Source organism: Flavobacterium sp. HJSW_4, assembly GCF_042436695.1.
In the GTDB taxonomy this organism is placed as follows: domain Bacteria; phylum Bacteroidota; class Bacteroidia; order Flavobacteriales; family Flavobacteriaceae; genus Flavobacterium.
The window spans coordinates 1-57,671 of sequence record NZ_JBHNPP010000025.1 but is presented as its reverse complement, the minus strand read 5'-3'; the positions used below and the strand labels follow the sequence as shown (position 1 = coordinate 57,671).

The window sequence follows — 57,671 nt, the reverse complement described above, 5'->3', positions numbered from 1 at the left end:
GACATGTTACGCTATCAAATTGAAGCTTCTAAAAAAGATTTTGTTTTAATGGAAGAAGAAATCGCCTTTATTAAAAAATATATCGAATATTATACGTTTAGAAACGAAAGACTAGCTGTAAAACAGAACATTGAAGGTTTAGACGATCAACTTGAGATTCCGCCTTTGTTCTTTCTTCCTTTGGTTGAAAATGCTGTGAAATTTTCTGCCGAAACTCCAGAACCGTTTATTAATTTGGATTTAAAAGTACGATGCCGAGGCGTTATTTTTACATTGAAAAACAATTATCTTGATTCGGGTTCGCGACTTTCGAGCACAGGAATCGGAATTGAAAATCTAAAAAGACGTTTGGAAGTTTACGGCTTAAAACACGATTTGAGCTGTAAAAAAGAGAAAAATATGTTTACCGTAAAATTGACCATATGGCACTTACCTACCGCTGTTTGATAATTGATGACGAATCGCCGGCACATAAAGCCTTGATTTCGCACATCTCCAAATTTGACGAACTGGAACATTCTGGAAGCGCTTTTAATGGTATGGAAGCCATAAAACTGCTTAACGAAAACCAATACGATATTATTTTTCTCGACATTAATATGCCTGTAATTTCGGGAGTAGAATTAATGGAATTGCAACCCAATCGTCCGCTTACGATTGTAACAACGGCTTATTCTGATTTTGCGCTTTCTGCTTACCAAAACGATGCGATTGATTACCTTTTAAAACCCATTTCGCCCGATAAATTTGCCAAAGCTATAGAAAAAGCCAAAACTTATTTTTCTGGAAACAGTCTTAAAAAAGAAGTTCGAACCAACGCAAAAGTGTTTTCGTATCGCCTTAACGGACAAAATATAGAAATGCCTCTTTGCGATATTCTCTATATTGAAAGTTTAGGAAACTACATGAAATTGTACAGCACCAAACTCAATTTACCGCATATTATTTATGGCTCGCTTTCTAGTATTGCTTCAGAAATTGACAGTGTAAATTTTGTACAAGTACATCGCTCGTATATTGTAAATACAGAAAAAATTACAAGTGTAACTTCGAAAACTTTAACGATGTGTAATAACGAAATAATTCCTGTGGGAAGGAAATATCAGATTCTACTAAACAATTTGCCTATTCGGTAATTGTTAGATAATTTTTGAAAAGCTCAACTTTTTTAAGTTGGGCTTTTTTGTTTTTTTATCGAGTTGTAAAATGCGTAAAAGTACTTGGTGACGAGTTTTTATTTATTGGTATAATTGTTTTGGAATAAATTTATTGGGTTACGGATTTCCGTAAAAAACACTATTAAAAAGTGGTAATATTTGTTGTCAATTTCGATAAAATCAATTCAATATAAAATGGAAAAATTTAGAAAAAAAACTATTAAAAAAGAAAATATTCCTTCTACTGATAAAGGAATTAAAGTACAAGATTTAATAAAACTTGTAGAAAGAAATGAATTCACAAATAAATTATTAAATCTTTTAGATTTTGAATCGATAAAAGATGAGTTTATTGAAATTAAAGGGGCTACAACATTATTTAATATTCAAAATTCCATTAACACGAGATATAAAAAAGAAGATCTGAAAAGCGAATTAAATAATATATCTCTATTTAATAATAAAGATTTTTCAATTAATTTTTACAATATAAATGATAACGAGTATTTCAGTGATTTGAAACTTAATAAAATTTCAACGACACCTATTTATTCTGCCCAAAGAGATTTTTTCTCGGGATTATTTCAGATGGATAAATATGCGACAAGACTTATAAATAAAGGATACAAAGAGATTGTAGAAACTAACCTTCAGTTATTAAAAGGTATTACTCAAACAATTAAGAAATATAGAATTTTACATGATAAAGTAGAAAACATCTTTTATTTAAGAGCAATTATTTCATTAAATAATTATTTCAACTACGATAACAATATTGCAATTGTTGTTGGCTTACTAACACTTCACAATGAAATGAAGAAAAGTAAAATAACTTATGGTTTACAATTATGTGAATATAATGAATCATTTATAAGAATGTTTTTTGAAAGTTCTGAAGTTAATAAATTAGAGAAAGTTGGTAATGTTAAAAATATTATTGAAGTATCTAATGATGAAATAAAAAGAGAAGCTTTAAAGTTTTCAGGAATATGCTCAATAATTTTTAAACATAAAGATATTGAGAAAGAATTATTTATAAAACCACAAGAAATAAAATCAAAAATCTTATCCATTAAGCATAATCAAATTCCTAAAACAGCAATTGAAGAGCTAGGCAACATTGAAAATTCAGAAAAAGTACATAAAAATTTATTTGAAGACATTTCAAAAATTGCAACTATAAAAGACCCTGAACAAATAAAATTTTTGGTCAAACGAAAAGTTGAAAAAGCGAAAAGTGAAGAAATAAAAAGATACAGAGCAGAGATATTACGAGAACTCAATCATAATGTTTCAAATTTAATTGAGCTTTTAAATGTATTTAAAAAAATAGAACTATTGGCAAATGAAGATATTGAAACCACTGAATACCTTCGTTTTTTAATGTATCAAGCTCTAGTTGAAAGGCGTTAAAATTAAAATTTATAATAAGGAAAAAGAGACTTTTTCACAAACGTCTCTTTTCCCATTTTTATAATATTTTATAAGCCTTTATTTAGTTTTAAGCAACTCCTCCAAATAAGAAATTTTCTCTTCTTCTGATTCCAATAAACGCTCATCAAGCTTTATTTTCATCATAAGATTCACTCTCAGTATTTCTTATTTCTAAACAACTCAGCAAGTACTCCAGTTGACCATAAAGCCAAAAAAATCAAAACGGGTTGAAAAAACAATCGTATTAAACGCGCTTGATCGGTGTCGAGTCCAAAGGCAGAAGTTCCGTTTAAATATTGCGCTATATTTCCTGGGAAAACTAAAACGTAAAATATCGCCAGCGTTATTCCTACTTTCACTTTATATTTCGTTAAAAATACCATTGCCAGACCTAAAGCAATTTCGACAATTCCAGAAAGTATAACTACCAAATCTTTGTCCAGAGGAACCCAATTGGGAACCTGCGCCTGAAAATCGGTTCTCTGAAAAGTAAAATGTCCTATTGCAGCGGTTATCATAAACAATCCCAAAAATATTCGAATAAAATTTTGAAGCTTTGAAGTTTTTATATTTTCCATAATGTAAAGATTAATTTCTAAATGAACTTTCTACCAAAATTACAATACCTAAAGTGAGATTTTTTGTATATTTTTAATAGCTCTTTTGTTTAATATCCATCTCCTTATAATTTAATATAGAAACACAAAAAGATTTCTTTGGTTGTTTGTTATCGATTAATATTCCTATCAAAATCATTTTTTTTCCTACATCTAACCCTCTTTCAAAATACACAAATTTGCGATTTTGTTAATTATTTTCTTAAAAAAAATAACGAATAAACTAACTTTTCCTACTTAATTATTTAAATTCGCCGCACAACCAACCAAAAGCTATTTATAAACCAATGAAATTTTTTAATTTTCTCAAAAGATCTACTACAAAATGCCCGAGATGCCTTGGAAAAAGATTTGTAGATTGGGATGATATACGCCGTTTAAACCGACAATTAAAATGGGTTCCTGCACCATGCGCCTACTGCGATGCAACGGGAAGGGTTCCGAAAGAAATGCTTTCGAAAGTTGCCATCGACTGCATGTATCTCACAATTGATTTACCAGAATCTGTAATAGAAAAAATAAAAGAAGGCGATCCTGAAACGGTCGAAAAAGGAAAACAACGCGAAGTTTTTGTAGATCATCTTATAGAATATTCCGAACATCATTTCCTTACTCAAAATCTGGATGCCGAAAGTATTGCCAATTTGTATTTAAAATTTGAAGCAGAGAAAGCTCCTTTTGCTGTAACGAAAGAAGAATTAATAAAATACATTCGAGGTGTAATTGAACTTAAAAAATCGGTACTACACTAACCTTTGCCATTCAACAGCACAAAATATTGAAACGTTTACAAAAACAGGTAAAAATACCTGTAGCCAACATTTTATTTATTGGTAATATTGTTGTGAATAACTTTTAGTTTCTATAAAGTTTTCTACTGAGAGAACTTCTTAATTTTTTGTCACTTTTTTTTTGGAACAGAAGTGAGATTTCAAGTCGCTGGTACCGATTGGAAATTTCACTTTTTTTTGTTTAACCGCAAAGAATACACAAAGTTCGCTAAGTTTTTTCTCTCGCAGATTTAGCAGATCTAACAGATTTTGTTTTTATCTCTTTAATTTGCAAAATCTGCGTGAAACTATTTTACCGCAAAGCTTTGTGAACTTTGCGATTGTAATACAATCCTATTGAAAAAAAACTTGCGCTCTTTGCGTTAAAAAATCATCACTATTAAATCAAAAACTTTTCAAAATCAAATTTCAGGCAGTATTTTTGCTTTCTGTAAATGCCATGAAATTTAAGTCCAAATGACTAGAGAACATTATATTCCGTTTAATAAAGAATTTTTACTGGAACAGCAAATTTCAGCTTTCGCTGAGGATCCAGAAAAGGTTAATAATTTTAAGAAGTTATTCGAAATTATCGAACATTATTATCATTACGAATCTTTCAATCTTAATAGAAATCTAAAACAGCATTACGCACTCTACGATCCAGATTTAAGCGAAAAAGAACGTGAACAATTTATCAATAAAAGCAATTTCCCTGTTTTTAAAGAAACATTACTGAAGGTTCTAGAACGTGGCAATTACTACAGAATCAATCAAAAAGCTTTAAACGAAGCGTTTAACGAATCTGATTTGATTGGCTTGAATCTTTCTATTGATTTTAATGCTTTTAAAGATTTCGAACTCTACGCGCGCGGGCATCATAAAGCAAAAGAAAAGGTCAAAAAATACTTTTTTTGGACCAAAGAAGTCGAAATTGAATATTATGATCGCGTTCTGATTTACTTGAATTACAGCGATGCAGATTATCTAAAACAAAAGAAAGTTAAATTAGGAAAAATGCCAATTGATCCAGGTTCTATTGCGTTGAAAATCTTTAAACGTGTACCTAAAAACGATCTAGAAACAGTTTTTCCAAATGCCATTCCAAAAATGTCTTTGAAGGATAAATTACTGCTTTGGGTTCCTGGTGTTTTTGGTGGACTTTCTTTATTAAGTGCCAAAGTGATTCCGGCCTTGATTAATATGTACGATGCTTATGAAACAGGCGAAACGATCGATTTATTAAACAGCAAAACTTCGTTAAATCAAGGTTTAATTGCGCTGGGAATTTTGGGAGCGTATTGTTTTCGCCAATACAACAACTTCGTCAACAAAAAGATTAGATATTCTAAAACGCTTTCAGACAGTTTGTATTTTAAAAATGTCGGAAACAACAGCGGGGCATTTTATTCTTTATTGAATTCTTCTGAAGAAGAAGCTTTAAAAGAAACTATTCTCGCGTATACTTTTTTACACGAAAGTGAAGAATCTTTAACCTCTGAAGAGTTAGACAATCAAATTGAATCTTGGTTTCAAACCAAACTAAATGCCGATTTGGATTTTGACGTAAACGATGCTTTACTAAAACTAAAAAGCATTGGTTTAGGAACAGAAACAAACGGAAAATGGAATGTGGTTCCGCTCAACGAAGCTCTTGTTGCCATTGATGAATTATGGGACAATGTTTTTCAGTACAATCAGAAAGTTGATTCTTTAAAAAATTAAAAATGTATAACTACAAATGTTCTTGCTGCGGAGAAGTTTTTGACGAAATGCCGTTGTGTTTTGGAAATGAATTTCCTGCCTATTATTTTTCCATTCCACCCGAAGAAAGAGAACAAAGAATTGAATACGGAGGAAGCTGGTGTTATATCGATGAAGAACATTTTTTTCATCGTGGCAGATTAACCATTCCTATTATTGATTATCACGAAGATTTGGTTTTTAATGTATGGACTACAATAAGCGAAGATAATTTCTGCCTACGAATGGATTTATGGGAAGATCCAAACCGAGTAAATCAAGAACCTTATTTCGGATGGATGCAAACAGATGTGCCTACTTATGGCAAAACTATTTCGCTCAAAGCAGTTGCCATCGAACAAGAATTAGGTTTAATTCCTGAAATTAAAATGATCGAAGAAAATCATCCTTTGACCATCGATCAAGAAAACGGAATTACATTAGAAAAAGCCATTTCGATTGTGGATCAAATAATGAAAATACAGCACGGTAAAACCTAAAAGAAATTTCATTAGATTTACGCATCTAACCTTAAAACCACAAACAATGAGAACATTAGATCAATGGTTTGCAGAATATGCCGTAAGTCATCAAAACCCAAAAAACAAAGCGATACATTATATTTGTGTTCCCGCTATTTTCTTTTCGATCGTTGGTTTACTTATGAGTATTCCGAGTACTATAATCGCTAATACACTACAATTAAATGCTCCTATTGTTGAAAATTGGGCTTTTTTAGTATTACTTTTTGTTCTTGTTTTTTATATCAGATTATCAATTGCAATGGCGGTTAAAATTGCCATTTTTTCTATTCTTTGCTTAATTGCCAATTATTATATCTCGCAATTTCTTCCATTATGGATTTTCTCGCTTGGCGTTTTCGCTTTGGCATGGGTTGGACAATTTTACGGACATAATATTGAAGGGAAAAAACCTTCTTTCCTGAAAGATCTTCAGTTTCTATTGATTGGTCCTGCTTGGGTTGTCGAGAATTTATTTTCGAAGAGATAAAATTTACCTATTTCTTAAATATTAAAAAATTACCAATCAATTAAAAAATCAATGAAGCACTTTTACATTTTTTTCTTTTTTCTACTAAGCACCATTATTTTACATGCTCAAACCAGTAAAAACAAAGAAGCCAAACTAATTATTTTAAATGATAGTTTAACGCTTAAACAATATGAAAGCATTGTAACCAAAGAAATTCAAAACGGAAAAATCCCTATCTTATATTTTAGCGCAACTTGGTGCGGGCCTTGTGTTCAATTCAAAAAAAAGCTTAAGGAAGACAAAGCTTTTAGTGCCAAATTAAAAGACTATACTTTCATTCAAGCCGATTTATCTGATCTTAACACTTGCGATAACAACACGCTTTTAGGAAACATATTGGGCTGTAGAAATTGGCATGGTTCGGTACCAAGATTTTCAAAAGTAGATAAAAACGGATTTGAGATAAATACCATTATGGGATCTGGCTGGTTTATGCAACAACCTTTACGAACCGATGAATTTATCAGCAGAATCATGATTCCGAACAAAGACAGTTATATTTTTCCAAATCTAAAATAACAATGTTAAAAGGGCAAAATCTTATTTTGTCCTTTTTTTACGACTAAAATTTGCTCCAAATATTTTTTATATTAGCCTAATGAATTAATTCAAAACATGAGAAAATTATCTACCCTGTTAGCATTCGGAATCTTATTTTCTGCCTGCAAGAAAAATGACGAAAAAACGATTTCCAGTATCAATAAAGTAAAAACTGATAGTGCAAAAGTGCAACCTGTAGCAAATGAAACATCAGATTCTGGATTATTGGAACAATTTTCTAAAAGGAAAAATGAAGTCGTTCTCCAATTAAAATCAATACAAGATAAAGAAGCTGCAAATGCACTGTACGAAAAGTATTTTGAAGAAAGCGGTTCTTTATTGCAAGAAATAGCCGGAAAAGAATCTGGAGTATTGGATAAATTTTATCATGAAGATGTAGCAAGCAAAAAAGCGGTAAAACTTTTAGGAGAAAAGCTTTCTCAGCATCAATTAGAATTTTCTGAAATTGGAGAAGGATACGTTGAAATAGATCCTCTTCCTGATTTCTATTACAAGATTTTTAAAAACTATGTAACAGATGACTACAAAGATTATTTGTATTTAAAAAGTGAAGAAAATAAGTCGCTTTATTCTGCAGATGCTGGACTTGTAATTTCTTTTAAAGATTTGGGAGATCGAGTAATTTCATGGGAAAATTTTATGACCAAATATCCTAATTCAAAACTGATTGCATCTGTAAAAGAAGAATACAAAAATTATCAAATGGATTATCTGGTTGGTCAAGACAATACGCCAACAGCCGAAAGATCTTCTGATGAAAAATATATTTATCCAGAAAACATTCAAGAGTTTAATCGTTTCTTGAAAAAATATCCAAACAGCCCAACGGTTCCTTTAGTCAATTTGTTTCTAGAGAACTTTAAGAGTGAGAGCATTTTTGATATTTTAAGAGCTGAACAGGATAAATTGTAATCTGAGATATCAAAACTAAGACCTCTCAGTTTTTATTTTTTCGCGATGTTGCATTCCCCATTTTGTCATTGCTTCTACAACTTCTTGCAATGTTTGACTATAAGGAAGTAACTCATATTCAATACTAACAGGATATCCAACAGCCACTTTTTTCACAATAAAACCATTAATTTCTAATTCTTTTAATTCACTAGAAAGAACTCTTGCTGAAATACCAGTCACCTGTCGTTGAATCTCAGTAAATCTTTTATTTCCTCTAGCCATTGAAATTATAATCATTAATTTCCATTTACCTCCAATTGCATAAAGGGCATCAGAAACAGCCATTAAAACTGTATTACATTCGTCGCTAAATGCCTTATTGTCAATCTCTTTTTTAGAAGAATCTTTCATAATACGTTTTTGTAAGTCACTAACCTTTAGGTAACAACTAATAAATTGTAAGCGAATATAAAATAATTTTGCTTTAATAATTTAAAAAATATACAAATCATGACATTAGAAATTTTAAAAATTAAAGAAGAATTAAGAGCCTTAATCGATGATTATGCAACTTTAGGAGACGAAAAAAAAATTGCGCAAGTAATGGATTTATTTACTCCAGATGTAAAATACGATGTTTATATGAACAACTCATTAGTATCATCTGTTTCTGGAAGAGAAAATATGGAGAGCGATTTTAATAAACATGCAGCAGAAGTGAAAACTTATTTTACATTAAATGGACAACATAAAGTAATCATTAATGAAAGCACTGCTACAGGAGTTTCTTTTTCTCAATTAAAAATGGTCAGAGAAAATGAAGGAAAAAATATTCTATCTGACTACAGTGTAAAATATGAAGACAAATATGTTTTTCAAGATGGAAAATGGCTGATAAAAGAGCGAATAGGCCATTTCTTAATCATTGAAACAAAAACTTTAAATTAAATGAATTTTAATGAAAACAATAAAGATAATTACTGTTTTACTTACATCCTTAACTAGTGCTATAGTAATAGCAAGTGGGTTAATGAAAGTTATTCATTTACCTTGGTCTGTAGATGGTTTAGTCAAATTTAATTTACCACACTCCGCAACAGTATTGGGATTAATAGAGGTAACTTCTGCGATCTTGTTTATCTTTCCAAAAACAATGCGTATTGGATTTATTCTCCTCTCCTGTTATTTTTCAGGAGCAATGGCAACAGAGCTATCACATGATGGCTCGATGATCAATCCAGGAATACCTTTAGTTTTAATTTGGATTACGGCATATCTTAGAGACAATAGTCTATTTTTAGCTCCGACGAAATCCTTGTAATTCTCTGTCTGTTTGTTTTAGTAAAACAAAATCCAGTCAGAAAGAGAAGATAATTTTCGAACCATAAAAAAAGCCTGAGAATCTAAATTCTCAGGCTTTTCAATTTAATTAAATTTCAAAACTCCTACAGGATCATTTAGAAATACTTTATTCTAAAATTAAATTGTAAACCACTATCTGTAAAAGAAAATGAGACAATAAATGATAGCTTCATTAAATTTGAATTTAGTTAGTTTTTATTTTATTGAAACTTTAGAATATATCACAGTAATTTTATTGGTATATAAATATCTATTATGTGATGATTTTCAGGATGTGATTTAGGATCATTTAGATGACTTAAAAAGAAATTTCTATTATCGGGCTGATAGCCGTTTTCTTCAAACCAAACTTCATAAATATATTTCCAAGTTTTAAAACATTCAGAGATGGGTGCTTCTTTATGAAAAACAGCATATAACCCACCACTTATTTTGGTATTGCCAATTATTCCTTCTCCGATTATATTATCAGGAACAGACAAACATACATCTGCCTGAAGCATTCCAGATAAATTAGCATTACTTCTATACACTGTTAATGCCTTGGTTTCAGGAAAATTAACCAAATTTCTGGGAACAGCCCAGCTAAAAAGCTGTTCAAACATCTTACCAAATGTTTCACTATCGTGATTATGGACATTGAGGTTTCTAATGTAAATAACATTAAACTCCTCCATTTTTTTGATTTCGAAATCAAGTTTTACTATTTCACTCATTTCACTTTTTTTTAAATTGTTTAATTTGAGTGCAAGGTAGTCTTCGATTTTTGACTGCGCTTTTCCAATATTGCTATCAGTTATACGAATATTGCTATTTTTATACTGTTTTCGCCATTCGCTAGGAGTTTGATTTTTGACTTCACGAAAAGTCCTTGAAAAAGACGAGATATTTACAAAACCACAATCATTAGCTATATCGCTAATTGTTTTGGAAGGATTGTTCATTAAAAAAAACAAGGCTCTTTCAATCTTTGCATTTTTTATGAACTCATTGATTGTTTTTCCTGTAACTGACTTAAAAATTCTATGAAAATGAAATTTTGAAAAATTGGAAAGAAGAGCTAATTTTTCTAAAGAAAGTTCTTCATGAAGATTTTCCTTAATATAATCTATGCTTTTATTAATCCTAAAGTAATACTCTTTTATAGACTCTTCCTTTGTCATTCTTGTTGCTCTATAGTTTCTTTTAACCAAATATTTTAGATGCTCGAACAGATATTGAAGACAAAGTTAAGGATGTATTAGAAATTTAATCGTTTAAGCAAAATTATTATCTCTGCCATTTAATTTAAAGCATCAAAAAAGCCTGAGAATCTAAATTCTCAGGCTTTTCAATTTTACAGTGACCCCGGAGGGGTTCGAACCCCCAACCCTCAGAGCCGAAATCTGATATTCTATCCAGTTGAACTACGAGGTCGATTTATTTATTCTTTCAGATTGCAGATTTTAGTTTGCTTATTGAAATCTAAAATCTACACTCTAAAATCTAAAATTATTTATGACAATAATTTTTTCACAATTGTAGAAATGGTTTTTCCTTCAGCAGTTCCGCCTAATTGAGCAGATGCTAATCCCATTACTTTACCCATTGAAGCAATTCCAGAAGCTCCTGTTTCAGCAATGATTTTTGCTATTACAGCTTCTACTTCTTCTTCGCTTAATTGAGCTGGTAAAAACTTCTCGATTACAGCAACTTGAGCCAATTCTGGTTCTGCTAAATCTGGACGGTTTTGCTCTGTAAAGATTCTTGCGCTTTCTTTACGAGTTTTAACCAACCTTTGAAGTAATTTGATTTCGTCATCTTCAGACAAATCTTCTTTAGATCCAGAAGCCGTTGAAGCCAATAATAATTCTGATTTAACAGCTCTTAATGCCTCTAAAGCTACAGTATCTTTTGCTTTCATGGCCGTTTTAATTTCGTCCATGATTTGTGTTTGTAAACTCATGTTATGTTTTATTTAAAATAAGCCCAAGCCTATTATTGATATATTAATTTGGAATTTGTTCTCGACTTCGCTCGAACAGACAATAAGATTCACTTTAAAAACCTATTTAGGAAGTCAAATTTTGAAATTCTGTGCGAAGATAAAAAAAATAACCCGAAAATTAAATCCAATTTTCGGGTTACCAAATATTATGATTCTAAAATTAATCTACGTTATCGTGCAAAAATGAATTGTTTGAACGTAATTGCAAATCGTTGTTACTGTCTGTTCCAACAGAAATTCTAGAATTTGTAGTGTTAGATTGTGAATTAGATAAATCGATTCCTAATCTTTTGTAAGCTGGCTCTTTTTCCAACTCATCAATTCTAGAAACATTGTTATGGAATTTATAGTTAAACTCTTTTAGTTTCTTTCTTCTTTCTTCAGCTCTTAAACGCAATGTTTCTTCAATAGTCAATTCTAACGGAGAAACTTCAGAAGTTGTAGAGAAATCAGGTTGACTAGTAAAATCAGGTCTTGGTTTCAATGTGATGTTCAATTCCTCTGGAATTGCATCTTCAACTACTTTTTCAACTGGTTTAGAAGACAATAAATCATTTTCAACTTCCATATATTCTTCAAGAGAATATTTAATAATTCCGTTATCTGAAACTTCAGTTACAGGAACAAATTGAACTGGATCGTTTACTTTAATATCACGAGTTTCGTTTGTTAATTCAAATAAAACTCTGTTATCTTCAACAACTGGCTCTCTTTTTATAGGCTCTTGTTTGAACAAAGGAAGATCAAAAGAAAAGGTTGTTTGTTCTTCTCTTTCAAATACTCTTTGTTGCTGTACTGGTTGCTGTTGCACCGGTGGTTGCTGTACTTCTCTTGCTGCTGGAACTTCAGGAGCAGAAATTGTAAAGTCAATATCTGTAATTGGTGAAACAATTTCGAAAGTCACGTCTAAATTTTTGATAAACTCAGACATAACCACTAACTCATCCTGATTGATAGCTGGAGCAACAGCTTTTGGAGCAGTTGGAGCAAATGTTTCATCATCATCAATTAAATCAAAAACAACTTTATCTTCAACTTTTGCTGTTGGTGTGTCAACAGTTAAATCGAAAGACGCAATTGGTTTATTCGTTAGATTATGAACGCTTCTTTGCTCATCTTCTAATGTATGAATGATTTTCTTTGGTTCTGTATTTACAATTTCATTTTGTTGTTCAACATCAAAACCTGTAGCGATAATAGTTACAGCAATGGCTTCACCAAGACTTTCGTCTTCACCAACTCCCATGATAATATTTGCGTTGTAACCCGCTTCATCTTGAATGTGATCGTTGATTTCTCCAATTTCGTCAAGAGTAATCTCATTAGTCCCAGAAACGATAAGCAACAATACATTTTTGGCACCAGTAATTTTGTTATCATTCAACAATGGAGAATCCAAAGCTGAAACGATAGCATCTTTAGCTCTGTTTTCGCCTTCAGCTACAGAAGACCCCATTATAGCAGTCCCACTGTTAGCCAAAACAGTTTTCGCGTCACGTAAATCGATATTCTGAGTATAGTGGTGCGTAATTACTTCAGCAATACCTCTAGAGGCTGTTGCTAAAACTTCATCCGCTTTAGAGAATCCTGCTTTAAAACCAAGATTTCCGTATACTTCTCTTAATTTATTGTTGTTGATTACAATCAAAGAATCGACTTGCTTACGCAATTTCTCGATTCCAATAATAGCTTGCTCCTGACGTACTTTCCCTTCAAATTGAAAAGGAATCGTCACGATACCAACTGTCAATATTTCTCTTTCTTTTGCTAATTGCGCAATTACCGGAGCTGCACCAGTTCCAGTTCCTCCACCCATACCAGCAGTAATAAATACCATCTTAGTACCACGGTCCAACATTTTTTCAATATCAGAGATACTTTCGATTGCAGACTGCTGTCCAACGTCTGGGTTTGCTCCTGCTCCTAACCCCTCAGTTAAGTTAACTCCTAACTGAATTTTATTAGGCACCGAACTATTTTGAAGCGCTTGCGAATCGGTATTACAAACGATAAAATCTACGCCTTTAATACCTTGTTTAAACATGTGGTTAATTGCGTTACTTCCGCCTCCACCTACACCTATTACTTTGATAACATTTGATTGATTTTTTGGTAAATCAAATGAAATACTTCCAAATTCTGAGTTGCTCATCATCTTTTTGGTTTTTTAATTCTTATTAAGTACATTTTTTACTTCTTGACTTGGGGCAAGAAATAATCCTTCTCTTTTTATTATTCTGCGTTGTCTAAAAATTCTTTGATTTTGTCGACATATCGATCAAAAAATGATCTTCTTATTTTTGTTTCTGTAGATTCATTCTTAGGTGCCCTCTGACTAACAACTTCTTCAGGTTCTTCAATAGTTTCTACTCTTTCAACGTAGTTTTCTTCAACTTCGTATCGCTGCACTGGCGGAGCCGTTCTGTAAACAACTTTTGGCTGTTCCTGAACCATTTCTAATCTTACAGCACTTTGCGAACTGTTTTCGATACTGTTCATTACTAATCCAACTGCTGTTGCAAATAACGGACTAGATATTTCTTCTCCTGAGTTTCCTGCCAAATGCTCGTTTGGATATCCAATTCTAGTATCCATTCCTGTAATGTATTCTACCAGTTGTTTAATGTGCTTTAATTGTGCACCACCACCTGTTAATACAATTCCAGCGATTAGCTTTTTACGAGGATCTTCGTGTCCGTAAGCTTTGATTTCTGCAAAAACTTGTTCTACAATTTCCACAACTCTTGCGTGGATAATTTTAGATAAATTTTTAAGCGAAATTTCTTTTGGCTCTCTTCCTCTTAAACCTGGAATAGAAACGATCTCGTTATCTTTATTTTCACCTGGCCAAGCAGATCCAAATTTGATTTTTAAAAGCTCAGCTTGTTTTTCAATAATCGAACAGCCTTCTTTGATATCATCTGTAATTACATTTCCTCCGAAAGGAATTACTGCTGTGTGACGGATAATACCATCTTTGAAAATCGCCAAATCTGTTGTTCCACCACCAATATCGATAAGTGCAACACCAGCTTCTTTTTCTTCCTGACTTAAAACAGCATCAGCAGAAGCTAACGGTTCTAATGTCAAACCAGACAATTCAATTCCTGAACTTTGAATACATCTTCCAACATTTCTGATAGAAGACGCTTGTCCAACTACAACGTGAAAACTAGATTCTAATCTTCCGCCGTACATACCAATTGGTTCTTTAATCTCAGATTGCCCGTCGATTTTGAACTCTTGCGGTAAAACGTGAATAATTTCTTCTCCTGGTAACATGGCCAGTTTGTTTACCTGATCGATTAGAAGTTGAATATCTTTTTCGCCAATTACTTCCTCAGGATTATTTCTGCTGATGTAATCGGTATGTTGAATACTTCTGATATGTTGTCCGGCAATCCCCACAACCACATCTTTAATTTTGTATCCTGAATTATTTTCTGCTTCGATTATCGCTTGTTGAATCGATTGAATCGTCTGCGTAATGTTGTTTACTACTCCTCTGGCAACACCCAAACTTTTGGATTTACCAATGCCCAAAATCTCCAACTTACCATATTCATTTTTTTTGCCAATCATGGCAACGATTTTGGTTGTTCCAATATCTAGACCTACTGCAATGTTATCTTTTTCCATTTTCTATTATTTAGTGCAAACTACTTGTTCCGTAAACCTAAGGTCAATTTTTTTGTATTTGTATAACGAACTATCTAAAACTGCTTTTTGAAAGAAAGCTTTATAGTTTCTAAATTTCTTATCAACATTCATCGTTCTTCCGAAATCTATGAAGTAATCATAGTTACGATTAAACATTTTTAAGCTTCCATTCGGCATAATCTCTATAGCAATGATGTTTTTTTTCAAAAACGCATCGTCGTAAATTGTGCGAAATAAAGCTGCTAAATCTTCGTTATTTTTTGCATTAATTGCCCCTGAAACAAGAGGAACTCGCGCAGTGAAATTGTCTGACAAAGGCATTTTATTACCCTCATAGTCAATATAAAAAGAAGCAGCGCCGTCATAAACTCTTGCTATGGGCGTCTTCTGTTTTACTACTGCTTTTAGAACGCCATCGATACTTACAAAAACATTTGACTTCTCAATCATGTCTTGCGTATCGAGGGTTTTCTCTATCTTATTCAAATCTAGTTCATCTTTTCTAATACTGGAAGCGTCTCTTTTATTTTCTATCAACAATTTATTAACCGTTTCCGGCTTCACAAAAAGCGTATTTTCTCCTACAAAAACAACCATAGATTTTCTCAATTTTCGATCGCCATTTCTATGTTGAGCGAAGGAATACAGAAACAAAACCAGTCCGAAAATAAGTACTAATCTAATATTTGACCAATTAAATATTTTCATTTAAAATCTTTTTAATTGACGGAACCATTTCTCCCAGATCACCAGCTCCAATTGTTACAATAATAGGCGCATCACTGGCTTTGATTTCACCTAATAAATCTTCTTTTGCAACAATTTTTTTGTTCGAATTTGTCATTTTACCCAAAAGCCACTCAGAAGTCACTCCTTCCATCGGAAGCTCTCTTGCAGGGTAAATATCCATCAAAAACACTTCATCAAACTGCGATAAGCTTTCTGCAAATCCGTCAACGAAATCTCTTGTTCTGCTGAACAAATGCGGTTGGAAAATCGCTAGAACTTTACGTCCAGGATATAATTCTCTAACTGCCTGATGAACAGCATTTATTTCTGTCGGATGATGTGCATAATCATCAATATATACTAAATTTTCACTCTTAATTTGATATGAAAAACGTCTTCTAATCCCGCTGAATGAAGCAATAGCTTTTGCAATGGAATCGGTTGGGGTGCCATAAGTTTTAGCCATCGCAATAGCCATCAATCCATTCATTAAATTGTGCTTTCCTGGCAATCCGAAACGTAAATCTTTTATAATTTCTGATGGCGTCTGCACATCAAAAACATAAGCCCCATCTTCGATTCGAACATTATAAGCCTTATATACAGCATCTTCATTTATAGAACATTGAACACCATCTAAAGGCAATTCTTTGGTTATAAAGAGATTGTTTTTATCTTCAACTTTAGAAGCAAATTCTCTAAATGAAGCTTGAATTGCATCACTAGTTCCATAAATATCCAAATGATCGGCATCCATAGAAGTCACACAAGCGATATCTGGACGTAAATGCAAGAATGATCTATCAAACTCATCTGCTTCTACAACCGTTACGGTTTTTCCGCTTCCGATTAAATTCGAATTGTAATTTTCTACAATTCCTCCAATGAAAGCTGTTACATCTGCACCGCTTTGAAACAAAATATGTCCCAAAATACTTGACGTTGTCGTTTTCCCGTGCGTACCTGCAACTGCAAAACAGAAAGTATCTTTACTTATAATTCCAAGAACTTCTGCACGTTTTTTAACCACGTAATTTCTTTCGATAAAATAATTCCATTCTGAGTGCGTTTTTGGAACCGCCGGCGTATAAATCACCAAAGTATTCTCCACATAATAATCACTCGGAATTAAATTAATATTATCCTCAAAATGAATATCAATACCACTTTCAATCAATTCATTAGTTAGCATAGAAGGCGTTTTATCGTAGCCTGAAACTTGTTTTCCAATAAACTTGAAATAACGAGCCAGAGCACTCATTCCGATTCCTCCGATACCAATAAAATAAACGTTTTGTATTTGATTTAAATTCATTTTTATTTGCTTTAAGCCTACGCTTTATTTACTTCTTAATTAATTTCACAATCTCTGCGACGATAGCCTGAGTTGCTTTTGGCATTGCCAACTTTTTAATATTATCACTCAACTGTTTTTGTTTTCCCTGATCTTTCAGCAGCGCTTCAAAAACAATGCTAAACTGATTGTCAAGTTCAGATTCTTTCAACAAAATTGCACCTTTAGCATCTACAATTGCTTGCGCATTTTTAGTTTGGTGATCCTCAGCTACATTTGGCGATGGAATAAAAATCACTGGTTTTCCAACGATGCACAATTCTGACACTGATGAAGCACCTGCACGTGAAATTATGACATCTGCGGCTGCGTAAACAAAATCCATTCTTTCAATAAAATCAACCACTTTTACATTTGGCTGATTGTATTTTTTATAATCTTCAAAATATAATTTCCCACATTGCCAGATTACCTGTACCTCTTGAGAAAGAAAATTTTGCAATTCTTTTTCGATTAACTGATTGATTCTTCTTGCGCCTAAACTTCCTCCTAGAACCAATAATGTTTTCTTATTTGGATCTAAGCCATAGAATGCAATTGCCTCGTCACGTTTGCTTTCAATATCAATTAAATCCTGACGAACTGGGTTTCCTGTTAGAACAATTTTCTCTTTTGGAAAAAAGCGCTCTAAATTTTGATACGCCACACAAATTGCACTTGCTTTCTTGCTCAACAATTTGTTTGTAATTCCTGGAAAAGAATTTTGCTCTTGAACAACCGTTGGAATTCCTGCCGAACCCGCCGCTTGCAATAAAGGTCCGCTGGCAAAACCACCCGTTCCGATTACTACATTTGGCTTGAATTTTTTAATAATTCTTTTTGATTCCAATAAGCTGCTTGCCAACTTAAGAGGAAACATCATATTTTGTAAAGTCAGTTTTCGCTGTAAACCTGCAATCCAAAGACCTTTAATTTCATAACCTGCCTGAGGTACTTTCTGCATTTCCATTTTATCTTTGGCTCCTACAAAAAGAAATTCTGCATCAGGAAATTGTAATTTTAATTCGTTTGCAATCGCAATCGCAGGATAGATATGTCCTCCTGTTCCTCCTCCGCTAAGTATGAATTTATACTTTGTCATCTCTCTAAAAATTACAACTTTTTAAAAAATTATTATATTTTAACTCTATTTGTTTAGAACCGCATTCATTGGATTTCTAGAATTATCTTCTATCGAATAAGCTGGCTCTTCATCATAAATCTCTTGAGGAATCACATCGTCTTCTGCCAGTTCTTTATCTATTAATCGTTGTAAAGCTTCTTTTCTTTTTTCCTTTTCTAATTTCTCCTCAGCAATTTCATCTTCTTTTTTCGTCACGCTAATGATAATTCCTAGCCCAAGACAAGTCATCCAAATCGAACTACCTCCACTACTGATTAAAGGAAGCGTCTGCCCTGTAACTGGCAATAACTCTACTGCAACCGCCATATTAATCATCGCCTGAAATATCATCGGAAATCCGACACCGACGACAACTAATTTCCCAAATAAAGTAGGCGCTTTATGAGAAGCAATTACAAATCGGAACAAAAGCAATAAATACAAAATCACTATCGAAACTCCTCCTACTAACCCATATTCTTCTACAATAATGGCATAAATAAAATCGGAAGAAGATTGTGGTAAAAAGTTCTTCTGAACACTTTTTCCTGGTCCTAATCCTCCTAATTTTCCTGAGGCTATTGCAATTTTTGCTTTTTCGATCTGATAATCGTCTTCGTCTGGCTTATCAGTGGTAAAGTTCGCAATACGACTTTCCCAAGTTGAAACCCTACTGAAGAATCTTGAATCTGGAAAAGCTTTTGCTACCAAAAGGAAAAACGCCAACATTGCAATTCCTGAACCAATTATAAAAGCTATATATTTTAACGGATACTTTCCAATAAATGTCAACATCAAAACCATTGAAAAGATTAACGCTGTGGTTGAAAAGTTCGCTGGTAAAATCAATATTAATGTGATAAATACCGGAAGCCAAAGTTGAATTAACGAGGTTTGAAAAGGCTCATTTTCTTCTTTCGTTTTGGATAAATATCGTGCCACATAAATAAACAAAACGATTGCTGCCAATGTTGACGTCTGAAACGTGATTCCGATAAACGGTACCTGAATCCAACGGCTTGCATTTGCTCCCGCAATTACGGTTCCTTTTAAAAGTGTATAGGTTAATAAAATCCAAACGACTGGAAGCGCAATTTTAGAAATCGCTCTAAAATAATGGTAGGGAACTCTATGCACCCAGTAAATGATTAAAAAACCGATGCAAATATGCGCCAAGTGTTTTACCAAATATCCTAATGTATTTCCTGTTCCGTGCCCGATATAAGCCAAATTACTACTCGCACTAAAAACAGGCATAAACGAAAACAAAGCCAATAAAGCCACGAATGACCATATTACTCTATCTCCTTTTAATTTGTTAACGAGTTCCTTCATTTTAGATTTTTGATTTTAGATTTTAGATTATTTTTAAAATCTTCGATTTTTTTATTTATTGATTCTACTGTTTACTGTTTTTAGACTGCTTACAAAAATTGCAGTTAATTCATTTGCTTCTTTAAATGCTATTTCCAATTCTTCTTTGGCCAACCACATTTTTTCTTTTATGATTTCAATCCAAAATAAAGTTTCATCAGCTTCCTCTAAAACTATATTCATTTTGGCAATAAATTCTCGATCACTTCGGGCTCTGCATACGGCTCGATAATTTGCTCCGACAGACGTTCCGCTCCTTACAATTTGACTTGCGATAGATCTCACCACATTGGTGTTTGGAAGCTTTTCTGCTAAATCAATTATCATCAAAGAAAACTTCTTTGTTCTCATCTTCATTTCATTCGTCGTCATAATCAAAAGAACTTATTTGAATTCAAAGATTGGAAACAATCTAAAATCTGAACTCTAAAATCAAAAATTATAAATTGTGCACTGCTTGTTTAAATTGCTTTCCTCTGTCTTCGTAGTTTTCGAATAAATCGAAACTTGCACAAGCTGGAGACAATAAAACAGTATCACCTTTTTCTGTTAATCTTTGAGCAGTTTTTACTGCATCATTCATATTGTTTACTTCAACCATAATGTCAACAACGTTTCCAAAAGCATCGATAATTTTACGATTATCGATTCCAAGGCAAATAATTGCTTTTACTTTTTCGCGTACTAATGACATTAATTCGTTGTAATCATTTCCTTTGTCAACACCTCCTACAATCCATACTGTTGGAGCGTTCATACTGTCTAAAGCAAAGAAAGTAGCATTTACGTTTGTTGCTTTTGAATCGTTGATATATTGAACGTTTTGTATTTTTAATACTTTTTCTAAACGGTGTTCAACACCTTGGAAATTAGATAGACTTTCACGAATCGTTGCATTTCTGATTTGCATCAATTTAGCTACAGAGCTTGCTGCCATGGCGTTTTTCATATTATGTTTTCCTTCTAACGCAATGTGTTCTGTATCCATTGTAAACTCTTCTTGGTTGATCTTTATTTCCATTTTGTTGTTATTTATAGAAGCCCCTTCATCAAATTTTTTCGTCAATGAAAAAGGAATTAGTTTTGCTTTTGTTTTGTTCTTTTTTAACCATTCTGTACTTGCTTCATCATCTGCATCGTAAATCAGATAATCGTTTTCCGTCTGGTTCATCGTTATTCGGAACTTCGAATTGATATAATTTTCATATTTATATTCGTATCGATCTAAATGGTCCGGACTAATATTGGTTATTATCGCAATATCGGGTCTGTAATTTATTATTCCGTCTAACTGAAAACTGCTTAATTCAAGAACGTATGCATCGTATTTGTTTTCTGCTACCTGCCAAGCGAAACTCTTTCCTATATTTCCTCCCAATCCTACATTCAATCCTGCATATTTCAGCAAATGATGGGTCAGCATTGTTGTGGTGGTTTTACCGTTACTTCCCGTAATCCCGATGGTCATTGCTTCTGTGTAAGGCATCGCAAATTCAATTTCCGAAATCACTTTTATTCCTGCCGCAACCAGCTTTTTTACTATCGGAGACTTGTCTGGAATTCCCGGGCTTTTCATCACCACATCAGCATTTAAAATCAAATCTTCTGTATGCTGCTCTTCTTCCCAGGCTATTTTATTAATGATAAGAACTTCTTTATAGCTTTCTTTTATTTTTCCAAAATCAGATACAAAAACATCATATCCTTGTTTCTTACCGAGGATTGCGGTTCCTACACCGCTTTCTCCTCCTCCTAAAACCACCAGCCTCATCTATCTTAGTTTTAAAGTAATGATTGATAAAATGGCTAACATTACAGCAACAATCCAAAAACGGGTTACGATTTTACTTTCGTGATACCCTTTTTTCTGATAGTGATGATGCAATGGCGACATCAAGAAAATTCTTCGACCTTCACCGAAACGCTTTTTCGTATATTTAAAATAAGTCACCTGAATAATTACTGAAGCGCTTTCTGCTAAGAAAATTCCACAGAATAAAACGATCAATATTTCTTTACGAACCGCAATTGCTAATACCGCAATGATTCCTCCAATCGTCAAACTTCCCGTATCTCCCATAAATACAGATGCTGGGAATGAATTGTACCAAAGAAATCCGATAAGAGCTCCAACAAATGCCGAAATAAAGACCGTCATTTCTCCCGAATTGGGGATATACATAATATTCAGATAGTTCGAAAAAATGATATTACCAGAAACGAATGTAAATATTCCGAGCGCGAGGACGGATATGGCGGAGGTTCCTGCTGCGAGACCATCGATTCCGTCTGTTAAATTTGCTCCATTTGAAACTGCTGTAATGATGAAAATAACAACTGGAATAAAAATCAACCAAGCCCATTTTTCATAACCATCCCCCATAAAAGACAATACTTCAGCATAATCAAATTCGTTGTTTTTTACAAAAGGAATTGTCGTCGCTGTAGATTTTTCTTCGATACCTGCAGGAACAATAATTGTTGAATTTGCAGCTGCTTTAAAAATATCTGCACGACCTGTATCTGTTCTTACTGTCACAGCTGGATTAAAATAAAGAACTGCTCCAACGATGATTCCAAGACCAACTTGACCAATTACTTTAAAAATACCTTTTAATCCTTGTTTATCTTTTTTGAATATCTTGATATAATCGTCAACAAAACCAATTGTTCCCATCCACAAAGTCGTTACAATCAGCAAAACGATATAGATGTTATGCAATCTTGCGAATAATAGAACAGGAATAAGAGTAGCAAAAATGATGATTAATCCACCCATTGTTGGCGTACCAGCTTTTTCATTCTGACCTGCAAGACCAAGCTCACGAACTGTTTCTCCAACTTGCTGACGGCGTAAAAAGTTAATTACTCTTTTACCATAAATAGTCGACAAAAGCAATGAAAGCATAAATGCCAAAGCTGATCTAAATGTGATGTACTGGAAAACTCCTGTTCCAGGAATGTCCAATGTTTTATCAAAATATTCAAATAAATAGTACAGCATATTTTTCTACTTTTTTAAATTCTAATTCGAATTAAATTCCAACATCAAAATGAGTTTTGGAATTTTTATTTTGTTATTTTCCTAGTTGTTCTAAAATCTCTTTTACTGTTTCCATATCGTCAAAATGATGGCGAACACCATTTATCTCCTGATACGTTTCGTGTCCTTTTCCTGCAATTAGAATGATATCGTTTGGCTGAGCCAATTGACAAGCGGTTTTAATTGCTTGTTTTCTATCTGTAATTCGCAGCATTTTTTTGTAATTCTGAGGCTCAACTCCTTGTTCCATTTCATCCAAAATAACTTCTGGATCTTCATTTCTAGGATTATCTGAAGTTAAAACCGCTTTATCACTCATATCCGAAGCAATCTTTGCCATAATCGGACGTTTTGTTTTATCACGATTCCCTCCGCAACCAACAACAGTAATCAACTGCTCATTTTTAGTGCGAATATCATTGATAGTTTTTAAAACATTCTCAAGTGCATCTGGCGTGTGCGCGTAATCTACAACAGCCGTGATCTTTTCATTTGAAACAATATATTGAAAACGACCCGAAACACTTTCTAAATCAGACAATAAACGCAACGCTTCAAGGCTATCAATTCCTAGCTCTACAGCTGTTCCGTAAATAGCTAAAACATTGTATGCGTTGAAAGTACCAATCAGTTTTACCCAAACCTCATTTTCGTTAATTTTCAATAATAAACCTGATAATTGGCTTTCTAAAATCTGTGCTCTGTAATCTGCATAAGATTTTAAAGCATAAGTCAGTTTTTTAGCTACAGTATTTTGCAACATTACCGCTCCGTTTTTATCATCAATGTTTGATAAAACAAATGCTGATTTTGGAAGCGAATCAAAAAATGACTTTTTAACATCTCTGTATTCTGCAAATGTTGGATGATAATCCAAATGATCGTGAGAAAGATTTGTAAAAATTCCTCCCACAAAATGCAAAGCTTCAGTTCGTTTTTGATGAATACCGTGCGAGCTTACTTCCATAAAGCAATGCGTAACCCCAGCTTCAACCATTTCATTTAAATAATGATTAATTGTCAAAGAATCTGGCGTTGTATGCGTTGCAGGATATTCTGTTTTATCGACTACTATTTTTACTGTTGATAATAAACCAACTTTAAAACCTGCTTTTTGAAACAATTGAAACAATAACGATGCAATCGTAGTTTTACCATTTGTTCCTGTTACACCAACTAATTTTAATTTTGAAGAAGGATCTGCAAAATAATTAGCCGCCATAAAAGCCAACGCAGTATTTGTGTCTTTTACCTGAATATAAGTCACATCATTTGCAATATTTGATGGAAACGTATCGCAGATAATTGCTTTTGCTCCAAGCTGAATTGCTTTTTCGATATAATCATGTCCATCTGAAAGTGAACCGCGAATTGCCACGAAAACATCATTTGCTTCTACTTTACGTGAATCAAATTCAATTTTCTGAATAGCCGCGTCTGTCGAACCTTTTACAGATTCGATAGCTACTTTATATAATATGTCTTTTAATACTTTCACGATAATTCTAATACAATTGTTGTGTTTTTGCTAATACTGGTTCCCGCTTGAATCGATTGATTTTTCACTTTCCCCATTCCACTTACTTTTACTTTCAAACCTAAATTCTCCAGTAAAGCAATTGCGTCCATACCAGGCATTCCTTTTAAATTCGGAATCTGATTCATTTTTTTATTTGACTCAACGATATATTTATCATAACTAGCATCCTGTTTCGGAACTCTAGTATCTAATTTTTTAATCTTATTTGTTGAAGGCGCATCTGTAAAAATCTTTTGCGCAATTCTTTTAAAAACTGGCCCTGCAACGTCTGCTCCATAATAATTATTCTTAGCCGTATTTGGTTTATGAACCACTACAATACAAGAATATTTTGGATGATCTGCTGGAAAATATCCTGCAAACGAAGATGCATAATACATACCTTCTCTTCCTGCTTTACCATAATTCACCATCGCTGTTCCTGTTTTCCCTGCCATTGAGAAATCTTTCGAATACAATTTAGAAGCTGTTCCTTTTTTCACCACATTTTCTAAAACTGCTTTTACTTTTTTAAGCGTTTCAGGCGAACAAATTCTCGGATTCATTACCTCTGTATCAAACTTTTTAATCGTTTTATTCCATTCTTTGATTTCTGAAACAAATTGTGGCCTAACCATTACTCCATTATTCGCAATCGAATTATAAAAAGCCAATGTCTGCATTGGCGTAACAGAAACTGAGTATCCGAAAGCCATCCACGGAAGTGAAATTCCTGACCAGCTTTTATCTCCAGGATGCGGAACAATTGGTCTGCCTTCTCCTTTAAAGTGTAATCCTAAAGGCTTATCTAAGCCAAAGCTTCTGATATGATTTACAAATTTTGATGGATTGCTCTTATAATTCTCATAAACCGCTTGAACCATTACCGTATTTGATGAAAGTTCAAATCCTCGTGCTAATGAAACTTTTCCGTAACCACCGTGGTGCGAATCTCGTACAGATCTTCCATAATATTTAACCACACCATTATGACTATCATAAACGTGACTTGTATCAGCTACTTTATCTTCTAAAATCGCAACTAAATCGACCAATTTAAAAGTCGATCCAGGTTCGTGAGATTCAGCAATCGCATAATTTGTTGTTTCGTAATACGATCCGTCTTCTGCTCTTCCTAAATTTGAAATTGCTTTTACATAACCTGTTTCTGTTTCCATCACTACCACACAACCATGATCTGCCTCATAATCTTGTAATTGTTTCAACAAAGCATGATGCGCAATATCCTGAATAAAAACATCTATGGTCGAAATCACATCATAACCATCAATTGGATCCACTTCGTTAACATCACGAATCGGTTTCCATTGCCCTTTTGCGATTTTTTGTTTTAGAATTTTACCATCTTTTCCATTCAAATAGCTTTTAAAAGCCCACTCAATTCCTTTTCCTACTTCTACTCCAGTTGCTGGATCAATACGGTCATAACCAATTGTTCTTTCTGCAATTTTACCGATTGGATGTTTTCTAACCGTTTCTTGCTCAACAATGATTCCTCCTTTGAAGGCCCCTAAATTAAATAATGGAAAACCTTTAATTTTCACATATTCAGTATAACTTAAATTTCGAGCAATCAAATAATAACGATTTTTATTCTCTCGCGCTTTTCTTAATTCTTTTTCGTAATAACCTGCCGGTCTATCCAAAACAGTTTCTAAAGAATCAGACAATTGTTTTACATATTTCTCAAAAGTTTCTTTTTTTGGCGCTTTCGCATCAAAACGAATTTCATAATTTGGAATTGATGTTGCCAACAAACTTCCGTCAGCAGAATAAATATTTCCTTTGTTTGCAGGAATAACAAAGTTTCTCACAGTACGCTGTTTTGCCAACTTTCTGTAATAATCTCCATCAACCCACTGAATATTGGTTAATTTAACAACAATAGCAATTGCCATCAAAAAGATGAAAACTGCTACGAGGTAAATTCTGTAGGATATATGTTTATCGTCTACTGCCATATTCTTTTAAAGAAACTTTTTTCTTCTTCTTTTTTAACTTCTATTTTCACTGGAGGAACTGTCGACGGAAAAATTTGTTTTTCTAACATTTTATCCGAGATCGTCGACTCCATTTTTAATTTCATCAATTCTGAACGTCGATCTACAAACTCCGATCTCAATTCTTTTGTTTCATTATTTAATTTTGCGATTTCAAAAACCTTTTGTTCGTATCGCTGTGTATTGGCAATCATCAAAATGGCCAGCAGAATTATAAAGACGATAAATCGCCAGTTTTTTACTGCATCTTCATGAATCAGAAACCTTGCTTTTAATATGCTAAATACACCACTTTTCATTATTTCCTACCTTAATATATATTATAGCTTTTCTGCAACTCTTAATTTGGCACTTCTTGCTCTATTATTAATCTTGATTTCTTCGTTGTCTGGAACAATCAGTTTTCCGATAGTTTTGAACGGAACTGAAAAGTTTCCATAAAAATCTCTTTCTGGTTCTCCTTCAAACATTCCGTTTTTAATAAATCTCTTTACCAAACGATCTTCTAAAGAATGATAAGAGATTACCGAAAATCTTCCTCCTGGTTTTAAAATTTCCAACGACTGCTCAATAAATTCTTTAAGAACGTCCATTTCCTGATTTACCTCGATTCGAATAGCCTGATAAATCTGAGCCAAAACTTTGTTTCTAACTTTCTCTGGCAAAAACTTTTTCAGAACTTCTTTTAATTCTTCAGTTGTTTTGATCGGATAATACTTTCTCGCTTCTACAATTGTTCTTGCTAAAACTGGTGCGTTTTTCAACTCCCCATAATCAAAAAAAACACGACGTAAATCCTGTTCTTCATATTCGTTAACCACTCGATAAGCATTTAAATCATTTTTTTGACTCATCCGCATATCTAGTTCGGCATCAAATCTTGTAGAAAAACCTCTTTCAGGAACATCAAACTGATGTGATGAAACTCCCAAATCTGCTAAGATTCCATCTACTGCTTTTACTCCGTGAAAACGTAAAAACCTTTTTATGAACCTAAAGTTCTCATTTATCAGAGTAAACCTCTCGTCTGGCAGTGCATTGGCAAGCGCATCTTCGTCTTGGTCAAATGCAAACAGCTTTCCGTTTGGCCCTAATCTTTTTAAAATCTCTTTTGAATGACCACCGCCTCCAAACGTAACATCTACATACACACCATCAGGTTTAATATTTAAACCATCTACTGTTGGATGAAGCAAAACCGGATTATGATATTCCATCTTCGTCGTCATTAATATTTCCCATTACTTCTTCGGCTAGATCTGCAAAATCCATATCTTCGCCACTTATTGATTTCTCGTATAAATCTTTATCCCAAATCTCAACAATATTAACCGCAGATGAAAAAACCACATCTTTAGCAATACTTGCAAACGTTACCAAATCTTTTGGAACAAGCAATCTCCCTAGTGCATCAACCTCAACTACTTTAACACCAGCAGTAAACCTTCTAATGAAATCGTTGTTCTTTTTTACAAAGCGATTAAGCTTGTTGATTTTTTTCATCATCGCATCCCATTCTACCATCGGATACAATTCTAAACACGGCTGAAAAACAGAACGCTTCAAAACAAATCCGTCTTGAAGAGATGCCGTCAACTGCTTTTTTAAAGGGGCAGGCATCATTAGCCTTCCTTTAGCGTCGACTTTACACTCATATGTTCCAACAATTGTGTTCAAAAAAACTAGTTAACATGTTATACAGCAAAAATATAAAAAATATTACCACATTTTACCACTTTATACCACTTTGTTAATAAGTTTAACCACTTTACTACCACTTTTCGTAATCCACATCCAATCAATACCTTAACTATTAATTAACAGATTCTTAAATCCGTTATTCATTCAAAAAAATAATGCGTTATTTTTCTTAAAAAATTGATTATAATGCAGATTTCTTAACATTTGAATATTTCATCAAATACGTGTTTAATTACTGATTTTTAACGAATTACAAATTCTACTCAAATTATCTAGTTAAAAAATGGCATCAAAAATTCATTTTTGTGTAATTAACCCTATATTTGTCGAAATTGAAATTGGCATTAGATTAGATGGACAAACACTATAAAAAAGAAGGCAAATACAGCTATTTTGAGGCTGGAGAAGGAACTCCGATCGTTATTCTGCATGGTTTAATGGGAGGTCTAAGTAACTTTGATGGTGTAGCACAATATTTCCCAACGAAAGGGTATAAAGTTGTTATCCCAGATTTGCCAATATACACCCAAAGCATTTTAAAAACGAACGTAAAAAGTTTTGCGAAATACGTAAAAGACTTTATCACTTTTAAAGGGTTTGACAAAGTTATTCTTCTAGGAAATTCTCTTGGAGGACACATCGCTTTGTACCACACAAAACTTTATCCTGAAAAAGTTGCAGGACTTGTAATTACCGGAAGTTCTGGACTTTACGAGAGCGCAATGGGAGACAGTTACCCAAGAAGAGGCGATTACGAATACATCAAAAAGAAAGCTGGAGAAGTTTTTTACGACCCAAAAATTGCCACTCCAGAAATCATTGATGATGTTTATGCAACTGCCAATGACCGCATCAAATTAATCAAAACTTTAACCATTGCTAAGAGCGCAATTCGCCATAATATGGCTAAAGATTTGCCAAAAATGGATGTTGAAACTTGTATTATTTGGGGTAAAAATGACTCTGTAACACCACCAAATGTAGCAGAAGAATTTAATAAGTTATTACCCAATTCAACTTTATACTGGATTGACAAATGCGGACACGCAGCAATGATGGAACACCCTCAGGAATTTAATGAAATTCTTGAAAAATGGCTTACTGAAAAGAATTTCTAGCCATTATAATTTATTTTTTAAGGAGGTTTTAAAACGAGAAGGACTATGAAAATTAACACCGCCGAATTTATTATCAGCAATTCTGACGCATCAAAATGTCCGAAGGATTTTTTGCCAGAATATGCTTTTATAGGAAGATCAAACGTAGGTAAGTCATCTTTGATCAACATGCTTACCAACAATAAAAACTTAGCTAAAACATCTGGGAGACCAGGAAAAACACAATTAATCAATCATTTTAAAATCAATAACAATTGGTTTTTGGTCGATTTACCGGGTTATGGTTATGCTAAAGTTTCAAAGAAAACAAAATCAGTTTTTCAGCAATTTATTACTGATTATTTTGAAAACAGAGAACAATTAGTTTGTGCTTTTGTTTTAATTGATATTCGCCACGAAGCTCAAAATATCGACGTAGAATTTATGTCTTATATGGGCGAAAGCGAAATTCCGTTCTGCATTATTTTTACTAAAGCAGATAAAATCAGTAAGACAAAAATAGATTCGCATATTGCAGCTTACAAAAAACAAATGTTTGCCAACAACTGGGCCGAAATGCCGCAATATTTTGTAACCTCATCTACAGAATCTACCGGAAAAGAAGAACTTTTGTCTTACATAGATCAAGTGAATCAAGAAGTTTTTAAAAATAACTCGGAATTTTAGAAAAGAAATTTCAATTCAAAAATTTAAAAACTCATAATATTAAAATCCCAAATTTCAAGTCTAAAATTGAAATTTGGGATTTTTTTTATTGGAATTTCTCATTGATGTTTTTCTTTGTTTTTCTTCTAAAGTTTAAAGCTTTCCATTCTTTATAAATCAAAAATTGATAAAGGATATAAAAAAGCGAATTGAAAAACCAAAAATCGAGCAGAAAAGGCTCTGTAAGTATCACCGAATCTGTATTTCCTGATAAAAAGATACCAGCACTGCTCGTTAAATAAATAATTAGTCCGTTACAGAAATAGAAATAATTATGCTTATCAGTTTTTAAATTTGACACAATAAAATAGAACGCATAAAATAACAGCGGAATAGAAGTTATGGTTACTTCAATTAAATTAAATTCCCAATAAAGCGAAGGCCTGTTATAATATTGAAATCCTAAAAAAAGTAGCACTGAAACAAACACAACTATCATAATCTTCTTTAATCGTTTATTTGAAAAACTTTTATAAAAAAATAAGTTTAGCGCTATAAACTGAAAAATGAAATAATAGTGCGAAAGGAAGAAATTAGAATTTGGATAAAGGAATCCGATAATATTGCAAAGTAATTCTACGCAAAACAAAAGAACCAAATAGGCGGTAATAATACGGTATAATATATCTCTGTTTTTGCAGGTCGTGTAAAACCGTATCGCATTAGCAAGCAGAAAAAACAATCCGACAAGGCTTACAAGAAAAGGAAACAACATATAATTTGTTTTACTCAGACAATGTACAAAATAAAAAACAAAAAAAATCCCAAACCCAATATTTAAGATTGGTATTTGGGATTTCGTTTATTTGAAATTTGACTATTTCGTAAGTTCTAATTTTTCTGCGAAGTAATCACAAAAATCTTTCATGGTATCAGACATTTTTTCGTCGTCTGTCGCACGTCTGAAAGTATCTGACATTGCCACTAAAGTCTGGTGAAAGAAAATCTTCATTTCGTCTACTGGCATATCTTTTGTCCACAAATCAATACGCATTGTTTCTTTTGCTTTACTATCCCAAATTGACAGCATTATCGCTTTTGCCTCTTCGGCTTGAACTCCACCATCTTGCGCACTCCATGTTAATTTTTCAGGAACGCGGTTTTCGTCCAATTCTATATTAAATTTAATCTCTGAATTTATATTTGCCATTATTTCTTAGGTTTATATTTTGATTTTTCGAAGATTTCTTTTGGCTGAATTTTAAATAACTCTTCCAAAGAAACATCACTATTATTTTTCATGTAAGAACGTACCATCTGCCAGCCAATCCAAGCTCCCACTCGCCCTGGAGAATCGTTATCAATTTCTAAAAAGAATTTAGAGAAAGGTGCTGGAGCTATAAATCTTGCTCTCAATTTCGGGTCGTCGCTGTAAAGCATTTCATTTTCTATGAAATAACGCCACATATACGCTTCGTTTTCTTCGCACCATTTTATTTGTTCTGGAGTATACCCCATTTTTTCTGCATCTGTATATTCAGGAATCAGTAAATCTTTTGCGTAAAGCTGTTTTCCTTCAAAAACCATTTGAGCAACCAGACTCTTGTCCATAGAATTTGGAATATTTCGATATGAAAAACTAGAAACCACGTCTGGCATAATTTGTCTTTCTTCAAAATTCTCTTTTAAGTAATTTGGAAACTCATAAAACTTATGATTTTTTCCTAAATACAGTTCCAAAGCCACAACTACAAGACTATCCGCATAAATTGATTTTGCATTATAGTCCATTTCTCCAATAACAGTAATTACTTTTGGAATTTTTGTTTTAGGAAAATAATATTTTACGTGCTGAAAAAGCTCATTAAACTCTTTGCGAACAGGTTCAAAATTGCTGTATTTTTTCTGAACTTCATCATAAACTTCTCTCCAAATCGGATCGTTCATTTTCTGAATCCAGACGTTATCATCGTTGCCAGGAAAGAAAAACGGATACTGCTTTTTTACTTTCGCAAGATCTTGCGGTTTGGTTTCAAAAAATACCTTGTCAAATCGTTCTACTTTAATATCAACAGGAATTTCTTCTACTTCTTTTTCAACCTTACTTTTTTGGTTGCAAGACAAAAAAAACAGGCATAGAACCACTGCAAAGCGATATATTTTCATTTTATTTTAATTAGATTTGTGTTATCAGAATTTTAAGTAATTGCATACTCAAAATAATTCTGCAAATATACATCCCTGCATCTTAAAACTTAAACTATTATGGCTAAAAAAAGCACAATTCAGACAGAAAAAGTAAATACGCACATTGTAGAGTGGTTAAAAAATTACGCTGCTAATGCAAAAGTAAATGGTTTTGTAATTGGAATCTCGGGAGGTGTAGATTCTGCAGTAACTTCAACTTTATGCGCACAAACAGGACTGAATGTTTTATGTGTAGAAATGCCGATTCATCAGGCAGAAAGCCAAGTTTCGAGAGGAAGAGAGCATATTGACCAACTAAAAAAACGTTTCTCAAATGTTTCTGATGTGAAGACAGATTTGACTGAAACTTTTGAATCTTTTAAAAGTGCTGTGCCTGTAACAGATGATGTGGCGAAAGTAAATTTAGCTTTAGCTAATACTCGTGCACGCATCAGAATGACTTCTTTATATTATTTAGCAGGAATTCACGGTCTACTTGTTGCCGGAACAGGGAACAAAGTTGAAGATTTTGGTGTAGGTTTTTACACAAAATACGGAGATGGCGGCGTAGATTTAAGTCCAATTGCTGATTTAATGAAATCTGACGTGTATGCTTTGGGAGAATTTTTACAAATTCCGCAATCAATTTTAACAGCAGCACCTACTGATGGATTGTTTGGAGACAATCGTACAGATGAAGACCAATTAGGCGCAAGTTACGACGAATTAGAATGGGCGATGCTAGCCGCGGAGTCAGGAAAAACGGCATCTGACTTCGAGGGGAGAGAAAAATCTGTCTTTGAAATTTATAAACGACTAAACACCAACAACAAGCATAAAATGGACCCAATTCCGGTTTGTTTAATACCCAAAACGTTAAAATAATACATTTTAACATTCTCTGCTGGATATTACAGAATTTATTTATTAATTTTACAGTTCCAAAAACATGAACAATTCTAAAAAAGGTAAAAATTATGATTAAAGTATGTCTAGCAGACAATCATCCTGTTACGCACTTTGGCGTTAAGTCTTATTTTAAAGACCACGATCAAATTTCAATTGTTGCCAACGTAGGCAATTTTTCAATGGTTAGAGATATTCTTCAAACGAAGGAGATCGACATTTTAATTCTAGATTTAGAGTTAGAAGGTCTTTCAAGCATCTTTGAAATTAAATCTATCTTAAAAAATTTCCCAAAAACAAAAATTGTTATTTTCAGTGATCTTGCTGAGCAAATGTACGCTCCAAACGCAATTAAAGCAGGAGTTTCTGGGTATGTACACAAAACAGAAAAACTTGAAACATTAGGTCATTCTATTATTAAAGTACACGAAGGAAAAATTATCATCAACGAAACAGTACGTAAAAACATGGCACTTATTGCTAAACAAAGCAAAAGCGAACGTCTGTACAGAAAACTTTCTAACCGCGAAATCGAAGTTTTACGTTATTTAAGTGATGGTAAGAAAAACAACGAAATCTCTAAAATCTTAAATCTGAACGAAAAAACGATCAGTACTTACAAACTAAGATTATTGACTAAATTAAACGTTACTAATTTGGTTGACTTAGTTAATAAAGCTAAGACTTTAGAAATTATTTAATCAAAATCGAAAATCTTAACCTTTAAGAGAATCGAAAAACTTATAAAAACTCTATCTATTTTGATTTATCAAATTAGATAGAGTTTTTTCTTTTTTAGTGATAAGGCACTACTACTCTTCCTAATTTCTTCGAAAAGTTATTCAGCAATTTAGAATAATCGATAACCATACTCAAAACTTCTGAATTGTCTTCTTGCGGATCGGTTAAAAGAGAATTCTTCAATTCTGCAATAATTCCAGACACCAAGTACCAGCGCATAGAAAATATAGTCTCAGAAACATTTTGCTCGATTGTCTCACTTTTTTGTTTCGGAAAAATATTTTGCCCTTCCCAATTGTGAATAGTCAATCTTTCGTCTTCCATTAAAATATTGGTTACTTCCTGAGCAAATTCAGGCTCCAAATGCATCAAATATTTATCTAAACTAAATGTCTCATTTCGATTGTAGAAATCAATAATATTAGTGTAAATATTCTGAAATAAAACATTCGACAACTCTATCTCATCTTCCTGAAGACTTAAATATATTTTTTCGAATACTTTATATTGTCTTTTTTCTGAAACTTCTTTTACATTTCCTTCTTCATCTGCCTTCAAGAAAACATCTTCAAAATCTTCCACTACGCTTCCGTACAAAAGTAAAACCTCAATGACTTTCCTTTCGAAACCATATAAAATATCAATTTTTTGATTTTGCTCTTGCGGATAATTCCCCATATCACCAGGATAATCGTAACCTTCCGGCGGACCAGTTCTTGGATCTTCTGGATCTCCTCCTGAAAAAGTACCTCCTTGCGGAGGCTGATTTCTAACTACTTCAAAAGGTCTTTGCTCTTGTTTCTGCTTTTTGTTAGCATCAGCAATATCTTTCTGAATTAATTGCGCCAAAGTACTCGTTAAAACCTGCTCCGAAATATCCATGATTCGAGCACATTCCTGAATATAAACTTCACGCTGAATGCGGTCTGGTATTTTAGAAATACTCGTAACCATATCACGAATCAGATCGGCCTTTTTTATTGGGTCATTTTTAGCTTCGCCCATTAAAATCGAAGCCTTAAACTGAATAAAATCTTTACTATTGTTTTCTAGATAAGCAACTAAATCGTCATGAGAATTTTTACGCGCAAAACTGTCTGGGTCTTCTCCTTGAGGAAAAGAACAAACACGAACGTTCATACCTTCTTCCAAAATCAAATCAATTCCTCGAATGGCTGCTCGTAAACCAGCTGCATCTCCATCAAAAAGTACGGTAATATTTCTAGTCAAACGATTGATCAAACGAATTTGATCCGGCGTTAAAGCTGTTCCCGACGACGCCACAACATTTTCGATTCCAGCTTGGCTAAACTGAATTACATCGGTATACCCTTCAACCAAATAACAATTGTTTTGTTTGGCTATAGATTGTTTTGCATGATAAATCCCGTAAAGGACTTTACTTTTATGGTAAATATCACTTTCTGGCGAGTTTAGATATTTTGCCGCTTTTTTATCATTGGTTAAAATACGTCCTCCAAAACCTAAAACACGTCCCGACATACTTTGAATAGGAAACATTACACGTCCTTTAAATCTATCAAACGGACGGTCTTCTCTCGGAATTGTTAAACCTGTACTTTCTAAAAACTCTAATTTATATCCTTTTCCAAGGGCTTCTTTCGTCAAAGCATCCCAAGTTTCTGGAGAGTATCCTAAATTGAATTTTTTGATGGTTTCATTCGTAAATCCTCTTTCTTTAAAATACGATAAACCGATTGCTTTTCCTTCTTCAGAATTAACCAAAACATCCTGAAAATACTTAGCAGCAAATTCAGAAACCAAATACATACTTTCGCGAAGATCAGTGTTTGCTTTTTCGGCTTCAGTTTGTTCAGTTTCTTCAATTTCGATATTGTATTTTTTAGCTAAATATCGAATGGCTTCCGGATAGGTAAATTGCGAATGTTCCATTAAGAATTTAACCGAGTTTCCGCCTTTTCCAGTACTAAAATCTTTCCAGATTCCTTTTGCAGGCGACACCATAAACGAAGGCGAACGCTCATCTGAGAATGGACTCAGACCTTTAAAATTACTTCCTGCACGTTTTAAATTCACAAAATCGCCAATAACCTCCTCTACTCGAGCAGTTTCAAAAACAGAATCAATGGTGGCTTGTGAAATCAAAGTGTATTAAATTTTAAAAGTTGAGAGCTTGCAAAAATACGTAAATCTTGTTGGAATTTTTATCATTTTAAATCAAAAAAAGCACCTCTTTCGAGATGCCCTTTTTACTAACTAAACTTAATTTTCTTCTTAATTGAAATCGAAGCGAATACCTAATGAAATATTGTTCTCGTCTATCGCATTGTTCTTAAATATCGGATTTAAATCATATTTTAAATACAGGCTTGTTGCTTTATATCCTACATAAGTACTTAGTCCGTAAATAAAATTATTTACATTATAATCGCCTTTTGTTTTTTGAGTGGTTTTATAATCATTGTCTTCAAATTTTAAAATCTGTTTCGATTTTACATTAATTCCTGCATATCCTCCAAATCCCATTCTGAATCCTTTATGTGTTCTGAAATAGCTTTTCCCATCATGGTTTCCGTCTTTCGAAAAATCAAATTCTAAATGAACAGGAACCACCAAATAGACATTTCTAAAACGAGATTCTTTTAAGTGTATCGGATTTGTTACCAAATCTGTCTGATTGCCATTTACCACAAAACTACGATTGTCTGTTGGGCGAAGATTGTTATACATTAATGAAAGTCCATATTTAGCATGCAATAAATTGTTATCGTTTAAAATTCTAGAATTTAAAGTTAAACCCCATTCGTAAAAATGCGACCCAATAAAATCATAGTTCGAATCCTGAAGTTTACCATCAACCATTGCACTATTCAAACCCATTGCAAATACAAACTGAGAAGTTGTTCTTTTAGATTCTCTTCTTATCTTTTCATCTTGCCCTTCGTACACTTTCATTGCCGGAATTTTTATTTCAGTCTGATTTGGTCTGATTGAATCCTTACTGCCAATTAACAATACCGTGCCTCCTTTTTCTTGAGTATAATTTACTTTACCGTCTACTTTTTCTTGAACTAATTCTTGCAATTTTTCTTGCTCAATTGCCACTCTGTTTTCGATGTTACGAGCTCTTTTTTCAGCAAAATCTTTTTTCTTTTTCTCTGCTTCTTCTCTAGAAATTGTTCCTTCGACTAACTGATTATTCACCTCATCAACTTCTTTTTTTAATGCTGTTTTTTCTTCATTAGTTATTTTTTCAATAGTAACCGCGATTGCTTTTGCTTTGCTCTCAAAAGTTTCTTGTCCCACCATTTTAGTGACAAATAAAAAAACTAGGAGGAATAGATAAATGGTAAAATTTTTCATGATTGTCTTTTTTTGATTGATTGATTGATTGATTGATTGATTGATTGATGTTTTTCTTTATTTTTTGATATTTCGATTTTCCACAGCAACTTTAACTGTGTGATAACTTTTATTGATCTTGGCTATCATTTTTTCTCTAAACGAAAGTTCCAATTCGCCGTCTACTTGATCCAATAAATTATTAGCATTTATTTTCACTTTAGGCTTTGGCTTAACTGCATTTTCTGCTAAAACTTTATTTTCAGCCGTTTCTAACAACTGATCGACATTTTCTTTTTTTGAAATTTCTGCAATTAAGCTCTGATTCTCTGCTGATTGTTTTTCTTGATTGTTTTTGATGATGATTGAAGACTCCGCTATTTGATTTTCTTCATTTTTAATAGTTTTATTTGAAATTTGTTCCGAGGCTTTGGGATTGCTTTTTTCTTGTTTTTTTGAAGATTCCTCTGAAGATTTTTCAGCAATCGCAGTTTCTGTTTTTACTGAATTAGCATTATGAATAACAGGCTCTGAAACCGATTCTTTTTGAGTTTCCGTTTCTTTCTCTACAATTACCGTTTCTGGTGTTTTAACTGCATCTTTATTTTGATTAAAAAACAGCGTTCCAACCAATAAAAACCCAATGAAACTGGCTGCTATAAACAACCATTTTCTTTTTGATTTTTTTGAATCCAATTTAATCGGTTTATTCTCTTCTGCTACACTCAACATCGCATCTAATCGATCCCAGGCTTTGTTGCTTGGTTCAATTTCACGTTGATTTAGCTTTTCACGGAAATCCTTTTCAAAATTATTCGGTTCCATTATCTTGTTTTTTTAAAATTGTAATTTGTGCTTGCAGCATTTTTCTAGCATGCGATAATTGCGATTTTGATGTTCCTTCATTAATCCCTAACATCTTGGCAATTTCATTGTGTTTGTAGCCTTCAATCGCATATAAATTGAAAACCATTTTGTAGCCGTCTGGCAAGGCATCAATTAAATACTGAATCTGTTCTACTGTAAACTGGCTATCGATTTCATTAAAGCTTTCTTCAACAAAAAATTCATCTTCAGCAAATTTTACTTTTTTCTGAACTCGTAAATAAGAAATGCATTCGTTAACCATAATTCTGCGGATCCAGCCTTCAAAACTTCCTTTGTGTTCAAACTTGCTTAAATTGGTAAACACTTTCATGAAAGCAGTTATCATTACATCTTCTGCCAGCTGTATGTCCTTTATATATTGTCGGCATACGCTTAACATTTTAGAAGAAAACTTACTATAAATCTGCTGCTGTGCCTGACGATTGTTCTCGGCAGCCAGCTTTATGATTTTAGTTTCTTCTTGATGTAATGCTATAATTTTCATTAATAAGCTTTCGGTTTTGGTTTTAGAAACAGACTTCTATTAGCATAGACGATTGTCGATTTGAAATGGTTGTATGGGAAGTAAAAAAAATCCAAAAAATAAATTCCAAACTATAATACATAGATACAAATTATTGACTTACTGACACTTAATATCAGATTCATTTATTTGGATTTTATAAAAAAACCTTGCTATAAAACTATTGCAAGGTTCATTAAAATAAAATATTCTTAAAAATAACAGTTTACGGACAAGTTTTACCAACCGCCGCCTCCGCCACCTCCGCCACCTCCGCCGGAACTTCCTCCACCAGAGCTGCCGCTACTCCAACTACCGCTGCTTCCACTACTACCGCCGCTACTGGATGATGAACTAGAAGAACTCGATGATCTGGTAGGATTTGGATTTACAGCTGCAGAACTTATTGAATTTGAAAGGCCAGACAAAAACATTGTTGGTCGAACATAAAACGAATCGTCCCCCTGATACCATTCTGGATTATACTTTGCCTGCTCTAAAATCTCTTCAAATTGTTTTCCCCAAACTATTTCTACATTTAATGCTATTGCATAAGGAAACAATTTTTCAAACAATTGTGGGGTCAATTCAGGCGGATTCAGCATATTCATCCTATCTTTCTCCGCCGTTTCGAGATATAATCTGAATCCTTTTAATTTAGAGATTGCTTCTGAACCTTTTTCTGTATTTCTGCCTATACTCCATGCATAAAAGATATACATAAGAAAAACAAAAAATATTGTAACAATTTGCATATCATTTAAAAAAGACATCGTAATTAAAAATATAAAGACACCTGGCAGCAAAACAAAAAATGATACAAATATTTTTAAAACAATCCATACTTGGTCGAAAGTCTTTTTCGAAAAGAGAAATGTTAATCCATAAATCACTATGATTAATCCGCAATAAAATATATAATTAATATATCCTTCAGTTTTAGAAAGCATTTCATAAAATAGTCCTGCACTTAAAAACACTAAAAAACCTACCCACTTTAAATTATTATTTTTTTCATACAAATTGTCCAAATCTATCTGTCTGGTTACATCTTGACTCCAATTCGAATATGCTTTTCCAAATATCCGATGATTTGAATCCTTAACTTTTATTTTCTTCTTTGAAAAGCTTCTTATAATCTCCGATTCTTCTCTACTTAAAGTCTTTAAATCTTTATTTAAAACTTCAATTTCATAATTATCTGCATTTGTAAGAACCCCATCTTCTAAGACTGGACATATTCTAATAGCGCCTTTTACAGCTGTATTAATTAGAGATGCCATATATGTTTTTTCTTTGATTTTCTTATGATAAACATAACCTACAATTGCAGGCGACCAATTGAAAGGAGGTACGAATTCAGGTATTATTGTTTTTTTGGCAGGCTCTTTTCCATGTTTTTTCCAACTTAAAAAAAAGAAAATAAGCATCCCAAGTACAAAAAGAACAGACCATAAGTACTCTTTTACCAGTTTATAATAAGATTCCAATTTCTGTAGCAAAGTTGGAGAATCAACAACTCCTTTTGGAAATGAAGCTGCAACAGTAAGCCCTTCGTTAGATCTAAGATTGCTTGCAGAGAAAGTCACAATTGTATTTTCCGAATTTAAAGAGCTCGTACAATTTGACCTTGTTGATCCTGCGGTGCCTGTATAACAATGCAAATTTTGGAACCGATTATTTTCTGATGGCAGAGAGATTTGACAAGTTGCATTATCAATAGGAAAATACCATCTATTTCCTGTTACGTTCCAGTACAGCTCATCATAATCATCAAAATACCCAATTTGAAAAGGCACACTGTAACTAATTTCATATTGATAAACCCCTTGTTCTAAAACAACATTTTTGCTCCCAATATAAATTTTCCAGTCGTATTTGCTTCTTTCTGTAAAATATTGTTCTTCTTTTCCATCTTTTTTAATGGAACTTATCGAATATTCTACATCAATCTGGTTGCCATTTTTATCTTCTCGGGTTAATGGCAACACCCTCAGCAAACCATGTCTAAACTCATTCCCTTCTGCTTTTATGGTAATGTTCTCTACAACCTGAATGGTTCCTGATTTTTCGATTTGAACTTTAACGTCAAAATCTAAAATTCGCTCCTGCGCCTGAATCTGATAAAATAAAACAGAAAATAATACTAAAAATACTTTTTTTAGAGACATATTAATAAACGATTTAAAACTGAACTTTAGGTAATTCTCTTTGATTCTGCTCTTCTAACTCGAGGTAATCTTTTTTCGGAAAACCAAAAATTCCAGCAATCAGATTACCTGGAAAAGATTCAACTGCAATATTATATTCTCTTACTGTCCCGTTATAATATCTTTTTGAGCGTTCTATTTCAGTTTCTATTTCTCCTAAATCAGACTGGAGATCTAAAAAATTAGTATTTGCTTTTAGGTCAGGATAGTTTTCTGCCAATGCAAAAACTGATCCCACAGCATTATTAAGCCGTTGATTCAGGTTTAGTTTTTCATCTGAATTATTAGTATTTAAAGCCTGATTACGAAGGTTTACAATAGACCTGAGTGTTTCCTTTTCATGTTCCATATACCCTTTTACAGTTTCTAAAATATTAGGAATCAGATCGAATCGCTTTTTTAAGATAATATCGATGCCGCTAAACGCTTCTTCTACACGATTTCTTTTGGAAACAAAACCGTTGTAAAGCACAATAAAGAAAATGATAATTAGTAGAAAAGAAACTGTAATAATTATGGTGGTCATACTTTAGAATTAAATTCGGAGCCCAAATTTAACAATAAAAATATTAACAAATCAACAGAATTATTTCTTTCTCTCAATAACGTAATTCACCATCAAAGTCAAAGCGTCTTTGTATTCTGAATCGGCAAAGTTTTGAAGTAAAGCAAGTGCTTCCTGCTGGAATTCGACCATTTTGTTTTCGGCGTAAGCCAAACCATTATTATTTTTTACAAAGGCGATAACTTCTTTTACGCGTTTTTTGTCTTTGTTGTGGTTTTTGATAGAGTTTATCAGCCACTTTTTTTCTTGTGGAGTACAAGTATTTAAAACGTGAATTAAAGGCAAAGTCATTTTTTGCTCTTTAATATCTATTCCTGTTGGTTTTCCGATTGCTTCGTCGCTATAATCGAATAAATCGTCTTTGATTTGAAAAGCCATTCCGATCAATTCGCCAAACTTACGCATGTTTTCAACTTGCGTATCATCTTCGATTACGGCTTTCGCGCCAAGCGCACAACATGCAGCAATAAGCGTTGCCGTTTTCTTTCTAATGATTTCGTAGTAAACGTCTTCAGTAATATCAAGTCTTCTTGCCTTTTCTATTTGAAGCAGTTCTCCTTCGCTCATTTCGCGAACAGCTACAGAAATAATTCTCAACAAATCAAAATCCCCATTGTCAATAGAAAGTAACAAACCTTTAGATAATAAATAATCACCAACTAAAACGGCGATTTTATTTTTCCAAAGTGCATTGATTGAGAAAAATCCGCGACGACGATTACTATCGTCTACAACATCATCGTGGACTAAAGTTGCTGTATGAATTAATTCAATTACAGAAGCTCCGCGATAGGTTCTTTCGTTGACAGTACCGCCAGAAACCATTTTTGCAGTAAGAAAAACAAACATCGGACGCATTTGTTTTCCTTTGCGGTTTACAATATAATATGTGATTCGGTTTAGCAACGCAACCTTAGAAGTCATCGACTCATGGAACTTTTTTTCGAAAAGTTCCATCTCGTTAAAAATGGGCTGCTTTATTTGAGACGTAATATTCATTTAATCACCAAATATACTATTTTAAATAAAAATACGTTGTGTATTTTAGGTTAGGATTTAAATAATTTATGCCTTAGCCTGAAAAAAATCTCCAAAAATGCTCTAACTAATACTGATTTGAATTCATTAACTTAAAAGAACAACCTAAACTATTTTATTTATGAAAACAAAACTTTTATTAATTAGCACATGTATTACTGTGTCTTTTTTCATCAGCTGTAATTCTGATGAAAAAACAAATGATGGATCGGGAGCGGCGATTACCAACGATGAGATTATAACCAACTCTAAAATCGATGCTTCTGTTGAGGATGTTACTAATATTGCTGAAGATCAATTTAGCTCTCAGCTTAACATAAATTCAAAACCAAGCGGACCAATAAAAAATTATCTTCCTAGCTGTGCAACAATCACTACGGTTTTAACCAACAATACTTGGACAAAAACAGTAGATTTTGGTGTTGAAGGCTGTACTCTTAATAACGGAAATACAGTAAAAGGTAAAATGGTTGTTTCTTTTTCAAACGATTTTACTTCTTCTACACAAACCATTAGCTATACTTTTGAAGGATTTTACCATAATGGTAAAGAAATTCAGGGAAGCAAAAGTATTGTGAGAACTATTAAAGAAACGAATTTATTAGTAACACCACACCCTGTTTCTACAGCTTCTATAGATTTGACTGTTAAGTTTGATGACGGAAAAATTTATTCAAGAAAAGGAACTTTGATAAAAGAAATGACTTCTGGTTACGACACGTGGTTCGATTGGGATGATAATGTGTTTGTTGTTACCGGAAGCGGTTCTACAACTTTTCCTAACGGAGATACTTTCTCTGCAGAAATTACAACTCCTCTTGAGTTTAATGCGGCTTGCAGAAAATCTATCGCTGTAAAAGGAATTGTTTCAATAACTAAAAATGGCGCTACAGCAACTATCGATTATGGTAGCGGAGAATGCGATACTCTTGTAAAAGTAACAAAAGACGGAGTTACAGAAGAAGTAGATTTGAAAAAATAAAGCATCCTTTTTGTCCAGAAAAAAAGCATTAAAAACGAGAAATCTCTTGTCTTTAATGCTTTTTTGTTTTTATGATTTAAAGGATTATCCTTCTTTGTTGGCTAATTGTCCGCAGGCAGCGTCGATATCTTTTCCTCGGCTTCTTCTCACTTTTACCACTACTCCGATATTTTCAAGTGCTTTTATGTAAGCCATAATCGATTCTTCTGAAGCTTGCTGGAATTCTCCATCATCAATTGGATTGTATTCAATTAAATTGACTTTGCAAGGCACATATTTACAGAATTTAACCAAGGCATCAACCGAAGCTTTATCGTCGTTAATTCCTTTCCAGACTACATATTCGTAAGAAATTTTGCTTTTCGTTTTTCTGTACCAATATTCTAGAGCTTCTCTTAAATCTTTTAAAGGAAAGTTTTTACTGAAAGGCATAATGCGTGCGCGAGTTTCATCTATAGCGGAGTGCAGAGAAACTGCTAATTTAAACTTCACATCGTCATCGGCCATTTTTTTGATCATTTTAGGAATTCCTGAAGTCGAAACCATGATTCGTTTTGGAGACATTCCTAAACCTTCCTCTGAAGTAATCATGTCGATTGCTTTAATGACATTGTTATAGTTCATTAAAGGTTCTCCCATTCCCATAAAAACAATATTCGAAAGTGGATGATTGTAATACAAACGGCTTTCTTTATCGATAGCTAGAACTTGATCGTAAATTTCACCTGGTTCTAGATTACGCATTCTTTTTAATCTTGCTGTTGCGCAGAAATTACAATCTAAACTACAACCAACCTGACTAGAAACACAAGCCGTAGTTCTAGTTTCTGTCGGAATTAAAACAGATTCTACTACAAGTCCGTCATGAAGTCTCACGGCGTTTTTTACTGTTCCGTCGCTACTTTTTTGCATTGTATCGACCTTAATATGATTGATAACAAAGTTGTTTTCAAGCATAGACCTTGTAGCTTTTGCCACATTTGTCATGTCTTCAAAACTGTGAGCGCCTTTGCTCCATAACCATTCGTAAACCTGATTTCCGCGAAAAGCTTTGTCTCCATTTTCAACAAAAAAATCGCGAAGCTGATCTTTTGATAAGGCTCGTATGTCTTTTTTCTCCATTTGCATGCTGCAAAGTTAATTTATTTCCACTGTTTTCTAAAACTTAAAGCACTTTCTGGTCTTTTTTCTTGATTTCTTCCTCAAAAAACAAGCTTAAAAAACGACACGAGATATTTTCAACCAAAAAACACAACAAACTAATAAGCAATTACTTACGCTTTATTTTCTTTTCCTTAAAGATAAAATCTGACTGATAATAGGCCATTCTCTCCTATACTATAACAATTTAATAAAACTTTAGCCATGATTTTTATCATTCCTTTTTGTTCGCGCGCGCGATAATTTTGGTCTAAGAAATAAGGATAGTTTTTAATTCTCAACCACTAACTGAATTTAAATCTTCCTTATTTGAATGATTAACCTATACTTTATCAACATGAAAACAATTCTATCATTTTTACTGACAGTAATTTTTACAACTATGGCATTACAGGCAAATGCTCAAAAAAATTATAGCGTAGCAGCAAACTCAACTTTTGAAGTAGCAGGAACTTCTACAGTACACGACTGGGTAATGAAATCTACAGAAGGAACAGGAATGGCCAATTTAATGGTTAAGGATTCTAAACTTTCTAGTATAAATAGTTTAAGAATTTCATTATTAGCTGAAAGTTTAAAAAGCTACAAAACTAGTATGGACCAAGTAGCTTATGAAGCTTTGGATACCGAAACTCATAAACACATTGAATACGTTTTAAAATCTGCTGAAAAAATAGATGACAACACTTGGAATCTAACCGGAGTTTACACTATTGCAGGAGTAAGCAAAGAATACAAAACTCAGGTAAAAGTAACTGCCAACAAAGGAAGCATTATTCTTCAAGGTTCTAACCAAATTACTTTTGGCGATTTTGAAATGACACCGCCTAAAGCTGCTCTTGGAGTTGTAAAAGCTGGAAAAGATTTAACGCTAATTTTCAATATCATTTTAAGCTAAAGAACTTCTGTGTAATGTTAAAAATAACATTCTTTTAAAAGTTTCTGATCTTCAAGCAAATGTTAAAATTATCAATTTAATAAAATTCAACTCCCAGTTTACTGATTTCGCAAAAAATGAAAACGTTGTAGTTATTAAATACCAATTTAATAAAATTTTAACAATGATTTTTATCATGTACCAAGCTGGTTTATAAGTAGATCTTTGATACAAGTTAAAAGTAAACAATAAACACTTAGAGATAGAATTGGCCGAGTTTATCTATTTTTTTTAATCAAAATCACAATTAAAATGAAAACCCATAAAATTAAATTATTCGCCCTTGTTTTTGCAATTTTCGGAATTACGTCACTTGCGACAGCACAAAAATCATACACTTTAGACAACAAATCAACTTTTTCTGTAGCTGGTACATCTACACTTCACGACTGGGAGATGAAATCGGCTTCTGGAACAGGAACTGCCTCTTTAAACATTGCTAACGGAAAGCTAACGGACATAGAAGCATTGACAATAAGTCTTTTAGCGGAAAGCGTAAAAAGCGAGAAGAAAAGCATGGATAAAGTGGCTTACGAAACCCTAAAAACAGATAAAAACAAACAAATTAAATATGTTCTGAAATCTGCTGAAAAAGTAAACGAAACGACTTGGGAATTAACTGGAACTTACACCATTGCCGGAGTTAGCAAAGTTTACAAAACTTCTGTAAAAACAACGGTTACAAAAGATGGTTTAAATCTTCAGGGATCTAACAAAATCACTTTTACAGATTTCGGAATGAAATCTCCAACAGCAATGCTTGGAACAATAAAAACAGGTCAGGACCTAACTATAAAATTTAATTTAACCTTTAATTTATAAGCCATGAAGAAGATTTATATCCTATTTATTACAGTAATTAGCACATTTACAGTTCAGGCACAAGTTAGCTTTGGAAATATGCAAAACCAAATCTCTCGAGGGAAAGATGGTATCAACGTTTTCGACGTTCAAAAAGATGATAGAGAATTTAAAGGTTTAAGCATTGACCTTGGTGGAGCTTTCAACATGGATTTTCAAGCAACAAATTCATTCAACGACCAGCCTGCTAATTCTACCACGACTACAACTAATGGAGGTACAACGACCGTTAGAACCATTACTGGATATCGTTTAATGAATACTGAAAACAATTTTACTCTTCCTGGAGCTGACCTATACCTTGGTGCTCAATTGTTTGACGGTGTACGAGTAAATTTAGATGTTTATTTGGCATCAAGACACCACAATGATGCTTATGTAAAAGGAGGTTATTTACAAATTGACAAGTTAGACTTCATTAAAAAAGATTTCTTGGCAGATGTAATGAAATATGCTACCATTAAAATTGGACAAATGGAGAACAATTTTGGTGATGCTCACTTTAGAGGTTCAGATAATGGTAATACAATCAGAAATGCATTTGTTGGAAACAACATCATGTATTCTTTCACCACAGAAATGGGTATGGAGGTTTACTACAACAGAAGCGGATGGGTAAGCATGTTGGGTGTTACAAATGGTAATTTAAATCAGAGTAATGAAGAAGTTTTTTACACTACTGGTCCAAACACCAATACAACACATAGCCCTTCAATCTTAGCTAAATTCGGTTATGACAAACAGGTTTCTCCAGATTTAAGAATAAGACTTACTGGTTCTTACTACCATAATGCGAATCTTGGTAATGCAAACATTTACTCTGCTAATAGATCAGGATTTGGTTATTGGGGAATATTGAATAATAACGCTTACACCAATACCGTTACTCGAACTGATGCTAACGGAAATGTTACTATAACGAATACAGATGTTCCTACTAGTTTCAGTAAGACTTCTACTCCAGAGGCAACGTTCAACCCTAATTTTAAAAACTGGGCTACGACATACATGATTAACCCTTTTGTAAAATACAAAGGACTTGAATTCTTCGGAACTATCGAATTAGCTTCAGGAGGAGATAAAGCTGGAACTGATGACAAACGTACAGCAAATCAATATGCAACAGAGCTTATTTACAGATTTGGAAAAACAGAACAATTCTATCTAGGAGGAAAATACAATACAGTATCTGGAAAATTATCTAATGCTGATGCGAAAGAAGTTACCGTAGATAAATTTGAAGCAAGTGCTGGTTGGTTTATGACTAAAAATATCTTAGCTAAATTAAACTACGTTAATCAAAACTATAAAAATTACTCACAATTTGTGGGAAATCCTGCAACTGGGAATGCTAACAACTTTTATGGAGGAAAATTTAATGGTTTAGTATTCGAAGCAGTAATTGCATTCTAATATGAAAAAAAAATGAAAACAAGATTTTCAATATTGATTATGGGTTTAACAATGTTCTTTTTACTAGGAAGTGCTAAACCCACTTTTTTTCCAGAAGATACTGCTGTGGTAATAAATAAAATAAAAATAGAAATCACAGGTCTATCAACTGTAGGCAAATACAATTGCTCTAATACTTTCCCTATAAAAGATACTGTCTTTGTAAATTCAGTCAAAAAAAATACATTTAATACCGAAATAAAAATGTCAAACTTTGATTGTGGCAACAAAGTCATGACCAAAGATTTACAGGGAACTGTAAAGGTTAAAAAATTCCCGAACAGTACCGTTTCTATTAGTGATATAAAACCTTCGGGGAAAAATTACAAATGCAGACTAAACTTTTATATCACTGATAAAACACTTAAATACAAAGATTTCATCTTATACAATACTGACGATAAAATTCAAGGAACTCTAAGTTTGAAATTTTCTGATATTGAACTAGAAGCTCCCGTGAAGATGGCGGGTTTAATTAAAGTTAAAGACGATATTATAATTAATTTCAGCTTATATAAAAACTAATTTTCCGCATTAAAAAAAATAAACAGCAGGCATACAAAAATCAAAATTTGGCACAAGAATTGTTTTGCTCTCAAAAGAAAACATAATCTTACAAAGAGCTCAATCATTTTAAAATTTGTAACTTTATTTTTCAGCCATTTAACCTTTAAGTTTTATCAACCTAAAAAAATTAAATTATGAAAAAACAGATTTTGAGTTTAGCTGTAATTGCTTTATTAGCATTCGCTGTTCAATCATGCGAGAAAAAAGAGAACAAAACTGCAGAAGACGAATTAACTCTTGGAAACAAAGTGGATACTCTTACTTCTGATATCGAAGAAGTAAAAGACACTGTAGTAAACAAAGCTGAAAACGCCGCTGCAAAAGCAAAAGATGCTACAGAAAATGCGGCTAACGATGTAAAAGATGCAACTAAAAAAGCAGCAAATGACGTTGAAAATGCAGCCAAAAAAACAGCAAATGACGTAAAAGACGCAACTAAAAAAGGAGCAGAAAAAGTAGAAAATGCTGCCAAAGCTGCTAAAGACGGAACTGTAAAAACTGCTAAAGATGTAGATGCAGCTTTGAAAAAATAAATTTCATCTAAATCTAAACAGAAACCATTCGTAAAACGAATGGTTTTTTTATGCCCAATACTAAGCGTATATTTTTGTATTTTTGTAGCTAAATTACAAGATACTACAACATGCATTTTATATCTCAAGAATTAGAAGATTATATCGAACAGCATTCTGAAAAAGAACCAGAATTGTTGGCAAAACTCAATAAAGAAACCTACCAAAAAATACTTTTACCAAGAATGCTAAGCGGTCATTTTCAAGGCCGTGTTTTAAGTATGCTTTCTAAATTGATTCGTCCTGTAAATATTCTTGAAATCGGAACTTACACTGGTTACGCAGCTTTATGTTTATGCGAGGGAATGCAGGAAAACGGTCAATTACATACTATTGATATTAAAGAAGAATTGGTCGATTTTCAGCGAAAATATTTTGATATGTCTCCTTGGGGAAAACAAATTTTTCAGCATTTAGGTGAAGCTGTAAATATTATTCCAGATTTAGATGTAAAATTTGATTTGGTTTTTATTGATGCTGATAAAGAAAACTATTTGAATTACTGGGAAATGATTGTTCCAAAAATGAATAAAGGTGGTATCATTTTGTCTGATAACGTTCTTTGGAGCGGAAAAATTCTAGATCCAGTTCACCCAAACGATGTAAGCACAAAAGTACTTTTAGAATATAATCAGCTTTTAAAAGATGATCCTCGAGTTGAAACGGTTTTATTACCAATTCGTGATGGATTGACGGTTTCGAGAGTATTATAGATTTTTGAGATTCTAAGTTGCTAAGGCGCTAAGATTCTAAGTTTTTCTTTTTAAAAGCAATTAAAATGACTTATTTAAATCAGATTGATACTGAAGGTTTTTCAATTATAAATAATGTTTTTACAGAAACTGAAATTGAAAATATAATTTCGTTGATTGAAAACAAAACTACAGATAATCAAAAAAATGCGACTTTCAGAAAGTCTCAAGATTTATTTGCGATTAGACAATTTCATAAAGAAATTCCAGAAACCCTTCCTTTTGTTTTTAATAAAAATCTGCAGGAAATTATAAAATCTACTTTTGGAGAAGGCTTTTTTATAACCAAATCAATCTATTTTGATAAACCTGAAAAATCGAATTGGTTTGTGGCTTATCATCAGGATTTAACGATTTCTGTTGATCAGAAGATTGAAGTAGAAAATTTCGAAAATTGGACCGTAAAACAAAATCAATTTGCGGTTCAACCTCCAACAGAAATATTAGAGAATAATTTCACAATCAGAATTCATATTGACAAAACCACTAAAGACAATGGTGCTTTAAAAGTGATTAATAATTCACATTCAAAAGGAATTTTGAGAATTGAGAATCTTGATTTTGAAAATGAAAAAGAAACAATTTGTGAAGTCGAGAAAGGCGGCATTATGATTATGAAACCTTTATTGTTTCACGCATCAAACAAAACGACAAATAACGAACGCAGAAGAGTAATCCACATTGAATTTAGCAGACAACAACTCCCAAATGGCTTAGAATGGAGCGAAAAAACAATTCTAAATTAGTTTTTTTTAAAGATGCTAAGGTTCTGAGATACTAAGATTCTAAGTTTTTTGAACTGAATTAAAATATATTTTGAGTTGTCTTCAGCTTTAGCTGAAGGTTATTAAAAGCTTAAAAAGAAAAGGCTTTAGCCGAAATACATTTGTATTTTGACTAAAGCCTTTTAGTATTATAAAGTAAGAAGTAAGAACTTAGAATCTTAGTATCTCAGAACCTTAGTATCTTTAAAATTTATCCTGGAAAGTATTGCGGTTTCAGTTTTCGATACACTAAATAAATAAGTGATCCGAAAAGTGCTCCGAAGAAATATCCAGCAAGGATATCACCTGGAAAATGCAATCCTAAATAAATTCGGCTGTAAGCAAAAATTAAAGGCCAAAGGAATAAAAATCCGAAATATTTAAAGTGGCGTTTTAAAACTAAGAATAAGAAAGTTGCCACCGCCATAGTATTTGCGGCATGTCCAGAGAAAAAACTAAAAGATTTTCTAACCTGAACCACTCTAATGATTGAATTAACCTCAGGATCATTACAAGGGCGCAAACGCTGAAAAGTGTGTTTGAATAAATTACAAGTCTGATCTGTAAAAGCAATCAGAATGGCTATAAAAAGCAATAAATACAGAGTTTGTTTTCCTCCTATTTTTTTATAAATAAGATAGAATAGAAATAAGAAAAATGGCGTCCAATACAATTGATTGGTAATGATAAGCCATAATTTATCGTATGTTTCAGAACCTAATCCGTTAAGAAAGATTAAAAGCTCTTTATCTAATTCCTGTATTTTTTCAAGCATATTACATTTGGCGTTTTATAGGTCCAGAAAGGGTATCAATGTCTTCTTTTACTTTTTCGATTTCAGTTGCAGTATCTCCTAAAAGATTTCCTGTATCTCCAAGTAAATTAGATTTTGCATTATTAATTTCTGCATTAATATTTCCAGTAATATCATTCAAAGATTTTGCATCAAGGCCATTAGCCTCTGCTCCTTTTTGAATTTCACTTTTAATATCATTAGTTGCATTTTTTAATTGAGCCATAGCTTTCCCCATTGTACGAGCAATTTCTGGCACTTTATCAGAACCAAAAAGCATTAGCACTATAAACAGTATGAAAACTAGTTCTCCTCCTCCTATACCAAACATAACTTTTATTTTTGTTGTCGCAAAGATATTAAACTTTTCAGCTTAGAGTTTTAAAATTAACTTAAAAAGTCCTTTAAAATACATTTCCTAAAAAGAAAAAAGTCCATCAAGCTTTTAAACCTGATGAACTTTTCATTTCATTTTTATTTTATTTAGTCAAATTTTGACTTTGTTTCTACTTTTGGCCAAGAGTTGTTTGTCACATCAATATCTGCCGTCAGCAATTGCGGGTCAATTTGAATGCTTTTAATTGCTTTTGTAGTAGCGTAAACTTTTTTAGCAGTTTCATTACTTTTTCTCCAGATTTGCGCTGGATATTTGTAATTGTCTTTAGAACCGTCTTCGTAAGTTATCTCTACTAAAATAGGCATAATCATTCCGCCTGGTTTATTAAATTCTACTTCATAGAAATATTTAGGAGATTTAATAGAAGCTTTTTCTTCAGCAGTGAAAGTCTGATCTACATAATCTGCCAAAGGTTTGAAATCTTCTACTTTTAAAGCTTTTTTCTTAGAACTGTTAACTTCTGCATTATCTCCAGCAACTAAGTAAACAAAAGGTCCTTTATCATATCCAAAACGCCCTTTTCTTACTTTAATATCTTTAATATCTGCAGTTGGAGTATCTGAAACGTAGTATTGTTTTACATCTTTAATTCCGATATCTACGAAATCTGTTGAGTAGAACCAACCTCTCCAGAACCAATCCAAATCTACTGCAGAAGCATCTTCCATCGTTCTAAAGAAATCTTCTGGAGTTGGGTGCTTAAATTTCCATCTGTTTGCATATGTTCTGAATGCGTGATCGAATAATTCTCTTCCCATAACTACTTCTCTTAGAATATTAAGACCTGTAGCTGGTTTTCCGTAAGCGTTATTTCCAAATTGGTGAATTGTCTCAGAGTTTGACATAATTGGCTCTAAGAACTTTTGATCACCACTCATGTAAGGAACAATATTTTTTGCTGGCCCTCTTCTTGAAGGGAAATTTGAATCTAATTCTTGCTCAGCTAGATATTCTAAAAATGAATTCAAACCTTCATCCATCCAAGTCCATTGGCGCTCATCTGAATTTACAATCATCGGGAAGAAAGTGTGCCCAACTTCGTGGATAACAACACCAATCATACCGTTTTTAATTTCTTTGCTTGTCACTCCGTTTTCGTCAGGACGACCAAAGTTCCAGCAAATCATTGGATATTCCATACCTTGATCTTCAGCAGAAACTGAAACTGCTTTTGGATAAGGATAATCAAAAGTATGTGCAGAATAGCTTTTTAAAGTATGAGCAACAACCATTGTAGAAGTTTCTCCCCAAAGTGGATTTGCTTCTTTTGGATAAACAGATTCTGCCATAACAACTCTGTTTCCAATTTTCACAGCCATTGCATCGTAAATGAATTTTCTAGAAGAAGCAATTCCGAAATCACGAACATTTTTAGCACTGAATTTCCAAGTTTTTTTCTTTTCAGAGAAACCTTTTTCTGCTGCTTCTGCTTCTGCTTGCGTTACAATAACAACAGGTTTGTCAAATGCTTTTTGAGCTTGCTCGTATCTTTTTACCTGTTCAGTAGTAAATACTTCGCTTCTATTTGTTAATTCTCCTGTCGCATCGATAACGTGATCTGCAGGAACTGTAATGTTTACGTCAAAGTTTCCGAAAGGAAGAGCAAACTCTCCGCTTCCCCAGAATTGCATATTTTGCCATCCTTCAACATCGTTGTAAACTGCCATTCTTGGGTAGAATTGTGCAATTACATATAATTTATTTCCGTCTTTCTCGAATAATTCATATCCAGAACGACCACCTCCTTCTTTTCTGTAGTTATTGATATTGTACCACCATTTGATTGAAAAAGAAATTTTTTCTCCAGGTTTTAAAGGTGAAGTCAAATTAATACGCATCATTGTTTCATTGATCGTATAAGACATTGCGCTTCCTTTTACATCTTTAACTTGCTCGATATTAAAACCGCGCTCTAAATCTTTTTTCAAATATTTAGTAGAAAAACCATCCAATGGAAGAACTTGACTAATCTTATCACTTTCTGCTAATGTGCTTTGTGTATTAGCTTTTGCCTGATTTTGATCTAACTGTACCCATAAATATTCCAGACTGTCTGGCGAATTATTTGTATAGGTAATAGTTTCAGATCCACTTAATTTTGAATTTTTATCATCCAATTCAATATCAATTTTGTAATCTGCTTGCTGTTGGTAATAAGCAGGTCCTGGAGCCCCAGAAGCTGTACGAAACATATTTGGAGTCGCCAGCAAATCATACATTTGGCTAAACTTATTCGTATCGTACTTTCCCTGTTGTCTAGTGGGTGTGGTTGTTGCTTTATCCTGCGCCACTAACATTGCAGGAAAAAGTAATAATAATGAAAGTTTTTTCATAAAAATTTAATGGTAATTTCTTTAGGCTGTGAAAATAGTAATTAAAACATTAATTTTATCCATACATTAATATTTTAACAATTCTTTCCTTGAAGATTCTGTAAAAAGAACACTTCTTTTGGTGTCAAATGCTGAAATATGTGTAATGTTTTGCTGTTCTGAATTCCAATCTACCAAAATCGTGTTTGAAATCTCTAGGGTTTTGAATTTATCTATATCCTTAATTCTTGAATAACAAACCAAAACATCATCAGCTTCGACTTCTTTAGACAAGAAAGTTATCGCTTTTGACTGCCCATTTACTTTAATTAAAAAATGCTCTGATAAATATTTTTTTAATAATTCAACATCTGCCGGGGTTTCCTTGCTTGTACCAACAAACGTTTTTTTGTGATACTTTTTCTCCATTGCATTATTCAAATCATCAATAAAAATGCGGGAAGTAATTTGCAGCATCTTCTTTTCTGCAGCATAATTTACTTGAAAAACACCCACATAAAATTTATGAAAAGCAAATGCTGAAGACAATACAAACAAAATTCCCAGCAAAGGGTAAACTAACTTTTTTTTCATTTTTGAGTAGCCTCAGCTTTCTTAAATTCTTTATTCTTATTAATCATAAAGTCCATTAACTGGAATTTCTGATCTGGATCTACTAATTGCTTAGAATGTGGATCGTTTGAGCAGTACATTAAGAAAAGCTCAATTTCGTCGTCTTTAAGATTAAGTGTTTTAGAATAAAAATCTTTTGTAAAATTGTCTTTAGCATATTCTACAAAAGCTATATCTGTAACTTCTTCCTCTCTTACTTCGTCTTTTTTACTCAAAAGTTTTTTGACATCTTTAAAAATTCGAACAAAATCGGTTCCGTATTTTATAGTCTGATCCGACATCATGGCATTGTTTTTTGCAGTAGATTGCTTATCGTCTTCAAACTGCATATCCACATATTTCTGTGAACCACCTTGCATCGACTTTACTTTTAAATCTTTATGAACGACAACTTCTTTAAGCTGATTGTTGACCAAATCCAATTTTACTTTTAAAAGAATCTGAGCACAATCTTGTTCTGTTAAAACTATTTTTTTTGATTGAAATGTCAGACCAGAGAACAACAAAGTGTCTTTTGGCTGTGCAGCAATATCAAACAAACCACCAGGACCAATAAATGTCCGAACATTAGCATTGATATTCATTACATAACCACTTTCTATGGCTAAAAAATCATTTATAACCTGACCGTGTAATGGTTTCCTAAAACCGTTTTGCCCTAATACAAATTGACATAATAAGCAGACAACGAGTACTCCTAATTTATTTTTCATTTTCGAGAATTGTTAGATATTTTCTTGCTAGATCTGTGATTAAAAACATACTCATTGTTTTGTTTTTAGTATTCAAAGATACAGCAAATTCAGCATCATCTACACAAAATAATTGAAATCCTTTTATATCATCTACCGGAATTTTCAATCGGTTTGTATAATAATTCTCGTCGAAAAGATATTCGAGTTTTCTAAAAAGGACTTCTTTTTTCTCTACATTCACTTCTTTTTTCAGCATCGCTGTTCGTCCCGAAATTTTATTCAACAGCTTATCAATCGATGTTGAAGTAGCTGTATAAACCTTTCGCTCTGCAGGCGTATATTTTTTTTGTCCGTATGGAATTATTCCTAAATTTTCAGCTGTTATATTGGCATTTTCATTAACAACAACTTCTTTTAATTCCACTTCTTTAGCGGTCATTTTTATAACTAAAGAACCAACAGCCAAATCTTCTGCAGTTATTCGACGTTTAACGGGATCTAAGTTTACAGCAGAAAAAACCAAAACATCTCCTTCTCGTACAGCAATCGAAAAATTACCATCAGAATCTGAAACCGTAGCAACTTGCGTGGCATTATTTATAATATTAACACCTTCAACTGAAGTCGATTGCTCCTGCACTTTCCCTACCAACAACTTCACATCAGTTTTTTGCCCAAAACCAATCTGAACAAAAAAAAGAAAAACAAAAATTGATATAATCCTACTTACCCTCACTAGCAATCATTTCTTTATACTTTACAGCCAATTCTCCTAAAAGAAATTCTGTAGAAGTTTTATTTTTAGAATTTAAAATTACAGTAAACTTATCATTCTCAATTGCATAATATTCAAAGCCTTTTACATAATCTGCTGGAATTTTTAATCGGTAAATAAAGTGCTCCAGACTAAACATATTCTCCAAAAGCCTCATAAAAAATTCCTTTTTCTCAACTGCAACTTCTTTCTTAAGCATTGCTGTTCTTCCTGAGAAAAAATTCAACAACGGATCTGCCGAAATAGAACCTCCCGCCATAAGAGAACCTTCGCCTGAAGAGCCGCTATTTGCTGTCGGATTTAATGCTGTCGCCGTCTGCAATTTACGTTCTGCTGCAGTATATTTCTTTTGCCCCATCGGAATCACCCCCAAACTTTCGGCATTAATATTATCATATCTCCGCACAACAACCTCTTGCAATTGATACATCACCATATTGAGATTGACGATAAAATTAAGATTTGAAAAATCTTCTTGCTTCAGCATCACTCTTTTTTCTTTAAAGCTTATTGAAGAAAAAACCAGAACATCATCTGCTTTTGCAGAAATCGAAAAAGATCCTGATGCATTTGTTGTCACCGTTTCTTCTGTTTGTGCATTGATTACATAAATACCCTCTAAATCCGAGGCATTCGAAACCACTTTACCATTAAAGATAGAACGATCTTGACTTTGAGACCAGCAAGCCTGTCCCGCAACAACAATTAAAAAACAAGTAATTTTCTGAAACAAAATAAAATAAATTAAAAATATTCTTAAAACGGTAAAAATATCTCAAGTCATTCCAAATTTAGTATTAATAACATGGTAAAAATATGTTAATTAAAACATTAAAAATTTAGACAAAAACAGAGTTTTTAATACCTTTAACAAACAAATTTTGAGTTTAAAAATCATGAAAAGCGTTATCATTGCAAGCACCTCTACTTTGCACGGAGGCAACTACTTAGAATATCTTTTACCTACTTTAAAAACACATTTTAAAAACTGTAAAACAATCTTATTTATTCCGTATGCGCGTCCAGGAGGAATTTCGCATGACGAGTACACAAAAAAAGTTGCAGAGGCTTTTGCAACAATTAATATTGATGTTAAAGGAATTCATGAATTTGAAAACGCACAAGATGCAGTGAAAAATGCTGAAGGAATTTTTACAGGCGGAGGAAATACTTTTCTACTAGTCACTCAGCTTTACAAAAATAATGTTATGCAATTACTTTCTGAAACTGTAAAAAACGGCACTCCATATCTTGGATCAAGCGCAGGAAGCAATATTTGCGGCTTATCAATGCAAACTACGAACGATATGCCTATAATTTATCCTCCAAGTTTTCAAACTTTAGGGTTAATTCCATTCAATTTAAATCCACATTATTTAGATGCCGATTTACAATCTAAACACATGGGCGAAACTCGTGAAACAAGAATTAAGGAATTTCACGCATTTAATTCTATTCCGGTTTTAGGTTTAAGAGAAGGAAGCTGGCTGGAAGTTAAAGGCGAAAAAATTACTTTGAAAGGAGATTTGTCTGCTCGTTTATTCAAACAAAACGAAATTCCGACGGAGTTAGAAACAGAAAGTGACTTGAGCTATCTGAAATAATTTTTAAACCATATAAGTGATATAAGTTCATTTGAAAGCTAAAATTAAAAAACTTACAATTTCTTATATCACTTATGGTTAAAAAAAACAAATAAAAACAAAAAAGCCTCAAACAGTGTTTGAGGCTTTTGAAGAGCGAAAGACGAGGCTCGAACTCGCGACAACCAGCTTGGAAGGCTGGAGCTCTACCAACTGAGCTACTTTCGCAT

The 57,671-nt window shown here is 33.0% G+C and carries 59 protein-coding genes and 2 tRNA genes (1 of these 61 running past the window's edge); 24 read left to right on the top strand and 37 right to left on the bottom strand.

Features of this window, described 5'->3' with window-relative positions:
- The 3 genes from ACE01P_RS19405 to ACE01P_RS19395 form a co-directional block, all read left to right on the top strand.
- Positions 1-447, top strand: the end of a protein-coding gene (locus tag ACE01P_RS19405; protein ID WP_379700696.1) for a sensor histidine kinase. 672 nt of this gene lie to the left of the window's left edge; the window shows 447 of its 1,119 coding nt (coding positions 673-1,119); its start codon lies off the left edge, out of view; its stop codon occupies positions 445-447.
- Positions 423-1,136, top strand: coding sequence for a LytR/AlgR family response regulator transcription factor (locus tag ACE01P_RS19400; RefSeq protein ID WP_379700695.1), 714 nt, complete (start codon positions 423-425; stop codon positions 1,134-1,136). Before ACE01P_RS19405 ends, ACE01P_RS19400 begins: the two co-directional genes overlap by 25 nt.
- 216 nt (positions 1,137-1,352) lie before the next feature.
- On the top strand, positions 1,353-2,570 hold the full coding sequence (locus ACE01P_RS19395) for a hypothetical protein (RefSeq protein WP_379700694.1): 1,218 nt from the start codon (positions 1,353-1,355) through the stop codon (positions 2,568-2,570).
- 176 nt (positions 2,571-2,746) lie between these two features.
- On the opposite strand, the gene ACE01P_RS19390 is transcribed toward ACE01P_RS19395, so the two are convergent.
- A complete protein-coding gene (locus ACE01P_RS19390) occupies positions 2,747-3,169 on the bottom strand; it encodes a hypothetical protein (protein ID WP_379700693.1) in 423 nt (140 codons plus the stop codon).
- A gap of 326 nt (positions 3,170-3,495) precedes the next feature.
- Between ACE01P_RS19390 and ACE01P_RS19385 the strand changes: the two genes are divergently transcribed.
- The 6 genes from ACE01P_RS19385 to ACE01P_RS19360 all read left to right on the top strand — a co-directional run bounded on the left by ACE01P_RS19385 (position 3,496) and on the right by ACE01P_RS19360 (position 8,247).
- Positions 3,496-3,960, top strand: coding sequence for a hypothetical protein (locus ACE01P_RS19385; protein WP_379700692.1), 465 nt, complete (start codon positions 3,496-3,498; stop codon positions 3,958-3,960).
- 495 nt (positions 3,961-4,455) lie between these two features.
- Positions 4,456-5,703 (top strand): TMEM143 family protein, encoded by a 1,248-nt coding sequence (locus ACE01P_RS19380; RefSeq protein WP_379700690.1) that lies wholly within the window; start codon positions 4,456-4,458, stop codon positions 5,701-5,703.
- Positions 5,704-5,705: 2 nt separating this feature from the next.
- Entirely contained in the window at positions 5,706-6,221 is a 516-nt protein-coding gene (locus tag ACE01P_RS19375; RefSeq protein ID WP_379700689.1) for a DUF2199 domain-containing protein, read from the top strand.
- Positions 6,222-6,267: 46 nt separating this feature from the next.
- The gene (locus tag ACE01P_RS19370) at positions 6,268-6,732 is read left to right on the top strand and encodes a DUF962 domain-containing protein (protein WP_379700688.1); all 465 of its coding nucleotides are present in this window, start codon (positions 6,268-6,270) and stop codon (positions 6,730-6,732) included.
- Positions 6,733-6,783: 51 nt separating this feature from the next.
- Positions 6,784-7,293 (top strand): TlpA family protein disulfide reductase, encoded by a 510-nt coding sequence (locus ACE01P_RS19365; protein WP_379700687.1) that lies wholly within the window; start codon positions 6,784-6,786, stop codon positions 7,291-7,293.
- Between the two features lie 96 nt (positions 7,294-7,389).
- Positions 7,390-8,247: a hypothetical protein gene (locus tag ACE01P_RS19360; RefSeq protein ID WP_379700686.1), complete on the top strand. Its 858-nt coding sequence runs from the start codon at positions 7,390-7,392 to the stop codon at positions 8,245-8,247.
- A 15-nt stretch (positions 8,248-8,262) separates the two neighbouring features.
- On the opposite strand, the gene ACE01P_RS19355 is transcribed toward ACE01P_RS19360, so the two are convergent.
- Positions 8,263-8,640, bottom strand: a complete 378-nt coding sequence (locus ACE01P_RS19355; protein WP_379700685.1) for a winged helix-turn-helix transcriptional regulator — start codon at positions 8,638-8,640, stop codon at positions 8,263-8,265.
- A gap of 99 nt (positions 8,641-8,739) precedes the next feature.
- On the opposite strand from ACE01P_RS19355, the gene ACE01P_RS19350 reads away from it, so the two are divergent.
- On the top strand, positions 8,740-9,177 hold the full coding sequence (locus tag ACE01P_RS19350) for a nuclear transport factor 2 family protein (RefSeq protein WP_379700684.1): 438 nt from the start codon (positions 8,740-8,742) through the stop codon (positions 9,175-9,177).
- 10 nt (positions 9,178-9,187) lie between these two features.
- Positions 9,188-9,550, top strand: a complete 363-nt coding sequence (locus tag ACE01P_RS19345) for a DoxX family protein (protein WP_379700683.1) — start codon at positions 9,188-9,190, stop codon at positions 9,548-9,550.
- A gap of 262 nt (positions 9,551-9,812) precedes the next feature.
- Here ACE01P_RS19345 and ACE01P_RS19340 read toward each other — a convergent pair whose 3' ends face one another.
- From ACE01P_RS19340 to ACE01P_RS19260, 17 genes are all read right to left on the bottom strand, one after another.
- Positions 9,813-10,754, bottom strand: a complete 942-nt coding sequence (locus ACE01P_RS19340) for a GyrI-like domain-containing protein (protein WP_379700682.1) — start codon at positions 10,752-10,754, stop codon at positions 9,813-9,815.
- A 179-nt stretch (positions 10,755-10,933) separates the two neighbouring features.
- Positions 10,934-11,007 (bottom strand) — tRNA-Arg (locus tag ACE01P_RS19335).
- A gap of 79 nt (positions 11,008-11,086) precedes the next feature.
- Positions 11,087-11,536 (bottom strand): GatB/YqeY domain-containing protein, encoded by a 450-nt coding sequence (locus ACE01P_RS19330; RefSeq protein ID WP_379700681.1) that lies wholly within the window; start codon positions 11,534-11,536, stop codon positions 11,087-11,089.
- A 202-nt stretch (positions 11,537-11,738) separates the two neighbouring features.
- The gene (ftsZ, locus tag ACE01P_RS19325) at positions 11,739-13,733 is read right to left on the bottom strand and encodes a cell division protein FtsZ (protein ID WP_379700680.1); all 1,995 of its coding nucleotides are present in this window, start codon (positions 13,731-13,733) and stop codon (positions 11,739-11,741) included.
- A gap of 77 nt (positions 13,734-13,810) precedes the next feature.
- Complete coding sequence (gene ftsA, locus ACE01P_RS19320) at positions 13,811-15,217, bottom strand: cell division protein FtsA (RefSeq protein ID WP_379700679.1); 1,407 nt, start codon at positions 15,215-15,217, stop codon at positions 13,811-13,813.
- Between the two features lie 6 nt (positions 15,218-15,223).
- Complete coding sequence (locus ACE01P_RS19315) at positions 15,224-15,946, bottom strand: cell division protein FtsQ/DivIB (protein ID WP_379700678.1); 723 nt, start codon at positions 15,944-15,946, stop codon at positions 15,224-15,226.
- A complete protein-coding gene (gene murC, locus ACE01P_RS19310) occupies positions 15,933-17,282 on the bottom strand; it encodes a UDP-N-acetylmuramate--L-alanine ligase (protein ID WP_379700677.1) in 1,350 nt (449 codons plus the stop codon). Before murC ends, ACE01P_RS19315 begins: the two co-directional genes overlap by 14 nt.
- Before the next feature lie 28 nt (positions 17,283-17,310).
- Complete coding sequence (gene murG, locus ACE01P_RS19305) at positions 17,311-18,402, bottom strand: undecaprenyldiphospho-muramoylpentapeptide beta-N-acetylglucosaminyltransferase (RefSeq protein WP_379700676.1); 1,092 nt, start codon at positions 18,400-18,402, stop codon at positions 17,311-17,313.
- 45 nt (positions 18,403-18,447) lie between these two features.
- Entirely contained in the window at positions 18,448-19,758 is a 1,311-nt protein-coding gene (locus ACE01P_RS19300) for an FtsW/RodA/SpoVE family cell cycle protein (protein ID WP_379700675.1), read from the bottom strand.
- Positions 19,759-19,809: 51 nt separating this feature from the next.
- A complete protein-coding gene (locus tag ACE01P_RS19295; protein ID WP_379700674.1) occupies positions 19,810-20,148 on the bottom strand; it encodes a four helix bundle protein in 339 nt (112 codons plus the stop codon).
- Between the two features lie 88 nt (positions 20,149-20,236).
- Positions 20,237-21,568, bottom strand: coding sequence for a UDP-N-acetylmuramoyl-L-alanine--D-glutamate ligase (gene murD, locus ACE01P_RS19290; RefSeq protein ID WP_379700673.1), 1,332 nt, complete (start codon positions 21,566-21,568; stop codon positions 20,237-20,239).
- Positions 21,569-22,801 carry a phospho-N-acetylmuramoyl-pentapeptide-transferase gene (gene mraY, locus ACE01P_RS19285; protein WP_379700672.1) on the bottom strand — a complete coding sequence of 411 codons (1,233 nt, stop codon included), beginning with the start codon at positions 22,799-22,801 and terminating at the stop codon, positions 21,569-21,571. It lies immediately after the preceding gene.
- A gap of 73 nt (positions 22,802-22,874) precedes the next feature.
- Positions 22,875-24,338, bottom strand: a complete 1,464-nt coding sequence (locus tag ACE01P_RS19280; protein WP_379700671.1) for a UDP-N-acetylmuramoyl-L-alanyl-D-glutamate--2,6-diaminopimelate ligase — start codon at positions 24,336-24,338, stop codon at positions 22,875-22,877.
- Positions 24,335-26,341, bottom strand: coding sequence for a penicillin-binding protein (locus tag ACE01P_RS19275; RefSeq protein WP_379700670.1), 2,007 nt, complete (start codon positions 26,339-26,341; stop codon positions 24,335-24,337). The genes ACE01P_RS19280 and ACE01P_RS19275 overlap by 4 nt, the downstream gene beginning before the upstream one ends.
- On the bottom strand, positions 26,332-26,679 hold the full coding sequence (locus ACE01P_RS19270) for an FtsL-like putative cell division protein (RefSeq protein ID WP_289879966.1): 348 nt from the start codon (positions 26,677-26,679) through the stop codon (positions 26,332-26,334). Before ACE01P_RS19270 ends, ACE01P_RS19275 begins: the two co-directional genes overlap by 10 nt.
- Before the next feature lie 21 nt (positions 26,680-26,700).
- Entirely contained in the window at positions 26,701-27,609 is a 909-nt protein-coding gene (gene rsmH / locus ACE01P_RS19265; RefSeq protein ID WP_379700669.1) for a 16S rRNA (cytosine(1402)-N(4))-methyltransferase RsmH, read from the bottom strand.
- Positions 27,584-28,057, bottom strand: coding sequence for a division/cell wall cluster transcriptional repressor MraZ (locus ACE01P_RS19260; protein ID WP_250834012.1), 474 nt, complete (start codon positions 28,055-28,057; stop codon positions 27,584-27,586). Before ACE01P_RS19260 ends, rsmH begins: the two co-directional genes overlap by 26 nt.
- 377 nt (positions 28,058-28,434) lie before the next feature.
- On the opposite strand from ACE01P_RS19260, the gene ACE01P_RS19255 reads away from it, so the two are divergent.
- Positions 28,435-29,199, top strand: coding sequence for an alpha/beta fold hydrolase (locus tag ACE01P_RS19255; RefSeq protein WP_379700668.1), 765 nt, complete (start codon positions 28,435-28,437; stop codon positions 29,197-29,199).
- A gap of 45 nt (positions 29,200-29,244) precedes the next feature.
- Entirely contained in the window at positions 29,245-29,865 is a 621-nt protein-coding gene (gene yihA, locus ACE01P_RS19250) for a ribosome biogenesis GTP-binding protein YihA/YsxC (RefSeq protein WP_379700667.1), read from the top strand.
- An 856-nt stretch (positions 29,866-30,721) separates the two neighbouring features.
- On the opposite strand, the gene gldC is transcribed toward yihA, so the two are convergent.
- Both gldC and gldB read right to left on the bottom strand, forming a co-directional pair.
- Positions 30,722-31,054 carry a gliding motility protein GldC gene (gene gldC, locus ACE01P_RS19245; RefSeq protein ID WP_379700666.1) on the bottom strand — a complete coding sequence of 111 codons (333 nt, stop codon included), beginning with the start codon at positions 31,052-31,054 and terminating at the stop codon, positions 30,722-30,724.
- Positions 31,054-32,010: a gliding motility lipoprotein GldB gene (gene gldB, locus ACE01P_RS19240; protein WP_379700665.1), complete on the bottom strand. Its 957-nt coding sequence runs from the start codon at positions 32,008-32,010 to the stop codon at positions 31,054-31,056. The genes gldC and gldB overlap by 1 nt, the downstream gene beginning before the upstream one ends.
- A gap of 99 nt (positions 32,011-32,109) precedes the next feature.
- On the opposite strand from gldB, the gene nadE reads away from it, so the two are divergent.
- On the top strand, positions 32,110-32,916 hold the full coding sequence (gene nadE / locus ACE01P_RS19235; protein WP_379700664.1) for an NAD(+) synthase: 807 nt from the start codon (positions 32,110-32,112) through the stop codon (positions 32,914-32,916).
- A 92-nt stretch (positions 32,917-33,008) separates the two neighbouring features.
- On the top strand, positions 33,009-33,638 hold the full coding sequence (locus tag ACE01P_RS19230) for a response regulator transcription factor (RefSeq protein WP_008467169.1): 630 nt from the start codon (positions 33,009-33,011) through the stop codon (positions 33,636-33,638).
- Positions 33,639-33,732: 94 nt separating this feature from the next.
- On the opposite strand, the gene dnaG is transcribed toward ACE01P_RS19230, so the two are convergent.
- From dnaG to ACE01P_RS19195, 7 genes are all read right to left on the bottom strand, one after another.
- Positions 33,733-35,805 carry a DNA primase gene (gene dnaG / locus ACE01P_RS19225; RefSeq protein WP_379700663.1) on the bottom strand — a complete coding sequence of 691 codons (2,073 nt, stop codon included), beginning with the start codon at positions 35,803-35,805 and terminating at the stop codon, positions 33,733-33,735.
- A 129-nt stretch (positions 35,806-35,934) separates the two neighbouring features.
- The gene (locus ACE01P_RS19220; protein WP_379700662.1) at positions 35,935-37,023 is read right to left on the bottom strand and encodes a hypothetical protein; all 1,089 of its coding nucleotides are present in this window, start codon (positions 37,021-37,023) and stop codon (positions 35,935-35,937) included.
- A gap of 57 nt (positions 37,024-37,080) precedes the next feature.
- Positions 37,081-37,827 (bottom strand): hypothetical protein, encoded by a 747-nt coding sequence (locus ACE01P_RS19215; RefSeq protein WP_379700661.1) that lies wholly within the window; start codon positions 37,825-37,827, stop codon positions 37,081-37,083.
- Positions 37,814-38,374: an RNA polymerase sigma factor gene (locus ACE01P_RS19210; protein ID WP_379700660.1), complete on the bottom strand. Its 561-nt coding sequence runs from the start codon at positions 38,372-38,374 to the stop codon at positions 37,814-37,816. The genes ACE01P_RS19215 and ACE01P_RS19210 overlap by 14 nt, the downstream gene beginning before the upstream one ends.
- A gap of 257 nt (positions 38,375-38,631) precedes the next feature.
- Positions 38,632-40,563: a DUF2207 domain-containing protein gene (locus tag ACE01P_RS19205; RefSeq protein WP_379700659.1), complete on the bottom strand. Its 1,932-nt coding sequence runs from the start codon at positions 40,561-40,563 to the stop codon at positions 38,632-38,634.
- 13 nt (positions 40,564-40,576) lie between these two features.
- A complete protein-coding gene (locus ACE01P_RS19200) occupies positions 40,577-41,128 on the bottom strand; it encodes a LemA family protein (protein WP_379700658.1) in 552 nt (183 codons plus the stop codon).
- Positions 41,129-41,188: 60 nt separating this feature from the next.
- Entirely contained in the window at positions 41,189-42,166 is a 978-nt protein-coding gene (locus ACE01P_RS19195) for a polyprenyl synthetase family protein (protein ID WP_379700657.1), read from the bottom strand.
- 160 nt (positions 42,167-42,326) lie between these two features.
- Between ACE01P_RS19195 and ACE01P_RS19190 the strand changes: the two genes are divergently transcribed.
- Positions 42,327-43,187 carry a hypothetical protein gene (locus ACE01P_RS19190; protein WP_379700656.1) on the top strand — a complete coding sequence of 287 codons (861 nt, stop codon included), beginning with the start codon at positions 42,327-42,329 and terminating at the stop codon, positions 43,185-43,187.
- Positions 43,188-43,271: 84 nt separating this feature from the next.
- On the opposite strand, the gene rlmN is transcribed toward ACE01P_RS19190, so the two are convergent.
- Entirely contained in the window at positions 43,272-44,315 is a 1,044-nt protein-coding gene (gene rlmN, locus ACE01P_RS19185; RefSeq protein WP_379700655.1) for a 23S rRNA (adenine(2503)-C(2))-methyltransferase RlmN, read from the bottom strand.
- A gap of 370 nt (positions 44,316-44,685) precedes the next feature.
- Between rlmN and ACE01P_RS19180 the strand changes: the two genes are divergently transcribed.
- From ACE01P_RS19180 to ACE01P_RS19150, 7 genes are all read left to right on the top strand, one after another.
- The gene (locus tag ACE01P_RS19180) at positions 44,686-45,246 is read left to right on the top strand and encodes a YceI family protein (RefSeq protein ID WP_379700654.1); all 561 of its coding nucleotides are present in this window, start codon (positions 44,686-44,688) and stop codon (positions 45,244-45,246) included.
- A 291-nt stretch (positions 45,247-45,537) separates the two neighbouring features.
- Complete coding sequence (locus tag ACE01P_RS19175) at positions 45,538-46,107, top strand: YceI family protein (protein WP_379700653.1); 570 nt, start codon at positions 45,538-45,540, stop codon at positions 46,105-46,107.
- A gap of 3 nt (positions 46,108-46,110) precedes the next feature.
- Positions 46,111-47,559: a hypothetical protein gene (locus tag ACE01P_RS19170; RefSeq protein ID WP_379700652.1), complete on the top strand. Its 1,449-nt coding sequence runs from the start codon at positions 46,111-46,113 to the stop codon at positions 47,557-47,559.
- 12 nt (positions 47,560-47,571) lie between these two features.
- Positions 47,572-48,123 (top strand): hypothetical protein, encoded by a 552-nt coding sequence (locus ACE01P_RS19165; protein ID WP_379700651.1) that lies wholly within the window; start codon positions 47,572-47,574, stop codon positions 48,121-48,123.
- 176 nt (positions 48,124-48,299) lie between these two features.
- Positions 48,300-48,698 (top strand): hypothetical protein, encoded by a 399-nt coding sequence (locus ACE01P_RS19160; RefSeq protein WP_379700650.1) that lies wholly within the window; start codon positions 48,300-48,302, stop codon positions 48,696-48,698.
- A gap of 110 nt (positions 48,699-48,808) precedes the next feature.
- A complete protein-coding gene (locus ACE01P_RS19155) occupies positions 48,809-49,450 on the top strand; it encodes an O-methyltransferase (protein ID WP_379700649.1) in 642 nt (213 codons plus the stop codon).
- Positions 49,451-49,515: 65 nt separating this feature from the next.
- A complete protein-coding gene (locus ACE01P_RS19150; protein ID WP_379700648.1) occupies positions 49,516-50,235 on the top strand; it encodes a phytanoyl-CoA dioxygenase family protein in 720 nt (239 codons plus the stop codon).
- Between the two features lie 229 nt (positions 50,236-50,464).
- Here the strand turns inward: ACE01P_RS19150 and ACE01P_RS19145 are convergent, their stop codons facing one another.
- The 7 genes from ACE01P_RS19145 to ACE01P_RS19115 form a co-directional block, all read right to left on the bottom strand.
- The gene (locus ACE01P_RS19145; protein WP_379700647.1) at positions 50,465-51,028 is read right to left on the bottom strand and encodes a phosphatase PAP2 family protein; all 564 of its coding nucleotides are present in this window, start codon (positions 51,026-51,028) and stop codon (positions 50,465-50,467) included.
- Between the two features lies 1 nt (position 51,029).
- A complete protein-coding gene (locus ACE01P_RS19140; protein ID WP_111422740.1) occupies positions 51,030-51,377 on the bottom strand; it encodes a twin-arginine translocase TatA/TatE family subunit in 348 nt (115 codons plus the stop codon).
- A 152-nt stretch (positions 51,378-51,529) separates the two neighbouring features.
- Complete coding sequence (locus ACE01P_RS19135; RefSeq protein WP_379700646.1) at positions 51,530-53,776, bottom strand: M1 family metallopeptidase; 2,247 nt, start codon at positions 53,774-53,776, stop codon at positions 51,530-51,532.
- Positions 53,777-53,842: 66 nt separating this feature from the next.
- Positions 53,843-54,349, bottom strand: a complete 507-nt coding sequence (locus tag ACE01P_RS19130; protein ID WP_379700645.1) for a DUF6702 family protein — start codon at positions 54,347-54,349, stop codon at positions 53,843-53,845.
- Positions 54,346-55,101 carry a hypothetical protein gene (locus tag ACE01P_RS19125; RefSeq protein ID WP_379700644.1) on the bottom strand — a complete coding sequence of 252 codons (756 nt, stop codon included), beginning with the start codon at positions 55,099-55,101 and terminating at the stop codon, positions 54,346-54,348. The genes ACE01P_RS19130 and ACE01P_RS19125 overlap by 4 nt, the downstream gene beginning before the upstream one ends.
- Entirely contained in the window at positions 55,091-55,744 is a 654-nt protein-coding gene (locus tag ACE01P_RS19120; protein ID WP_379700642.1) for a carboxypeptidase-like regulatory domain-containing protein, read from the bottom strand. Before ACE01P_RS19120 ends, ACE01P_RS19125 begins: the two co-directional genes overlap by 11 nt.
- A 61-nt stretch (positions 55,745-55,805) precedes the next feature.
- Entirely contained in the window at positions 55,806-56,591 is a 786-nt protein-coding gene (locus tag ACE01P_RS19115) for a carboxypeptidase-like regulatory domain-containing protein (protein WP_379700641.1), read from the bottom strand.
- 163 nt (positions 56,592-56,754) lie between these two features.
- Here ACE01P_RS19115 and pepE point away from each other — a divergent pair, with 163 nt between their 5' ends.
- Positions 56,755-57,462 (top strand): dipeptidase PepE, encoded by a 708-nt coding sequence (gene pepE / locus ACE01P_RS19110; protein ID WP_379700639.1) that lies wholly within the window; start codon positions 56,755-56,757, stop codon positions 57,460-57,462.
- 134 nt (positions 57,463-57,596) lie between these two features.
- On the opposite strand, the gene ACE01P_RS19105 is transcribed toward pepE, so the two are convergent.
- Positions 57,597-57,669: transfer RNA gene (locus ACE01P_RS19105), tRNA-Gly, on the bottom strand.
- Positions 57,670-57,671 lie beyond the last annotated feature (2 nt).

Coding starts and splice junctions, on each gene's coding strand:
- ACE01P_RS19330 (WP_379700681.1), bottom strand. CDS start 11,536: ATGAGTTTACAAACACAAATCATGGACGAAATTAAAACGGCCATGAAA.
- ftsA (WP_379700679.1), bottom strand. CDS start 15,217: ATGGAAAAAGATAACATTGCAGTAGGTCTAGATATTGGAACAACCAAA.
- ACE01P_RS19135 (WP_379700646.1), bottom strand. CDS start 53,776: ATGAAAAAACTTTCATTATTATTACTTTTTCCTGCAATGTTAGTGGCG.
- ACE01P_RS19295 (WP_379700674.1), bottom strand. CDS start 20,148: ATGAGAACAAAGAAGTTTTCTTTGATGATAATTGATTTAGCAGAAAAG.
- ACE01P_RS19400 (WP_379700695.1), top strand. CDS start 423: ATGGCACTTACCTACCGCTGTTTGATAATTGATGACGAATCGCCGGCA.
- gldC (WP_379700666.1), bottom strand. CDS start 31,054: ATGGCAAATATAAATTCAGAGATTAAATTTAATATAGAATTGGACGAA.
- ACE01P_RS19215 (WP_379700661.1), bottom strand. CDS start 37,827: ATGGAACCGAATAATTTTGAAAAGGATTTCCGTGAAAAGCTAAATCAA.
- ACE01P_RS19160 (WP_379700650.1), top strand. CDS start 48,300: ATGAAAAAACAGATTTTGAGTTTAGCTGTAATTGCTTTATTAGCATTC.
- ACE01P_RS19195 (WP_379700657.1), bottom strand. CDS start 42,166: ATGAATATTACGTCTCAAATAAAGCAGCCCATTTTTAACGAGATGGAA.
- ACE01P_RS19200 (WP_379700658.1), bottom strand. CDS start 41,128: ATGACCACCATAATTATTACAGTTTCTTTTCTACTAATTATCATTTTC.
- ACE01P_RS19190 (WP_379700656.1), top strand. CDS start 42,327: ATGAAAACAAAACTTTTATTAATTAGCACATGTATTACTGTGTCTTTT.
- ACE01P_RS19140 (WP_111422740.1), bottom strand. CDS start 51,377: ATGTTTGGTATAGGAGGAGGAGAACTAGTTTTCATACTGTTTATAGTG.
- ftsZ (WP_379700680.1), bottom strand. CDS start 13,733: ATGATGAGCAACTCAGAATTTGGAAGTATTTCATTTGATTTACCAAAA.
- ACE01P_RS19255 (WP_379700668.1), top strand. CDS start 28,435: ATGGACAAACACTATAAAAAAGAAGGCAAATACAGCTATTTTGAGGCT.
- ACE01P_RS19270 (WP_289879966.1), bottom strand. CDS start 26,679: ATGAAAAGTGGTGTATTTAGCATATTAAAAGCAAGGTTTCTGATTCAT.
- murG (WP_379700676.1), bottom strand. CDS start 18,402: ATGACAAAGTATAAATTCATACTTAGCGGAGGAGGAACAGGAGGACAT.
- ACE01P_RS19385 (WP_379700692.1), top strand. CDS start 3,496: ATGAAATTTTTTAATTTTCTCAAAAGATCTACTACAAAATGCCCGAGA.
- gldB (WP_379700665.1), bottom strand. CDS start 32,010: ATGAAAATATATCGCTTTGCAGTGGTTCTATGCCTGTTTTTTTTGTCT.
- ACE01P_RS19390 (WP_379700693.1), bottom strand. CDS start 3,169: ATGGAAAATATAAAAACTTCAAAGCTTCAAAATTTTATTCGAATATTT.
- ACE01P_RS19205 (WP_379700659.1), bottom strand. CDS start 40,563: ATGTCTCTAAAAAAAGTATTTTTAGTATTATTTTCTGTTTTATTTTAT.
- ACE01P_RS19370 (WP_379700688.1), top strand. CDS start 6,268: ATGAGAACATTAGATCAATGGTTTGCAGAATATGCCGTAAGTCATCAA.
- ACE01P_RS19170 (WP_379700652.1), top strand. CDS start 46,111: ATGAAGAAGATTTATATCCTATTTATTACAGTAATTAGCACATTTACA.
- ACE01P_RS19150 (WP_379700648.1), top strand. CDS start 49,516: ATGACTTATTTAAATCAGATTGATACTGAAGGTTTTTCAATTATAAAT.
- mraY (WP_379700672.1), bottom strand. CDS start 22,801: ATGCTGTACTATTTATTTGAATATTTTGATAAAACATTGGACATTCCT.
- ACE01P_RS19350 (WP_379700684.1), top strand. CDS start 8,740: ATGACATTAGAAATTTTAAAAATTAAAGAAGAATTAAGAGCCTTAATC.
- ACE01P_RS19360 (WP_379700686.1), top strand. CDS start 7,390: ATGAGAAAATTATCTACCCTGTTAGCATTCGGAATCTTATTTTCTGCC.
- ACE01P_RS19275 (WP_379700670.1), bottom strand. CDS start 26,341: ATGGCAGTAGACGATAAACATATATCCTACAGAATTTACCTCGTAGCA.
- ACE01P_RS19165 (WP_379700651.1), top strand. CDS start 47,572: ATGAAAACAAGATTTTCAATATTGATTATGGGTTTAACAATGTTCTTT.
- ACE01P_RS19375 (WP_379700689.1), top strand. CDS start 5,706: ATGTATAACTACAAATGTTCTTGCTGCGGAGAAGTTTTTGACGAAATG.
- ACE01P_RS19155 (WP_379700649.1), top strand. CDS start 48,809: ATGCATTTTATATCTCAAGAATTAGAAGATTATATCGAACAGCATTCT.
- yihA (WP_379700667.1), top strand. CDS start 29,245: ATGAAAATTAACACCGCCGAATTTATTATCAGCAATTCTGACGCATCA.
- nadE (WP_379700664.1), top strand. CDS start 32,110: ATGGCTAAAAAAAGCACAATTCAGACAGAAAAAGTAAATACGCACATT.
- rsmH (WP_379700669.1), bottom strand. CDS start 27,609: ATGACGACGAAGATGGAATATCATAATCCGGTTTTGCTTCATCCAACA.
- ACE01P_RS19345 (WP_379700683.1), top strand. CDS start 9,188: ATGAAAACAATAAAGATAATTACTGTTTTACTTACATCCTTAACTAGT.
- murD (WP_379700673.1), bottom strand. CDS start 21,568: ATGAGGCTGGTGGTTTTAGGAGGAGGAGAAAGCGGTGTAGGAACCGCA.
- rlmN (WP_379700655.1), bottom strand. CDS start 44,315: ATGCAAATGGAGAAAAAAGACATACGAGCCTTATCAAAAGATCAGCTT.
- ACE01P_RS19145 (WP_379700647.1), bottom strand. CDS start 51,028: ATGCTTGAAAAAATACAGGAATTAGATAAAGAGCTTTTAATCTTTCTT.
- ACE01P_RS19220 (WP_379700662.1), bottom strand. CDS start 37,023: ATGAAAAATTTTACCATTTATCTATTCCTCCTAGTTTTTTTATTTGTC.
- ACE01P_RS19130 (WP_379700645.1), bottom strand. CDS start 54,349: ATGAAAAAAAAGTTAGTTTACCCTTTGCTGGGAATTTTGTTTGTATTG.
- ACE01P_RS19210 (WP_379700660.1), bottom strand. CDS start 38,374: ATGAAAATTATAGCATTACATCAAGAAGAAACTAAAATCATAAAGCTG.
- ACE01P_RS19355 (WP_379700685.1), bottom strand. CDS start 8,640: ATGAAAGATTCTTCTAAAAAAGAGATTGACAATAAGGCATTTAGCGAC.
- ACE01P_RS19340 (WP_379700682.1), bottom strand. CDS start 10,754: ATGACAAAGGAAGAGTCTATAAAAGAGTATTACTTTAGGATTAATAAA.
- ACE01P_RS19315 (WP_379700678.1), bottom strand. CDS start 15,946: ATGAAAATATTTAATTGGTCAAATATTAGATTAGTACTTATTTTCGGA.
- ACE01P_RS19180 (WP_379700654.1), top strand. CDS start 44,686: ATGAAAACAATTCTATCATTTTTACTGACAGTAATTTTTACAACTATG.
- ACE01P_RS19125 (WP_379700644.1), bottom strand. CDS start 55,101: ATGAAAAATAAATTAGGAGTACTCGTTGTCTGCTTATTATGTCAATTT.
- ACE01P_RS19175 (WP_379700653.1), top strand. CDS start 45,538: ATGAAAACCCATAAAATTAAATTATTCGCCCTTGTTTTTGCAATTTTC.
- ACE01P_RS19380 (WP_379700690.1), top strand. CDS start 4,456: ATGACTAGAGAACATTATATTCCGTTTAATAAAGAATTTTTACTGGAA.
- pepE (WP_379700639.1), top strand. CDS start 56,755: ATGAAAAGCGTTATCATTGCAAGCACCTCTACTTTGCACGGAGGCAAC.
- ACE01P_RS19395 (WP_379700694.1), top strand. CDS start 1,353: ATGGAAAAATTTAGAAAAAAAACTATTAAAAAAGAAAATATTCCTTCT.
- ACE01P_RS19300 (WP_379700675.1), bottom strand. CDS start 19,758: ATGAAGGAACTCGTTAACAAATTAAAAGGAGATAGAGTAATATGGTCA.
- ACE01P_RS19230 (WP_008467169.1), top strand. CDS start 33,009: ATGATTAAAGTATGTCTAGCAGACAATCATCCTGTTACGCACTTTGGC.
- ACE01P_RS19365 (WP_379700687.1), top strand. CDS start 6,784: ATGAAGCACTTTTACATTTTTTTCTTTTTTCTACTAAGCACCATTATT.
- murC (WP_379700677.1), bottom strand. CDS start 17,282: ATGAATTTAAATCAAATACAAAACGTTTATTTTATTGGTATCGGAGGA.